The 56,834-nt window shown below is 63.4% G+C and carries 49 protein-coding genes, 3 tRNA genes and 1 pseudogene (1 of these 53 running past the window's edge); 34 read left to right on the top strand and 19 right to left on the bottom strand.

Annotated elements, in window-relative coordinates:
- Positions 1-381, bottom strand: partial view of a serine hydrolase gene (locus tag QZ409_RS00680; RefSeq protein ID WP_296706121.1) — the 5' end (the start) only. The gene continues 1,413 nt to the left of window position 1, outside the view; 381 of the gene's 1,794 nt are visible here — the first part of the coding sequence; the start codon lies at positions 379-381; the stop codon falls past the left edge of the window.
- Between the two features lie 269 nt (positions 382-650).
- On the opposite strand from QZ409_RS00680, the gene QZ409_RS00675 reads away from it, so the two are divergent.
- The 4 genes from QZ409_RS00675 to QZ409_RS00660 all read left to right on the top strand — a co-directional run bounded on the left by QZ409_RS00675 (position 651) and on the right by QZ409_RS00660 (position 5,982).
- On the top strand, positions 651-989 hold the full coding sequence (locus QZ409_RS00675; protein ID WP_296706120.1) for a phasin family protein: 339 nt from the start codon (positions 651-653) through the stop codon (positions 987-989).
- 739 nt (positions 990-1,728) lie between these two features.
- Complete coding sequence (gene clpS, locus QZ409_RS00670; protein ID WP_296706199.1) at positions 1,729-2,073, top strand: ATP-dependent Clp protease adapter ClpS; 345 nt, start codon at positions 1,729-1,731, stop codon at positions 2,071-2,073.
- Positions 2,074-2,083: 10 nt separating this feature from the next.
- Entirely contained in the window at positions 2,084-4,510 is a 2,427-nt protein-coding gene (gene clpA, locus QZ409_RS00665; RefSeq protein WP_296706119.1) for an ATP-dependent Clp protease ATP-binding subunit ClpA, read from the top strand.
- A gap of 233 nt (positions 4,511-4,743) precedes the next feature.
- Positions 4,744-5,982 carry a hypothetical protein gene (locus tag QZ409_RS00660; RefSeq protein WP_296706118.1) on the top strand — a complete coding sequence of 413 codons (1,239 nt, stop codon included), beginning with the start codon at positions 4,744-4,746 and terminating at the stop codon, positions 5,980-5,982.
- A gap of 7 nt (positions 5,983-5,989) precedes the next feature.
- Here QZ409_RS00660 and QZ409_RS00655 read toward each other — a convergent pair whose 3' ends face one another.
- Positions 5,990-7,123 (bottom strand): NAD(P)/FAD-dependent oxidoreductase, encoded by a 1,134-nt coding sequence (locus tag QZ409_RS00655; protein WP_296706117.1) that lies wholly within the window; start codon positions 7,121-7,123, stop codon positions 5,990-5,992.
- Between the two features lie 17 nt (positions 7,124-7,140).
- Positions 7,141-7,824 (bottom strand): ion channel, encoded by a 684-nt coding sequence (locus QZ409_RS00650; RefSeq protein WP_296706116.1) that lies wholly within the window; start codon positions 7,822-7,824, stop codon positions 7,141-7,143.
- A 217-nt stretch (positions 7,825-8,041) separates the two neighbouring features.
- Here QZ409_RS00650 and QZ409_RS00645 point away from each other — a divergent pair, with 217 nt between their 5' ends.
- Positions 8,042-8,425, top strand: a complete 384-nt coding sequence (locus tag QZ409_RS00645) for a hypothetical protein (RefSeq protein ID WP_296706115.1) — start codon at positions 8,042-8,044, stop codon at positions 8,423-8,425.
- 103 nt (positions 8,426-8,528) lie between these two features.
- Here the strand turns inward: QZ409_RS00645 and QZ409_RS00640 are convergent, their stop codons facing one another.
- Positions 8,529-8,723, bottom strand: coding sequence for a hypothetical protein (locus tag QZ409_RS00640; protein WP_296706114.1), 195 nt, complete (start codon positions 8,721-8,723; stop codon positions 8,529-8,531).
- A 163-nt stretch (positions 8,724-8,886) separates the two neighbouring features.
- Here QZ409_RS00640 and QZ409_RS00635 point away from each other — a divergent pair, with 163 nt between their 5' ends.
- From QZ409_RS00635 to QZ409_RS00625, 3 genes and pseudogenes are all read left to right on the top strand, one after another.
- Entirely contained in the window at positions 8,887-10,068 is a 1,182-nt protein-coding gene (locus QZ409_RS00635; RefSeq protein ID WP_296706113.1) for a fatty acid desaturase, read from the top strand.
- 109 nt (positions 10,069-10,177) lie between these two features.
- A complete protein-coding gene (locus tag QZ409_RS00630; RefSeq protein WP_296706112.1) occupies positions 10,178-10,543 on the top strand; it encodes a hypothetical protein in 366 nt (121 codons plus the stop codon).
- Between the two features lie 751 nt (positions 10,544-11,294).
- A pseudogene (locus QZ409_RS00625) lies at positions 11,295-11,548 on the top strand (SOS response-associated peptidase); the annotation flags it as partial.
- A gap of 104 nt (positions 11,549-11,652) precedes the next feature.
- Here QZ409_RS00625 and QZ409_RS00620 read toward each other — a convergent pair.
- Positions 11,653-11,728: transfer RNA gene (locus QZ409_RS00620), tRNA-Lys, on the bottom strand.
- Positions 11,729-11,935: 207 nt separating this feature from the next.
- On the opposite strand from QZ409_RS00620, the gene hflK reads away from it, so the two are divergent.
- The 3 genes from hflK to QZ409_RS00605 are packed head-to-tail and all read left to right on the top strand — an operon-like array spanning position 11,936 to position 14,843.
- A complete protein-coding gene (gene hflK, locus QZ409_RS00615) occupies positions 11,936-12,958 on the top strand; it encodes an FtsH protease activity modulator HflK (RefSeq protein ID WP_296706111.1) in 1,023 nt (340 codons plus the stop codon).
- A complete protein-coding gene (locus QZ409_RS00610; protein WP_296706110.1) occupies positions 12,955-13,845 on the top strand; it encodes a protease modulator HflC in 891 nt (296 codons plus the stop codon). The genes hflK and QZ409_RS00610 overlap by 4 nt, the downstream gene beginning before the upstream one ends.
- A gap of 26 nt (positions 13,846-13,871) precedes the next feature.
- The gene (locus tag QZ409_RS00605; protein ID WP_296706109.1) at positions 13,872-14,843 is read left to right on the top strand and encodes a YjbE family putative metal transport protein; all 972 of its coding nucleotides are present in this window, start codon (positions 13,872-13,874) and stop codon (positions 14,841-14,843) included.
- Positions 14,844-14,855: 12 nt separating this feature from the next.
- Here the strand turns inward: QZ409_RS00605 and QZ409_RS00600 are convergent, their stop codons facing one another.
- Positions 14,856-15,221 carry a hypothetical protein gene (locus tag QZ409_RS00600; RefSeq protein ID WP_296706108.1) on the bottom strand — a complete coding sequence of 122 codons (366 nt, stop codon included), beginning with the start codon at positions 15,219-15,221 and terminating at the stop codon, positions 14,856-14,858.
- 272 nt (positions 15,222-15,493) lie between these two features.
- Between QZ409_RS00600 and QZ409_RS00595 the strand changes: the two genes are divergently transcribed.
- The 3 genes from QZ409_RS00595 to QZ409_RS00585 all read left to right on the top strand — a co-directional run bounded on the left by QZ409_RS00595 (position 15,494) and on the right by QZ409_RS00585 (position 20,401).
- Complete coding sequence (locus QZ409_RS00595; protein ID WP_296706107.1) at positions 15,494-17,101, top strand: undecaprenyl-phosphate glucose phosphotransferase; 1,608 nt, start codon at positions 15,494-15,496, stop codon at positions 17,099-17,101.
- Positions 17,102-17,213: 112 nt separating this feature from the next.
- The gene (locus tag QZ409_RS00590; protein ID WP_296706106.1) at positions 17,214-18,317 is read left to right on the top strand and encodes a choloylglycine hydrolase family protein; all 1,104 of its coding nucleotides are present in this window, start codon (positions 17,214-17,216) and stop codon (positions 18,315-18,317) included.
- Positions 18,318-18,556: 239 nt separating this feature from the next.
- On the top strand, positions 18,557-20,401 hold the full coding sequence (locus tag QZ409_RS00585) for an amidohydrolase (RefSeq protein ID WP_296706105.1): 1,845 nt from the start codon (positions 18,557-18,559) through the stop codon (positions 20,399-20,401).
- Positions 20,402-20,410: 9 nt separating this feature from the next.
- On the opposite strand, the gene QZ409_RS00580 is transcribed toward QZ409_RS00585, so the two are convergent.
- The gene (locus QZ409_RS00580) at positions 20,411-20,923 is read right to left on the bottom strand and encodes a transcriptional repressor (RefSeq protein ID WP_296706104.1); all 513 of its coding nucleotides are present in this window, start codon (positions 20,921-20,923) and stop codon (positions 20,411-20,413) included.
- Positions 20,924-21,336: 413 nt separating this feature from the next.
- Between QZ409_RS00580 and QZ409_RS00575 the strand changes: the two genes are divergently transcribed.
- The 8 genes from QZ409_RS00575 to ccoG all read left to right on the top strand — a co-directional run bounded on the left by QZ409_RS00575 (position 21,337) and on the right by ccoG (position 29,531).
- The gene (locus QZ409_RS00575) at positions 21,337-22,380 is read left to right on the top strand and encodes an FAD-dependent oxidoreductase (protein ID WP_296706103.1); all 1,044 of its coding nucleotides are present in this window, start codon (positions 21,337-21,339) and stop codon (positions 22,378-22,380) included.
- On the top strand, positions 22,334-22,531 hold the full coding sequence (gene thiS, locus QZ409_RS00570; protein WP_296706102.1) for a sulfur carrier protein ThiS: 198 nt from the start codon (positions 22,334-22,336) through the stop codon (positions 22,529-22,531). Before QZ409_RS00575 ends, thiS begins: the two co-directional genes overlap by 47 nt.
- Positions 22,532-22,564: 33 nt before the next feature.
- Entirely contained in the window at positions 22,565-23,344 is a 780-nt protein-coding gene (locus tag QZ409_RS00565; protein WP_296706198.1) for a thiazole synthase, read from the top strand.
- Positions 23,341-23,946, top strand: coding sequence for a thiamine phosphate synthase (locus QZ409_RS00560; protein ID WP_296706101.1), 606 nt, complete (start codon positions 23,341-23,343; stop codon positions 23,944-23,946). The genes QZ409_RS00565 and QZ409_RS00560 overlap by 4 nt, the downstream gene beginning before the upstream one ends.
- A gap of 68 nt (positions 23,947-24,014) precedes the next feature.
- The gene (locus QZ409_RS00555; protein WP_296706100.1) at positions 24,015-24,752 is read left to right on the top strand and encodes a hypothetical protein; all 738 of its coding nucleotides are present in this window, start codon (positions 24,015-24,017) and stop codon (positions 24,750-24,752) included.
- 117 nt (positions 24,753-24,869) lie between these two features.
- Positions 24,870-25,241, top strand: coding sequence for a hypothetical protein (locus tag QZ409_RS00550; protein ID WP_296706099.1), 372 nt, complete (start codon positions 24,870-24,872; stop codon positions 25,239-25,241).
- Between the two features lie 71 nt (positions 25,242-25,312).
- Positions 25,313-27,979 carry a heavy metal translocating P-type ATPase gene (locus QZ409_RS00545; RefSeq protein WP_296706098.1) on the top strand — a complete coding sequence of 889 codons (2,667 nt, stop codon included), beginning with the start codon at positions 25,313-25,315 and terminating at the stop codon, positions 27,977-27,979.
- Positions 27,980-28,106: 127 nt separating this feature from the next.
- Complete coding sequence (ccoG, locus tag QZ409_RS00540) at positions 28,107-29,531, top strand: cytochrome c oxidase accessory protein CcoG (protein ID WP_296706097.1); 1,425 nt, start codon at positions 28,107-28,109, stop codon at positions 29,529-29,531.
- Between the two features lie 43 nt (positions 29,532-29,574).
- On the opposite strand, the gene QZ409_RS00535 is transcribed toward ccoG, so the two are convergent.
- Positions 29,575-30,675: a helix-turn-helix domain-containing protein gene (locus tag QZ409_RS00535; RefSeq protein WP_296706096.1), complete on the bottom strand. Its 1,101-nt coding sequence runs from the start codon at positions 30,673-30,675 to the stop codon at positions 29,575-29,577.
- Positions 30,676-30,923: 248 nt separating this feature from the next.
- On the opposite strand from QZ409_RS00535, the gene QZ409_RS00530 reads away from it, so the two are divergent.
- The gene (locus QZ409_RS00530) at positions 30,924-31,958 is read left to right on the top strand and encodes a Hint domain-containing protein (RefSeq protein WP_296706095.1); all 1,035 of its coding nucleotides are present in this window, start codon (positions 30,924-30,926) and stop codon (positions 31,956-31,958) included.
- Positions 31,959-32,090: 132 nt separating this feature from the next.
- On the opposite strand, the gene lpdA is transcribed toward QZ409_RS00530, so the two are convergent.
- The 11 genes from lpdA to QZ409_RS00475 all read right to left on the bottom strand — a co-directional run bounded on the left by lpdA (position 32,091) and on the right by QZ409_RS00475 (position 45,857).
- Positions 32,091-33,830 (bottom strand): dihydrolipoyl dehydrogenase, encoded by a 1,740-nt coding sequence (lpdA, locus tag QZ409_RS00525; RefSeq protein WP_296706094.1) that lies wholly within the window; start codon positions 33,828-33,830, stop codon positions 32,091-32,093.
- A gap of 13 nt (positions 33,831-33,843) precedes the next feature.
- The gene (gene aceF / locus QZ409_RS00520; RefSeq protein WP_296706093.1) at positions 33,844-35,142 is read right to left on the bottom strand and encodes a dihydrolipoyllysine-residue acetyltransferase; all 1,299 of its coding nucleotides are present in this window, start codon (positions 35,140-35,142) and stop codon (positions 33,844-33,846) included.
- 141 nt (positions 35,143-35,283) lie between these two features.
- Complete coding sequence (gene aceE, locus QZ409_RS00515; RefSeq protein ID WP_296706092.1) at positions 35,284-37,956, bottom strand: pyruvate dehydrogenase (acetyl-transferring), homodimeric type; 2,673 nt, start codon at positions 37,954-37,956, stop codon at positions 35,284-35,286.
- Positions 37,957-38,070: 114 nt separating this feature from the next.
- Entirely contained in the window at positions 38,071-38,712 is a 642-nt protein-coding gene (locus tag QZ409_RS00510; RefSeq protein ID WP_296706091.1) for an LUD domain-containing protein, read from the bottom strand.
- Positions 38,709-40,112 carry a lactate utilization protein B gene (locus tag QZ409_RS00505; protein ID WP_296706090.1) on the bottom strand — a complete coding sequence of 468 codons (1,404 nt, stop codon included), beginning with the start codon at positions 40,110-40,112 and terminating at the stop codon, positions 38,709-38,711. Before QZ409_RS00505 ends, QZ409_RS00510 begins: the two co-directional genes overlap by 4 nt.
- Entirely contained in the window at positions 40,109-40,912 is an 804-nt protein-coding gene (locus tag QZ409_RS00500) for a (Fe-S)-binding protein (RefSeq protein WP_296706089.1), read from the bottom strand. The genes QZ409_RS00505 and QZ409_RS00500 overlap by 4 nt, the downstream gene beginning before the upstream one ends.
- A 79-nt stretch (positions 40,913-40,991) precedes the next feature.
- A complete protein-coding gene (locus QZ409_RS00495; RefSeq protein WP_296706088.1) occupies positions 40,992-41,762 on the bottom strand; it encodes an FCD domain-containing protein in 771 nt (256 codons plus the stop codon).
- A 119-nt stretch (positions 41,763-41,881) separates the two neighbouring features.
- Positions 41,882-43,435, bottom strand: coding sequence for a bifunctional aminoglycoside phosphotransferase/ATP-binding protein (locus tag QZ409_RS00490; protein WP_296706087.1), 1,554 nt, complete (start codon positions 43,433-43,435; stop codon positions 41,882-41,884).
- Positions 43,436-43,464: 29 nt separating this feature from the next.
- Entirely contained in the window at positions 43,465-44,280 is an 816-nt protein-coding gene (locus QZ409_RS00485) for a GDSL-type esterase/lipase family protein (protein WP_296706086.1), read from the bottom strand.
- Positions 44,217-45,320, bottom strand: coding sequence for an OpgC domain-containing protein (opgC, locus tag QZ409_RS00480; protein ID WP_296706085.1), 1,104 nt, complete (start codon positions 45,318-45,320; stop codon positions 44,217-44,219). Before opgC ends, QZ409_RS00485 begins: the two co-directional genes overlap by 64 nt.
- Positions 45,321-45,515: 195 nt before the next feature.
- The gene (locus QZ409_RS00475) at positions 45,516-45,857 is read right to left on the bottom strand and encodes an iron-sulfur cluster assembly accessory protein (protein ID WP_296706084.1); all 342 of its coding nucleotides are present in this window, start codon (positions 45,855-45,857) and stop codon (positions 45,516-45,518) included.
- Positions 45,858-46,047: 190 nt separating this feature from the next.
- On the opposite strand from QZ409_RS00475, the gene QZ409_RS00470 reads away from it, so the two are divergent.
- The 11 genes from QZ409_RS00470 (at position 46,048) to QZ409_RS00420 (ending at position 56,718) form a co-directional block, all read left to right on the top strand.
- The gene (locus QZ409_RS00470) at positions 46,048-47,265 is read left to right on the top strand and encodes a deoxyguanosinetriphosphate triphosphohydrolase (RefSeq protein ID WP_296706083.1); all 1,218 of its coding nucleotides are present in this window, start codon (positions 46,048-46,050) and stop codon (positions 47,263-47,265) included.
- A 239-nt stretch (positions 47,266-47,504) separates the two neighbouring features.
- Entirely contained in the window at positions 47,505-48,806 is a 1,302-nt protein-coding gene (locus QZ409_RS00465) for a glycosyltransferase family 4 protein (protein WP_296706082.1), read from the top strand.
- A gap of 125 nt (positions 48,807-48,931) precedes the next feature.
- Positions 48,932-50,230 carry a homoserine dehydrogenase gene (locus QZ409_RS00460; protein WP_296706081.1) on the top strand — a complete coding sequence of 433 codons (1,299 nt, stop codon included), beginning with the start codon at positions 48,932-48,934 and terminating at the stop codon, positions 50,228-50,230.
- Positions 50,231-50,299: 69 nt separating this feature from the next.
- Entirely contained in the window at positions 50,300-50,899 is a 600-nt protein-coding gene (locus tag QZ409_RS00455) for a glutathione S-transferase family protein (RefSeq protein ID WP_296706080.1), read from the top strand.
- Positions 50,883-52,691: a single-stranded-DNA-specific exonuclease RecJ gene (gene recJ / locus QZ409_RS00450; RefSeq protein WP_296706079.1), complete on the top strand. Its 1,809-nt coding sequence runs from the start codon at positions 50,883-50,885 to the stop codon at positions 52,689-52,691. Before QZ409_RS00455 ends, recJ begins: the two co-directional genes overlap by 17 nt.
- Positions 52,692-52,789: 98 nt before the next feature.
- A tRNA-Glu gene (locus QZ409_RS00445) sits at positions 52,790-52,865 on the top strand.
- A 364-nt stretch (positions 52,866-53,229) separates the two neighbouring features.
- On the top strand, positions 53,230-54,231 hold the full coding sequence (locus tag QZ409_RS00440) for an SPFH domain-containing protein (protein WP_296706078.1): 1,002 nt from the start codon (positions 53,230-53,232) through the stop codon (positions 54,229-54,231).
- Positions 54,232-54,239: 8 nt separating this feature from the next.
- Positions 54,240-54,698, top strand: a complete 459-nt coding sequence (locus QZ409_RS00435; RefSeq protein ID WP_296706077.1) for an NfeD family protein — start codon at positions 54,240-54,242, stop codon at positions 54,696-54,698.
- Positions 54,699-54,892: 194 nt separating this feature from the next.
- A tRNA-Val gene (locus QZ409_RS00430) sits at positions 54,893-54,971 on the top strand.
- Between the two features lie 315 nt (positions 54,972-55,286).
- Entirely contained in the window at positions 55,287-55,466 is a 180-nt protein-coding gene (locus QZ409_RS00425) for a hypothetical protein (RefSeq protein WP_296706076.1), read from the top strand.
- A gap of 493 nt (positions 55,467-55,959) precedes the next feature.
- A complete protein-coding gene (locus QZ409_RS00420; RefSeq protein ID WP_296706075.1) occupies positions 55,960-56,718 on the top strand; it encodes an amidohydrolase family protein in 759 nt (252 codons plus the stop codon).
- Positions 56,719-56,834: the final 116 nt, after the last annotated feature.

Below are 56,834 nucleotides of genomic sequence, written 5' to 3'. Positions count from 1 at the left end.
CTCGATCTCGTCGTTAAGGCTGAAACGCCCCTTTTCGAGCTGCTCGAACAGCAGGTAAAGCGTCATCACCTTGGTGACGGAGGCCGGGTGGCGCGGGGCGTTCTCATTCAGCCCATAGATCATTCTGCCGCTCGCGCCGTCCACGACGATTGCGGCGGTGGCGCCGACGGGCGCGATGGCGCCGTTGCGATTTTGGCGCACCGCGACCCGGGCGTGAACGCCCGAATGGCCGTGGTGGCGAACGACGTGCCCATGATGGGCATGGCGATGGTGATGGCGGGCCTCAGCCGGCGTCGCAAGCCCGGCTCCGAGCAAGGCGACAAGAATGCCGGAGAGGGCCACGTTGGCGGCGAAACGGCTGCAAACGCTACGCTTGAACATTCATCTGTCCCGCTAAACTGTTGGGTCGTCTTTCCGGCGCGACAATATGCACGCCGTGACAATAACATGACCAAAACCTATCGGAACGGGGTTACCCGTGCGTTAAAGCCGCGCAATTTGCCGAAATTTGGGTTGTCAAAAATATGTTGCACTGCACAAAAAGCGCTTGACTTATTGTGCGGTGCATATAAATTAACGTCATGAGCAGCGGGGAGTTCGCGCTCAGGGTTCTCAGGCCGCCCAGCGGCCCTTTACGACAGGTGTCGACAATGGCTATCAATTTCGATCAATATCAGACTTTCGGCAAGGACCAGTTCGAGGCCATTCAGGCCGCCGCGACCGAAGTTTCCAAGCAGCTCCAGGCGATCGCCGCCGAGACCACCGATTATTCCAAGCGTTCGCTGGAAAGCGGCTCGGCTTTCGTTGAGAAGCTCCTCGGCGTGACCAAGTTCGACCAGGCCATCGCCCTGCAGCAGGAATTCGCCAAGGCCTCCTATGAAGGCTTCGTCGCCGAAGTTTCCAAGCTCGGCGAGCTCTATGTCGGCGTCGCCAAGGAAGCGTTCAAGCCGGTCGAAGGCGCGATCGCCAAGGTCAAGTCGGCCGCCTGAGTTTTCTGATCGGGACGCCGCGTCGCGTATCTGGCGCGGCTCCCATATGTTGCGTTGGTTGGTTGTTGGTCGTTCCGGTTCCGCGTTTTCAGGACCTGAACCATCCGCGAGTTTCGTAGCGTAAGCGTTTGTTTGAGTCGCAATGTGAAAGCCCGGCCCTGGTGGCCGGGCTTTTCTTTTGCGTTTTGTGGATCGGTTTCCCGCTGGCGCGCGTAATAAAGGCGGTAGCGTCTCAACCATGGGCGGCGCGCCGAAAATTTGGGCGAAATCGGACCTGTACGGAGGCAGACAAGCGACATGGCGGCTCGGGGCGCGCCAGGGCATTGGGGTCGCGCAAAGCCATTTTTCCAAACCGGCCACTTAATGAGGTCAAATTTTCCAAGTTGATTTCTGGGCTCCATTTTCCATGAGGCCCGCAATTAGGTTTCAGGCAAGAATTGAAGCGCAGGCTTGCGATTCGGCTAAAAATTTTTGGCTTGATCTGGCAGACTTGGCAGGCGGCGCATAAATTGCATGAAGGAGATGGGGTTCAGACGGTTCGGCGGGCGCTCGCAATGAAGACGAAATTTTCGTGCTGAATGGGAGTCATGGCGGGTTGGAACGGCGATTTCATCGGATCTTGAGGAAAGGACGGACGGTGTCCACGCGAGAGAGCAACCCCAAACGGATCGATGCAAGGCGCATGTCCCAGGCGCGCGACATTCCGGCAACGCGCCGGCTTCCCCTGGCGGGGGCGCGAATGGCGGGCAAGGGCGGACGCAAATCTGGCTCCGATGGCCAGGGAAGCGGAACGGGTACGGCGGTCATCGCGCGGACCAAAACGCAGACCCAACGTCCGTCCATGTATCGCGTTTTGCTGTTGAACGATGATTATACCCCGATGGACTTTGTCATCGGCGTATTGTGCTCATTTTTTCACAAGAATTTCGACGATGCCAACCGTATCATGTGGCAAGTTCATAATAATGGCGTCGGAGAATGTGGCGTATATACATATGAAGTCGCTGACACCAAGGTGACCCAGGTGATGGATCACGCCAGAAAGCATCAGCATCCGCTGCAATGCGTAATGGAAAAGAAGTGAGGTTGAATTTATGCCGTCATTCTCTCGCAACCTCGAACAGACCCTCCACCGCGCTCTTGCCGCCGCCTCCGAGCGCCGGCACGAATACGCCACGCTTGAACATCTTTTGTTGAGCCTGCTGGACGATGCCGAAGCCGCCGCTGTGATGCGGGCCTGCTCGGTCGATCTTGAGGTTTTGCGGAAGAATCTGACCGGCTATATCGAGAACGAGCTCGATAACCTCACCACCGAATTGCAGGAAGACCCCAAGCCCACATCCGGCTTCCAGCGGGTGATCCAGCGCGCCGTGATCCATGTGCAGTCCTCCGGCCGCGAGGAAGTCACCGGCGCCAATGTGCTGGTTGCGATCTTCGCGGAGCGCGAGAGCCACGCCGCCTATTTCCTGCAGGAGCAGGAAATGACCCGTTACGACGCAGTCAATTACATCAGCCACGGCATCGCCAAGCGCCCGGGCCACGCGGAAGGCGCCAAGGCCCCGCGCGGCGCCGAGGAGGATACGGAGCGCAGCGACTCCGGCCGTGAAGGCAAGGATCAGGAATCCAAGAAAAAGGAAACCGCGCTTGAGGCTTATTGCATCAACCTCAACAACAAGGCGAAGGACGGCCGGATCGATCCGCTGATCGGCCGCGAGGCCGAAGTGCTGCGCACGATCCAGGTCTTGTGCCGCCGGCACAAGAACAACCCGCTGCTCGTCGGCGATCCCGGCGTCGGCAAGACCGCCATCGCCGAGGGGCTCGCGCGGAAGATCGTCAAGGGTGAGACGCCGGAAGTGCTCAAGGGCGCGACCGTCTTCGCGCTCGACATGGGCGCGCTGCTCGCCGGCACGCGCTATCGCGGCGATTTCGAGGAGCGCCTCAAGCAGGTCATGAAGGAGATCGAGCAGCACAAGAAGGCGATCCTGTTCATCGACGAAATTCACACGGTGATCGGCGCGGGCGCGACCTCCGGCGGCTCCATGGACGCCTCCAACCTGCTGAAGCCGGCGCTCGCCCAGGGCGGTCTGCGCTGCATCGGCTCGACGACCTACAAAGAGTTCCGGCAATATTTCGAGAAGGACCGGGCGCTGGTCCGTCGCTTCCAGAAGATCGACGTCAATGAGCCGTCGATCCCGGACACGATCGAAATCCTCAAGGGCCTCAAGCCCTATTTCGAGGAGTTCCACAAGCTGCGCTACACCAATGACGCCATCAAGGCCGCGGTGGAGCTTTCGGCCCGCTACATCCATGACCGCAAGCTGCCCGACAAGGCGATCGACGTGATCGACGAGACGGGCGCCTCGCAGATGCTGATCACGGAATCGAAGCGCAAGCGGACGATTGGCGTCAAGGAGATCGAGGCCACGATCGCGACCATGGCGCGGATTCCGCCGAAAACCGTGTCGAAGGACGACGCCGCGGTGCTGCAGAATCTCGACGCCACGCTGAAGCGGGTGGTTTACGGGCAGGATGCCGCCATCTCGGCGCTTGTCGCCTCGATCAAGCTGGCGCGCGCCGGCCTGCGGGACGCCGAAAAGCCGATCGGCAGCTATCTGTTCTCCGGCCCCACCGGCGTCGGCAAGACGGAAGTCGCCAACCAGCTCGCCAATTCGCTCGGCGTCGAGCTCGTGCGCTTTGACATGTCCGAATATATGGAGCGGCACACCGTCAGCCGCCTGATCGGCGCGCCTCCCGGCTATGTCGGCTTCGAGCAGGGCGGGCTGCTGACCGATGCCGTCGACCAGCATCCGCATTGCGTGCTGCTGCTCGACGAAATCGAGAAGGCGCATCCGGACCTGTACAACATCCTGTTGCAGGTCATGGATCACGGCAAGCTGACCGACCATAACGGCAAGCAGATCAGCTTCCGGAACGTTATTCTGGTGATGACCACCAATGCCGGCGCGGCCGATATGGCCAGGGCGGCGTTCGGTTTCACCCAGAACAAGCGGACCGGCGACGATGTGGAGGCGATCAACCGCATGTTTGCGCCGGAATTCCGCAACCGTCTCGACGCCATCGTGCCCTTCGCCCATCTGCCGACCGAGGTCATCGCCAAGGTTGTCGACAAATTCGTCATGCAGCTTGAGGCGCAGCTCGCGGATCGCAATGTTTCGATCGAGCTGTCCGACGAGGCGCGGACTTGGCTCATCGAGCGCGGCTATGATCAGGCCATGGGCGCGCGGCCGATGGCGCGGGTTATCCAAACCCATATCAAGACGCCGCTGGCCGACGAAGTCCTGTTCGGCCGTCTCAAGAACGGCGGCACGGTTCGGGTCGTGACGGCTGGCTCGGGGGCGGATTCGAAGCTGGTCTTCGTTTTCCCCGATGGCCCGGTGCTGCCGCGTCCCGACAAGGAGATCGTCGAAGCGACGCGCAAGAAGGTTCGTCCGGAACCGGAAGTGCGCGCTCGCACCCGCAAGCCCAAGGCGGCGCCCGCGCCCGCCAGTTCGGAAGAATGAGGGTAGCTCATCGGGAGCAAACGGACGGCGGCCGCGAGGCCGCCGTTTCTTTTTGGCGCCTTGAGACTCCTCCGCGCGCCTTTGAATGGCGCTGGGTCACATTTTCGCGACGCGCTGAACCCTCGCCGTGGATCCTTGTTGTGCAATGGAGGCGACGAGAGAATGATCGGCCCCGCCGATCGCCTGCCGTGAGGCCGGGGCGATCGGCTAGTGGATGTAAAGGATTTGGCGTCATGGGGGATTCGCGGAAACGTGCGGCGGCCCTTGGGGCGGCGACGATCGGCGAAGTTCTCACCACTACGGGTTATGCGTCCGTCCTCGCGCAGTTGACGGCCGCCCAGCAAATGCAATTGCAGACTTATCTCGACGCTTTGGTGATCGACCCCCTTGTGCAGCAGGAGGCCAATGACGTCCTCCGCAAAGGGACGAAAATTTATGGCCAGCTCGTCTATACCGACCCCGAGGCGAAGCGACGCGCGGATAAGGTGATGCGGGCCTATGTCCCGCTTCACCAGCTCGACGATTGCGTTCGTCTGAATTTGGCGTTGCTGCTGGATTCGAAGGCGCTCGTTCCGACCTCGGACAACCCCGATGAAGCGGATTATCTCGCCAAGGTTCGCAAGACGCTCGAATATCATGGCGTATGGCTTCGCCTGTCGCCCAAAATGGTGAGGGACGCCGACGATCCTTCGCGCTGGGTCAAGGACCCGAGGCATTTCGAAGTCTGGCTTTCGCTTGGCCCCAGAGGCGACGCCATTCCGACCAAGACGGGACGGATCGATCGCGAGGCCTTGCTCTCGACCCAGGTCATCGGCGCCAATTATTACGAAAAGGTCGACCAGGGACCGGTTCAAAGCACCCTGGACCGAGAAGTTCGACGGCTTTCCTCCGAAATCGACGACGGAATGCAACTTCATATCGAGATCGCACGGATCCGGCGCGAGGCGACGATAGGCGTCGTCGAGGCGTCGGATTTTTTGGGCGGCGCCGATTTCCCGAGCATGGACATCTGGAACGGCCCGCAAAAGATTTTGGTGCGCGCGATGTACCTGATGAATGCCGGTCAGATCTGGGGGGCGCGCGCCCTTTTGATCGTCTCGGCGATCGCGGTCCGCGACGCGGCGAACCTGCTTCACAAATATATCGACAAGTCGACCTCGGGCGCCGAGCGATCCGTCAAGGTGCTGAAAGTGGCGCGAACGGCCGGAAAGGTCGCGGAGGTGGGGCTGGTCGTGACGGGTGTCGGCGCTCTCGCGCTGTCGGGAAGCGCGGGGGCCGGTACGGTTGCTGTGACGGAATCCTCGGTCGACGCTCTGGCGGAACGCGAAGTGGGGCGTTATCTGGCGCGCAATCCCGAATTGGCTGGCGAATTGAATCAGGTAAGGCTCGCGCCCGGTCCGCGGGGCACCATCCTCGGCAATGTGAAAGGCGGCCATAGCGCAGGCGCCGGCGAGGGGTTCACCCACTGGTGACGCCGGGTCATCCCACGTTTCTGTATTCGTGCGGCGACGCCATTTGCGCGATCAGCCGCGCCAGCGCCAGCGACGCGGTGAGGCCGGGCGATTCAATCCCGAAGCAATTGACGAGGCCACTGACGCCGTGGATGTCCGGCCCGTCGATGCGGAAGTCGGCGTTTTCAGCGCCGGGTCCGCTGATTTTCGGCCGGATTCCGCAATAAGAGCTTGCGATGTCCCGTTCGGCAACGCCTGGCCAAAAGGGCAGCACTGCGGCGCGAAAAACCTCTTCCTGGCCCGCGATTGGCGCATAATTGAGGTCTTCAACCCAATGGACGTCCGGTCCGAGTTTCATGCCGCCCACGAGATCGAGCGTCACATGCACGCCGAGGCCGCCTTCGACGGGCAGGGGATAAATCAAGCGGGAAAAGGGCGCGCGGCCTGAAACCGAATAATAATTGCCCTTGGCCAGAAAACGGGGCGGAATGAGCGCGGCGGGATAACCCTCAATATGTCGCGCGATGGCATGGGCGCCGTGGCCGGCGCAATTGGCCACGACCCGGCAGGCGACTGCGCCGCTCTCGCCGCCCGTCTCTCCGCCGCTCGTTCTCACCTCGAACTCTTCGCCACGCCGGGCGATGCTACTGACCCGCGTCCGGAAGATGATTTGCGCGCCCTTGGCCTCTGCCTCGCCCTGCAGCGCCAGCATCAGCGCAGCACTGTCGATAATTCCGGTCGACGGCGAGAGCAGGGCGGCGACGCATTCGATCTCCGGCTCCAGCGCGCGCGCAGCGGCGCGATCGAGCCAGACCAGATCGTCAACACCGTTTTTGCGCCCCTGCTCGCGCATGGCCGACAGCCGCGCGAGCTGTTTTTCCTCTGTCGCCAGGATCAACTTGCCGAGCCGCCGCGCCGGAACGCCGCGCTCCCGGCAAAAGTCGTAAAGCAGCTCGCGCCCGGTGACGCATAGCCGCGCTTTGAGGCTGGCTTCGGGATAATAGAGCCCGGCGTGGATGACCTCGGAATTGCGCGAGGATGTGTGGAGGCCAATGGCCTTTTCCGCCTCGATCACCAATACGTCGCGGCCGGGCTCAGCCAGCACGCCCGCGACGGCGAGCCCGATGACGCCAGCGCCTATGACGACCGCATCCACGTCCATCCGTTCGCCTCGCTCCGCTATTTCGCCTGTTCCGCATGCAGCGACACCAGCCGGGCGATCAGGATCGCGGGAAACAGCTGTCCGCAGATCGATTCGAGATTGCACAGGCTTCGCGCGATCGGATGGACGGGATACATGTCGCCATAGCCGACCGAGGTCAGAGTGGTGAAGCTGAAATAGATCGCGTCGGCGCCAAGGCGCGGGCTATCCGCGATGACGAGATTGACGAAGGCGCCGGGGAAGGCCTCGCCGACGAACAGGTAAAGCGCAACGAAGATCAGGGCGACCAGCATGTAGAGCATGATGGCGCCGATGATGCGATGAATCGTGACCGGGCCTTTGGCAAAGACGGCGCGCGCCACGACCAGAGCGAAAGTCAGCGAAAGCGTCAGCCACAGGCTCGCGATGAGATAGATATGCGGGTGCAGCGCGCCTTGTCGCTCGCGGAATAGTTGCAACGAGAAATGCATGACGAGGGCTATGCCGATGGGAATCAACACGATCCAGCGGGTGGAAAGCATGTAAACGCCGACAGCCATGACGGCGATGACGAGCACGCCCAGCGGCGTGAAATCGAAGCCGATCGTGGCCTGAAGCGGCACGAGCGCGAAGAGGAGCACCGCCAGAAAGATCGTCAGACCGGTGAGGATCTGATCGCTGTATCTTTCTCCAAACGCCAGTAGTCGCTCATTGCGGATCATGACTCGGTCCCGTTGCCCCAGCTTCGCTTTTACGGGGCCTTGGCCCGCGCGCCAAGCGGCTTCCGTTGCGCTGGGGATATCGCGCGGTTTGCTGGAATCTCCTGCGGTTGGGGAACTTTTTACCCTCGGGTCGATTGCCCAAAGGAGTCTTGTGACGGCGCAGCCGGCGCAGGCAAAAAGGGCGTCTTCGCTGGCGCCGAAAAATGGGGAGGGACTGATGAGGATTTTCCTGCGCATGGCCGCTTTTGGCGCATTTGCGGTTTTGGCTGGCGCGCCGGCTAACGCCGCGGATGCGACGAAACAAATCGCCACCGCCGCCGCTCATGCCGGAATGGCCGCGGGCGCGGACTCGACCAAGATGGTCCAGGCCCATCTTCAGCATGTGATCAATTGCCTTGAGGGACCCGCGGGCGCGGATTTCAACGCCGGGCCGGGCAATCCATGCAAGGATCTCGGCATGGGCGCCATCCCGGATTCCGCGCCGGATCAGCGCAAGAAGCTGGAAGGAGCGGCGGCGATGGCGAAGACAGCTCTTGCTGAAACCGACGCCGCCAAGGCGAAAGCGATGGCGTCCACGATCCAGACCAGTCTCAGCAAGTGATCTTTGGCGGCCCTGTGAGCGAGGCGTTGGTTCAGGACTTTGTTTCAACGCCTTGTTTTATTTTAAAATGCCAGTCCAGGCCGGGGCGGAGCCGCCGCGCGCGCTAGCGGCGAAAGATCGTAAACAGAGCCCCGCCGACCGCGCCCGCCACGAAGCCGAGCGGGCCGGTGATGAACAGGCCGAGCAGCGGCCCCTGGTTGGCGCCCGGCGTGAAGATCATCGGGCCGAAGAAACCCGCCGCGAATCCGGCCGCTCCGAGCCTGCATCCCCACCGCAACGCGAATCCCATGACGCTCAAGACGGAAACTCCCCTTCCGACGGGTGGCCCCGTCGGATGGATCAAATTAGAGAGCGAAATGTTAAGAACGGAACTTTCTGCATCGTCAAAAAACAATTAAAACCCTGCGGCAGAGTCCAAGGTCGAAACGCGCGCGGGACGATCGCAGGATAGTGACGGGGCAATGGCCGAGCAGATTCTGAAATTGCGCGACAAGATCGCATTATCCGATGTCGCCCAACTGCGTTTTACCGCGCAAAACCTTGTTTTTTTGGCCTCGGCGATCGGTTTGCTGGCCGGTGGGATCTGGACCTGGGCGCCGGTCGCCATTTTCATGATTCTCGCGACCTTGGTGGATGAATTGGGCGGCGAGGACCGGACCGACAATCCCCATCCGCCGGCGGCTTTGCAGAATGCGATGCTGCTGCTCAACGCGCCGCTGCTCTTCGTGAACGCGACCTTGTTCGCCTATTATTTCACTCTGGGAGATCCGCTGCATCTCGCGGCGGCGTTCGCGCCCCTTGGCGTCGATCTCGACGCCGCGCGGGCGGCGACGACGCGGCTTGACCTCATCCTCGCCATTCTCGCGCAGGGCTTTAACTGGGCGCTCGGCTTGATCGCGGCGCATGAGTTGCTGCACCGGACGGATTCGCCTTTCGATGTCGAGCTTTCGCGCTGGCTCAGCGGCCTCGGAGGCGATCCCTGGATGGCGCTCCATCATCCGGCCATCCATCACCGCTATCTGGGGCTTCCCAGCGATCCAGGCACGCCGCGGCGCGGCGGCTCAATCTATCGTTTTTACGTCAGCGTTTATATCGGCAATATCGCCGCCGGCGCCCGCTTCGAGCGCGAGCGGCTTAGCCGTCGCGGGTCGTCGTTCTGGACGTGGAACAACCGTTTCCTCACCGGCTGGCTGATCTGCGCCGCCCTGGCCGGTTATTTCTTTTTGATCGCGGGGCTGAAGGGCGTTGCCGTCTATGTCATCGGCGCGGCCCTCGGCAGGTTTTTCCTCGCCACCACGGATTATGTCCAGCATTACGGCCTGTTGCGGGTCGAGGGCGAGCCGCTCGACGCCCGGCTGTCATGGGACGTCTATCATTTCGGCACCAATGCGGTGCTTTACTGTGTCGGCCGCCATTCGGACCATCACATCTATCCGCGCCGGGCCTGCGGCGACTTGCAAACGCGTGGCGACACGCTCGCCCACTGGCATGGCTACCTGACCATGATCGCGCTGTCTTTGGCGCCGCCGCTATTCCGCAAGGTGATGCAGCCCCGGCTCGATGAATGGGACAGGACTTTCGCGACCGAGGCCGATCTCGCCTATATGCGCGCGAACGGCATTCCCTGCGCCAGCCGCGTCTGAGCGGGGGGCGCTACTCGTCGTTCTCGGCGCTCAAATTCTCAAGCGGAATCGTCCGGCTGGTTGAGGCGCCGGCTTCGGCGTCGACATCCGTGAGCAGGCGGGCGATCATTTGCGCAATCTCCCGCGCTTCATCCTGGGAAAACCGGCGCGTCTGCGCGCGGCGCGAGGGCTCGTCATCGAATTGGATGAAAGAGACGGAGCGGCCCGTCGCGTCCTCGACCGAAAAGGAGTCGTCGGAACGTCGAATCTTGAGCGGGAGCGTAATGGGCAACCGCAGGGTAGCGGCTTCGCTATCGTCATGTCGAACCCATTTGCGGCCGAAAGTCAGCCTTCCGAATTTGTCACGATGCGTCAAAATGAAATCCTGCGTGCTAAAATGACTATTGCTGTGCTCGCTTCCCTTACCACGGATTGCTTGAGCGCGACGCCAGCGCCGTTCACATTTTCGGGAGGAGGGCGTCAGACTTTTGAATGACGGGAATCGGAACGCGTCCTTGGAACGGGGAGCGATGTCCGCGCGCTTACTGTCACCAAATTCGCCAATCGGTAATTCCCCGTCAACGTAGCGGGCAAACGCAGCAAAACACGAAAAAAGCGACCATCTCTGGTCGCTTCATCCGCTGCAAGCTTGGCCGATGATCTTGAAGATGAAGATGAGCGTGAACCAGAAAGCGAAATCTGGGGGCGGCAGCCGTAGGCGTCACTGCCGTAAACAAATGGCGCGCCTATCATAATTCCAATTTGAGCTTTCCCTTCGAGGATGCAAGCAAACCCGCAACGCCCGCCACGAATGCACTGGCGAGCGTTTATGTTTCGGTCCCCGGGCTAGCAGCAGGCGCCCTGAAGGATCCCAGCGACGCTAACCAATCCCTTGGACGATTATCCCCGTTCCATCGCAGCGTTCGCAAGTCCTGTCGGTCGGCTTGCCTGTCTCCTTATCGAGCTGCTTGCCGGTTCCCTGGCATTCGGGGCAGACGTCGTCCCCGGTGCCGGGTGTGCCCTGCTCCGGATCGTCGTCGGGGGTGTGATGTCGGAATGGGTTCTTGGACTGCATGGTCTCCGCCCCTTTTTGCGTCGAAAGAATAGCGGTCGATGAAATTCAGCGACGGCATTCATCAGCGACGCCCTCGACGGCAGCGTCGCACGGCCACAATAGCAAATTAGAGCCTACCCAACCATTCCGCACTTGATGCTATCCTCGCGACAAGCGGACGATCTGGACAAGTTGGACGTCGGTTTGGAAGTCCAAGGAGGGCGAGGTTACTTGCGACCTTTATGCGTTCCTGGCCACTGAGGCCCATGCGGACGTTGCGCGTCGATCTATCCGAAAGCGATGCCGGTAATCCTGACGAACGACGAGGAGTTCGACATTTGGCTTCGGGCGCCAACGGGCGTGGCCATGGCGCTACGGCGACCGTTTCCGGACACCAAGCTCAAGATTGTTGCGAGGGGAGCAAGGCAGGACGCCGTCGCCGGATAATTCTGGGCAAGGCATCGATCCGCCGATCGTTACCCTATGAGTTACCCGAAAAGAAAAGGCCGGAGCTAATCGCCTCCGGCCATTTCTTGTCCGTTATTTTTCGATGGTGGGCGCTGTAGGGCTCGAACCTACGACCCGCTGATTAAGAGTCAGCTGCTCTACCAACTGAGCTAAGCGCCCCATCGAAAAAAATGTCGGCGAAAACATTTCGTCATCGCCGAACGAGGCGGTGTTTAGCAAAGCGAACCTCGCCTGTCCAGTCGGACGGCGAGGATTTTGCGATTTTGTGACGCGGAGCATTTTTGTCGCTCTGCTCACGGCGCCGTGATAAGAGCGCTGAGCCGCCGGGGGCGGAACGGAAACGGGCGGGGCAGGGCCGAAATCGCCATGGATGAGACGCCAGATCAGCTGCGGGAAGCTCACCACGGCGGCGTGCGCGAAAAGTTTCTCGCCTTTTTCGATCTGCCCCGGCTGGACCGGCGCGGTTGGGCGCTGCTCGCCGGCCTCATCTTTCTGGTCTGGCTTTCGACCGGCCTGTACAAGGTCCAGCCGGACGAACAGGGCGTCGTGCTGCGTTTCGGCGCCTGGGTCGAGACGGCGCCGCCCGGCCTGCATTTTCATCTGCCCTGGCCGATTGAAACCGCGCTGTTTCCGAAAATCACGCAGATTCGCCAGATGCAGCTCGGGCAGTCGGAAAACGCCGCGCTCGGCGGCGCGCGCGAAAAGCAGATGCTGACCGGCGACGAGAATATCGTCGAAGCGGACGCTTCGCTGCTATGGCAGGTCAAGGACGCCGGGCAATATCTGTTCAAGGTCTCGGATCCGGACACCGCTTTGCGCATCGCGGCCGAGAGCGCGCTGCGCGAAGTGGTCGGCCGCACGCCGATCCAGGCGGTGCTGTCAGACAAGCGCCGCGAGGTGGCCGACGAGACGCTGAGCCTACTGCAAAGCGTACTCGACCGCGAGGGCGCGGGCATCCGCGTCGTGCAGGTGCAATTGTCGCGCGTCGATCCGCCGAGCACGGTGATCGACGCCTTCAACGACGTTCAGCGCGCCCGCGCCGATCAGGAGCGCGCCCGCAACGAGGCTGAATCCTACGCCAATGACATTCTGCCTCGTGCGCGCGGCGAGGCCGAACGCATCAAGCAGGACGCCGAGGCCTATAAATCCCAGACCATCAACCTGGCCCAGGGCGAGGCGCAGAATTACACGGCGATCTACCAGAGCTATTCACAGGCGCGCGAAGTCACGGCCTGGCGGCTTTATCTCGAAAGCGTCGACGCCATGCTGCGGAAATCCTCGCGCGTGATCCTGGATTCGTCCGGCAAGGGGGCCGGGCCGCTCGCGCCTTATCTCCCGCTCAGCGAAATCAGGCCGGCGCCCGCGCCGGCGGCGGGAGGCGGCAAATGAGAAAGGGTCTCATCGTCCTGCTGGTCGTCGCCGTGGCGGCGCTGGTCGTCGCCCTGTCGAGCCTTTACACGGTGAGCGAGGGCGAGAACGCCCTTGTGGTGCGGCTTGGCGCGCCGGTCGGTGTGGTCGAGACGCCGGGCCTGAAGGTCAAGGCGCCCTTCATCGATTCGGTCATCGTCAACGACGCCCGCCTGCTGCTGCTGGAGACTCCGTCGGAACAGGTCATCCTGGGCGACCAGAAGCGCATCGTGGCGCAGGTCTACACGCGCTTCCGCATCGTCGATCCGCTGCGCTTTTATCAAAGCCTACATTCAGTCGCCGAGGCGCGGGCGCAGCTGGCGCAATCGGTCAGCACGGCCATGCGCCGCGAATTCGGCCAGATCAACTTGCCGACCCTGTTGTCGCCGCGCCGTCAGGAGGTGATCCAGGCAGTTCATGCGGAAGTCGGCGGCAAGTTCCGGCCGCTCGGCGTCGAGGTCACGGAGGTGCGCCTGCATCGCGCCGATCTGCCGCTGGAAACCAGCCAGGCGATCTATGACCGCATGAAGTCCGAGCGTCAGCGCGAGGCCAAGGAGTTGCGCGCGCAGGGCTTCGAATGGGCGCAGCTGATTCAGTCGCGCGCCGACCGCGACCGCACGGTCATTCTCTCGCAGGCCCAGCGCGCGGCGCAGATCGCGCGCGGCGAAGGCGAGGCTGAGGCCAGCCGGCTGCTGGCGGACGCGCAGAAGAGCGACCCCGCCTTCTTCACCTTCTATCGCTCGTTGCAATCCTATCGTCAGGCCCTGGCCGAGAGCGCGCCGGTGCTGCTGCTGACGCCGGATGCGGAATTCCTCAAGGCGTTGAAATTCGGCCCGCCGGACGCGCGCGGCCGGACCGACGCCAAATGACCCGCTCCTGAACCGGAAGATCTTTCATGGACGGAGCCGCCGCCGCTTCAACCCTCGGGGTTCTGCTGCAAATTCTGCTCCTGGACCTGCTGCTGTCCGGCGATAACGCGCTGCTGATCGCGCTCGCCTGCCGCCGCCTGCCTGAGAAGCAGGCGCGCCGCGCGGCCTGGATGGGGGCTGCCGGCGCGATCGTGCTGCGCCTGATCCTGACTTCGATGACCGGCGTGTTGATGGCGCTGCCGTTCCTGCAACTTCTGAGCGCGCTTCCGCTGCTGGTTATCGCGCTCAACCTGATGAACGGCGAAGATGACGGCGGCGCGGAGATCGACGACGCCGAGGATGAGGGACAGGCTTCGATGCTCGCCGCCGCGAGCGTCATCATCGTCTCCGACGCGGCGATGAGCCTCGACAATGTCATCGCGCTGGCGGCGGTCTCGGGGGGCAAGTTCTGGCTGCTGGCCTTCGGCCTTGCCGTCAGCATTCCGCTGATCGTCTTCGGCAGCTTCGGCTTTTCCAGCCTGTTGCGCGCCTATCCCCGTCTGGCGGATGTCGGCGCGGCGATGCTTGGCTGGGTCGCGGGCGGCATGATCGTCGGAGATCCCTTGTTCGCCGGCTGGGTCAAGGCGCAGGCCCCCGCCCTAGAACTGGCGCTGCCGCTGGCCTGCGGGCTGTTCGTCCTGCTGCAAGGACGTTTCGCCCGCGACGCCGCCGCGCGCGAGGCCATGGCGACGCCGAAGCGTCCGCCGCGGCCCCGCGCCGCGCCGCCAACGCCCGTCGCGGCGCCCTCCCTCGTCGAGATTCTCCCGCCGCCCGCTGCGCCGCTGCGCGAAATCCCGGTCCTGACGGAGCCGCGGATTGCGGAAGCCGTCGGCGAGGCCGTCGACGCACCGGAAGGGGAGAGCTTGGAGTCCGGCGACCGCTGGATGGTTTTCGGCCTGATCGCCCTCTTCGTGATCTTTGGCGTTTTCCTGACGGCTGTGGTGATGATCCCCGATTGAGGGATCAAAATCTTACAGGTCCGGGCCGGCGGCGGCGGCGACCTCGGGGGAGGGCAGGCTGCTGACGGAAAAGCCCATTTGCCGGTTGAACTGCAGCGCCGCCGTCTGCGCGTTCATCGCGTCGACGCGCTCGCTCGCGCCATGCGGACATTGAAACGTCAGCGCGCGGTTCTTTCTGGCGCGGAAATAGGCTTCGAAGCGATGCTCCAGCTGCGCGCTCTCGGCTGAACTGGCGAAAACCTCGGTGATCACGGCTTCATGGGCCGCCGGCGCGACACCGACGCAAAACCGCCATTCCTGCGCCAGCGCGTGAGCCGGCGCGCAGGTCAAGGCGAGGCCCAGAGCCGGGAAAATGAAAGCTTGCGGGAACAGTGTCATAGAGCGGGCCGCGCGGATCGGCGAAGGGGAGTTTCCGCAATCATTTCGAAGGATGGTAAACAAGTGCTTAACCGGGGCCGGAGGCGGCTTTTGGGCGCGCTGGCCGCGCAGGAGGCGGCAGAACCGATCGGTTCGGCCATTTTTCCGGCCCGGGCGGGCGTTTGCGCGCATTGCGCGTCCCAGGTTTGCGCCATCCGCCCGGTTTTGCCGTCGCGATCCCGCCCCGCAATCTGCTTAAGGAAAACAAGATATTTACAAAGCGGGGCTAGAACTTGCCCACCGGCATTGTCGGCGGCGTAAACATTTCGAGTTGGTCGATCATGGGACTGGCGGATCGCCTTACCCCTCAAAACCCCACGTCCTGTTCCCGCAGGGAAAGCTGGTCCTATCCGGCTTTTCACGTTGCGGATCTGAGCGCGGCGTCGCGCTGCCCCGCGCATGAGCCGCCGGGAGCGCAGGCGCCGGGCGCCGAGCGCATTTCCCAGCCCATGCTGGTCGGCGCGCTGCATCTGTTCGACGCTCTGAATTTTCCGGCGAGCGGGCTGCTGGCCTATCTGTCCGCGTCGCGGACCGCCTCGCTTGACGGCGTCTGGCTCTGGACGGGCCTTGTCATGACGACCGGGATCGGCCTGGCCGTTCTGCAGGCGCGCTATTGCTATACCATCCGAGCCATGGGGAGTTTCGGCCGCCAGGCGATCAGCCTCGCTTTGGCCTTCGGGCTGGCCCTGGCGCTTTGGAGCGCCGCCGCCATCCAGGCCGGATTCAGCGAGCCTGAGCTTCTACGCGGCTGGACAGCGCTGTGGTTTGCGGGCGGCTGGATGACCGGGTGCGGCGCGCGGGCGGTGTTCGCCGGCGCCGTCACCTTATGGACGCGGCAGGGCCGGCTCGCACGCCGGACGGTCGTGGTCGGCGGCGGCGCGCATGCGCTGGAAACCATCCGGCGGCTGGAGAAGTCGGGCAAGGGCGCGCTGCAAATCCTCGGCGTTTTCGATGACCGCAACCGCGCGCGCCTTCCCTCGGACATTGGCCGCTACCGGCTGCTCGGCGCCTTCGACGACCTCGACGCTTTCTGCCGCGACGAGAAGGTCGACCTCCTGATTGTCGCGATCCCGTTGAGCGCCGAGGCGCGGCTATTGCAGATTTTGGGGAAGCTTTGGACCCTGCCGGTGGATGTGCGCATTTCCGCCTTGGGGACCAAGCTCACGCTGCGCGACAGGGTCTATCATCATATCGGCGACGTGCCCTTCCTGCCGGTCTTCGACAAGCCGATTTCCGACTGGGGCAATGCACTGAAAGCCATGTTCGACGCTGTTGTCGCCTTGGCGCTGATCATCGCGCTGTCGCCGCTGCTCGCGCTGGTCGCGCTCGGCGTGAAATTGTCGTCGCCCGGCCCGGTCATTTTCAGGCAGATCCGCTATGGCTTCAACAACGAGCGGTTCGAAGTGTTCAAGTTCCGCTCGATGTATGCTGATCGGTGCGACCCCACGGCGGAAAGGCTGGTCACGCGCCATGATCCCCGGGTGACTCCCTTCGGCGCTTTCATCCGGCGCGCGTCGCTCGATGAACTGCCGCAATTGTTCAACGTCCTGCGCGGCGACCTGTCGCTGGTCGGCCCCCGTCCGCACGCCATCCGAGGCAAGGCCGCGGGCAGGGCCTATGAGCAAGTCGTGGACGGCTATTTCGCCCGTCACCGCGTCAGGCCCGGCATCACTGGCTGGGCGCAGGTCAATGGCTGGCGCGGCGAGACGGATACGTTCGAGAAGATCGAGCAGCGCGTCGCATATGATCTCCAATATATTGAAAACTGGTCGGTGTGGCTTGACCTCAAGATTCTCGTCATGACGCCCTTCGCCGTGCTGTTCGGCAAGAACGCCTTCTGAACGCCGCCCGCCGGAACGACTGGCCTGGCTCAAGGTTGTCGTGTTGCTGTGGTGGGGGGCAAGCAGCGCGAACCCGGCCACGACGATGAAATTTGTTCCTGGGAGGAATTTCATGAATTTAAAAAATGTCCTGAAGCGCGCCGCCGCACTGGCGACAGCCGCCTGCTTCGCCGCCGCGACATCCGCGAGCGCATGTACCGGGATCATGCTCAAGACGGCGGATGGCTCGTACGTTCATGGCCGCACGGTCGAATTCGGCATTTTCATCGAAAGCCAGGTGGTGATGGTTCCGCGCGGCTATGCCTTCACCGGCGAGACCCCGCTCGGGCCGGGCAAGCAATGGAGCGCGAAATATGCCGCCGTCGGCGTCATCAGCTTCGACAATCTCGCCATCATGGACGGGCTGAACGAGAAGGGACTGGCAATCGGAACCTTCTATTTCCCGACCTTCGCCTCCTATACGCCGACCACCCCGGAAAACCGGGCCTCCTCCATGTCGATGGTGGATTTCTCGAACTGGGTCCTGACCAGTTTCGCCTCGGTGGCGGACGTGCGCAAAGCCGTCGAGTCGGGCGACGTCCTCGTGGCCCCGACGATCCTCAAAGGCTGGCCGCCGGAGCCCCAGCCCTTCCATTATGTGGTCTATGACAAGACCGGCGCGAGCATCGCCATCGAGCCTCTGGGCGGTAAGCTGGTCGTCTCCGATAATCCGCTGGGCGTCATGACCAATTCGCCGAGCTTCGACTGGCACATGACCAATTTGCGCAATTTCATCGCGCTCAATCCGCGCAACGTGCCGCCGCTCACAATCGATAAGACGTCGTTCCTTCCGCTGGGGCAGGGCTCGGGCATGCTGGGCCTGCCGGGCGATTTCTCGCCGCCGTCGCGCTTCGTCCGCGCGGCGGTCTTCACCGCGACCGCAATTCCCGAAAAGGACGCGGCGCATGGCGTGCTTCAGGTCTTCCACATCCTCAACAATTTCGACATTCCGGTCGGCGTCGCGCGGGAAGTCTCGGACGGCGTGATTCACAGCGACTACACCATGCTGACCGTGGCGCGCGATCCGCAGGCGCTGAAATTCTATTGGAAGAGCTATGACGACCAGTCGATCCATGTCGTGGACATGAACCAGCTCGACCTCGGTGGCAAAAGCTTGCTGAAGCTCTCGACCGCAAGCAAGCAGCCGATCATCGACGTGACCAGGGACATGAAATAACTGGCGACGGCATGCGGTCTCTCGGGCGCGCCAATGCGTCAAATTATCACGGCGCGCCCTATTTCCCGAAATAATACGCTTACGACACCGCGCTGGCGGCAAGGTTCAATGCGCACTCTCGTGAGCCGGTTTTTGAACGGCCGAACTCAAGCCGGCTTGCCCGACGCGGTTTCCGACAAAATAAATCATCGTCACCGGCCCGGCTCCGCTGCGACATATTAATATGGGGACTCGTCAATATGTGCATCATCTGCAATCCGGCTTTTGCTGGCGCGTTCAGGGGCCTGAGCTACAAGTCGCGCCGCAGTTTTTTGCGCGGAGCCGCGACTGTGACGGCGGGCGCCTTCGTCGCCGAGGCGGTCGGACCCGCTTTGGCCGATGGAACGCTCAATGAGACGCTGGCGGCAGGGCTCGGGGCGCCCACGGCGACCATTTTCGTTGCGAAGAAGATCATTACCATGGAGCGCGACAACCCAACTGCGACAGCGGTGGCCGTCTCCGGAAACAAGATCCTCGCCGTGGGCTCGCTCGATCAGGTCAAGGCGGCGCTCGGCGAGCGGCCCTCCCGCATCGACACGACCTTCGCCGACAAGGTGATCACGCCGGGCCTGATCGACCAGCATCTGCATCCGATCCTCGGAGCCCTGACGCTTTCAGTCGAGGTGATTGCGCCGGAGGACTGGCCGATGCCCGGCAAGTTCAACAAGGCGGCCGTGACCCGGGAAGACTATCACGCGCGGCTGAGGGCGGCCGACGCGGCGTTGAAGGACCCGAACGCCTGGTTGTTGACCTGGGGCTATCATCCGCTTTGGCATGGCAAGCTGACGCGTGCGGACCTCAACGCGATCAGCAAGACGCGGCCGATCTCGGTATGGCATCGCTCCTGTCACGAATTCTTCCTCAACGACGCCGCCATCGCCGCGCTCGGCCTGACCGAGGCGGCCACCAAGGGCAAGGGCGAATGGAGCGAGCAGGTCAATTTCAACGAGGGTCATTATTGGGAGGGCGGCCTCAATTTCATGATGGCGCCGATGCTGAAGGTGCTCGCCACGCCGGAGCGCGTCAGTTTCGGCCTCAAGCAGATGGTGGGCTATCTGCACGCCAATGGCGTCACCGCCTATAACGAGCCCGGCGCGCTCTATACGCCGGACATGTGGGCGCTTTACCAGGACATTCTCGGCGCGCCCTCGACCCCGATGTATTCGACTTTCCTCGCCGACGGGCGCGGCATTACCGATCGCGTCGGCATGGCGAAGGCGCTCGCGGCGGTCGAAGAGCAGATCGCGGTCGCGCCAGCGGCGCCGGGCAAAAAGCTGATGTTCTTTCCCCGCCAGATCAAGCTGTTCGCCGACGGCGCGATCATCTCTCAGCTGATGCAGATGAAAGACGGCTATCTCGATGGCCATCACGGCGAATGGATTGAGCCGCCCGAGCAGATCGAAGAGCGCGCGCGTCTGTTCTGGAACGCGGGCTATCAGATTCACATCCACGTCAACGGCGACCTCGGGCTCGAAGTCGTGCTGAATATTCTGGATAAGCTGATGGCGGAAAATCCGCGCGCCGACCACCGCACGGTCATAGTCCATTTCGCCAATTCGACCGAGGAGCAGATCGGGCGGATCGCGCGGCTTGGCGCCATCGTCAGCGCAAATCCCTATTATCCGGTGGGCTTCGCCGACAAATATGGCGAAGTAGGCCTTGGCCCGCAGCGCGCCGACGTCATGGTGCGGTCCGCGTCAGTCCTGAAGAACAACGTCCCGCTGTCCTTCCATTCCGATCTCCCGATGGGCCCGGCCTCGCCGCTTAATTTCCTCTGGTGCGCGGTCAATCGCGTCACGCCCTCGGGGCGTGTGGCGGGGCCGGAGCAGAGAATAGACATTGATGCGGCGCTTCGCGCTGTGACGATCGAGGCCGCCTATTCGTGGCGGCAGGAAGACAGGATCGGCAGTATCGCGCCGGGCAAGATCGCCAATTTCACGGTGCTGGGGGAGGACCCCTATGCGGTCGACCCGATGAAGCTCAGGGACATCCCGGTATGGGGAACCGTGTTCGAGGGCGGGATTTACCCCGTCGCCAAAACCTAGCGCGAGCGGTTAGACAGCGTCCGAATCGTCGTCGGCCAGGCGGACGATGATATCGACGCCGACAACCTTCTTGCCCTTCGGCGGCGTGAAGCGCAGCTGTTGGGTGAGATCCTCGGGCATGTCGTAAAGCGACGTCATGTCCTCGTCGTAATAATGGCAGTGCGAGCCGGTCTTGGTGTCGTACCAGACCTTGGAACCGTAAAGCGCGATCTCGCGCACCAGACCCGCCGCGACGAATTGATGAAGGGTGTTGTAGACGGTCGCGCGCGACAGCGGCATCTTGAGGGATTGCGCCTCGGCGAAAAGCTGGTCCACGGTCACATGGCGTTCGCCGGCGACGAAGAGCAGGCTCGCGAGGCTGATGCGCTGACGGGTGGGCCGCAGCTCCACGGAGCGCAGCTTTTCCTTGACCAGTCGGGCCAGGGCGCCATTTTTCCAATCATATGTCGGCTTCGCGACAACGCGCCTGGACGGCACAATCTGATGGTCTTGTAGGGTCTCGCCTGCCATTTTTCTGCTCATCCGCCAATTCAAGCACGAGGCTTGTATTTTTTGAACGGTTCTAAACACGATGTAAAGAGCCATTCGTCGTTCGGACCCCACTACGCAAGCTCGGCGCCAACTGACTCCACAAGTGGCGCGCGGCGTTCTGTCCCTTGACGGGAGGGCCAGCCGCGACACATAAGGTTCATCATGGCCAAGGGGAGCCCCGTCAGGGGGCTGAGAGGCTGGCGGCGGCGCTTTCGTGATTCGGAGCGCCGGCCCGGCGACCCTCAGGCGGCTCTAATTCGGGCCGCCGCACCTGATCCAGTTCGGACTGGCGGAGGGATGGCGCGAAACGAAGGTCTCCTTCGCTCACGCCCGTTTCTTTTCCGGGGCGATTTTTCCCGGAAATTGCCGCTGCAAGGCTTGAAAGGCTTGAGACGAGGCGAGACATGCGAATCCGCATCATTGGCGCCGGCGCGGCGGGACTGACCGTGGCTTTTGAACTGGTAACGCGGGCCAGAGCGGCGGGCCGCGACCTCGCGCTCGAAGTCGTCGAGAAGAATCCGGGGCCGGGGCAAGGCTGCTCTTTTTACGCCGGCGGCATGATCGCGCCCTGGTGCGAGGCTGAATCGACCGAGCCGATCGTCGCAAGCCTCGGCGCCGAAGCGTTGGATTTCTGGACGAACGTCGTTCCGGTTGCCGAACGCCGCGGCAGCCTCGTGGTGGCGCCGCCGCGCGACCGCGCCGAACTGGCGCAGTTTTCGCGCCGCACTTCGCATTTCATCACCCTCGACCGCGAAAGCCTTGCGGCGCTGGAGCCGGACCTTGCCGATAATTTCGCCTCCGCGCTTTATTTCGAAGAGGAGGCGCATCTCGCGCCGCGCGCCGCGCTGGCCCATCTCGCCGGCTTGCTCGCCGCCGAGCCGAATGTCGCCTTCCAATACGGCGTGGACGCTGCGACCTTGCCTGATAACTGCGATTGGACGCTGGATTGCCGGGGCTATGCGGCCAAGCCGGAACTCTCCGGCCTGCGCGGCGTCAAGGGCGAGATGATGATTGTGCGCTCGGCGGACATCAAGCTCTCCCGGCCAGTGAGGATGCTGCATCCGCGCCATCCGGTCTATGTCGTGCCGCGCCCGGACGGGACCTTCATGATCGGCGCGACCATGATCGAGAACGAGGAGCGCGCGCGGGTCACGGCGCAGTCCCTGGTCGAGCTGGTCAATTCGGCCTTTGCGGTCCACCCGGCTTTCGCCCAGGCCGAAGTGGTCGAGACCGGCTCGGACGTGCGACCAAGCTTCATCGACAATTTGCCACGCCTCGTGCGCGACGGGCGCAGGCTTTATCTCAATGGGCTTTACCGCCATGGTTTCCTGTTGTCGCCGGCTCTCGCCAGCCGCGCGGCGCGGGTCGTGCTGGAAGACGCCTTTTTCCCGGAGGTCATGGATGAAGATCGTGGTCAATGGCGAGACGCGGGACGTGCGCGCGCCTGATCTGGCCGCGCTGCTCGCCGAACTGGACTACCCGCCGGAGCTGGTCGCGACGGCGGTCAATGAGAGCTTTGTCCGCGCCAGGGAGCGCGCGGGCCGGGTTCTGACGGACGGCGACCGGGTGGAAATCCTCACGCCGCGCCAAGGTGGTTGAGGTTGGAGGCTGAGTTTGATGAGCCAGGCGAACATGAACGATCCGCTGCGTTTCTATGGCGTCGAGATGAAGTCCCGCCTGCTGGTCGGCACGGCGCAATATCCCTCGCCCGCCATTCTCGGCGAGGCGTTGGCAGCGTCGCGTGCGGAAATCGTCACCGTCTCGCTGCGGCGCGAGGCCGGGGGCGGGCGCGCGGGCGAAAGCTTTTGGGGCCTGGTGCGCTCGCTGGGCCTGCGCGTGCTGCCCAATACCGCCGGCTGCCGCACGGTCAAGGAGGCGGTGGCGACGGCGCAGATGGCGCGTGAGTTGTTCGGCACCAACTGGATCAAGCTCGAAGTGGTCGGCGAGGAGGACCTGCTCGCGCCGGACGTGTTCGGGCTGGTCGAGGCGGCGCGCATCCTCTGCGATGAGGGCTTTGACGTCTTTCCCTATACGACAGATGATCTGGTGGTTGCGGACAAGCTGCTCGACGCCGGCTGCAAGGTGCTAATGCCCTGGGGCGCGCCGATCGGCTCGGGCCGGGGGCTCAACAATCTTTTCGCCCTGCGCGCCATGCGCGCCCATTTCCCGGACATTCCATTGGTCATTGACGCCGGACTCGGCGCGCCGTCTCAGGCCGCTCACGCCTTCGAGCTGGGCTATGACGCGGTGTTGCTCAACACCGCCATCGCCCGCGCCGGCGATCCGGTCGCCATGGCCCGCGCCTTCGCCGCCGCCTGCGAGGCGGGGCGCACGGCTTTCCTTGCGCAGCCAATGGAGCCGCGCGACATGGCCGCGCCCTCGACCCCCGTGCTGGGGCGGGCGTTCTCATGAAGCTCGATCCCTTCTATCTCATTGTCGATCATGTCGATTGGCTGCGCCGCCTGCTGCCCTGCGGCGTGAAACTGGTCCAGCTGCGGGTCAAAGAGGCCGACCAGGGCGACCTGCGCGCGCAGATCGCCGAAGCGCGCGATCTCTGCCGAAAGTTCGGCGCGCAACTGATCGTCAATGACTACTGGCGCCTCGCGCTCGAACTTGGCTGCGATTTCGTGCATCTCGGCCAGGAGGATCTCGCAATTGCGGATCTCCCGGCGATCCGGCGCGGCGGGCTGAAACTCGGACTCTCCACCCATGACGAGGCGGAGCTGGCCACGGCGCTGGCCGCCGAGCCGGACTATATCGCCCTTGGCCCGGTCTTTCCGACCCTGCTCAAGAAAATGCCCTGGGCGCCGCAGGGGCTGGAAAAGATCGGCTTGTGGAAAAGCAAGATCGGCGGCCTGCCTCTGGTCGCCATCGGCGGCCTGACGCCGGAACGCGCCATTGAGGCTCTGCGCGCGGGGGCGCAGAGCGCAGCGGTGGTCACCGACATCACCCTCAATGCCGATCCCGAAGCCCGCGCGCGCCATTGGGTCGCGGCGACACGGTCTTTCGTCTAGCAAAAAAACACGCTATTACCTCGCTTCCAGCGGCCCGGCGGTGGCGCCGCATCCATTTGAGGCCCCTGATGTCCGATCCCCGTTATGCCGATCTCGTCGCCCATGCGGTGAAATCGATCATGGAGGCGGATGTCTTTTCCAAGCCTTATCCGCATCTGGTTTTCCGCAATTTCTGGCCGGAGGACTTTTACGCGGAACTCATCGCCAACCGTCCGGATGACGCCGGTTACGTCCAGCTTAATGGGGCCAATACCCGCCGCCAGTTCACGCTTTTCGATGGCTCCTGCGACGCTGGCGACGACGCGCGCCGCGCCTTGTGGAAGCTGGTCTCCGACGTCTGCTCCGCCCCCGAATTGGAGGCGGCCATGCGCCAGCAGCTCGACGAAGGCCTACGCATCCGCTCCAAGGCGAGCAAGGAAGGCTGGCCGGTGCCGATGTATCCACGCCCGGTTCTCTACAATGATTATGACGGCTACAGGATCAAGCCCCATCCCGATACGCGGCGCAAGGTCGTCACCATGATGGTCTACATGCCGGAAGACGAGGGCCAGAAGGCGCTTGGCACCACGCTTTACCGTCTTTCGCCAAAGGGTTTGTTCTCGTGGAAAAATTTCGGCCTCGCCGAGGAAAAGACCGTGCCTTTCCTGCCCAATACCGGCGCCGCCTTCGTGGTGATTCATCCGACCTATGATTTCCTGCGCACCAGTTGGCATGGTCGCGATTCGATCAGCCTCGACAATTCCAGGCCGCGTTTTTCGATCCTGAACACCTATTACGCACAGCCCGTCCAGAAGGCGGTTTACTGACGCGCGCCAGCGTCGCACTATCGCTTCGCGGCGCAGCTTGCGCCGCGGGGACGAAGCGCGCGACGGGGGAATATGTTTCGGACGGCAGATGGAGAGCGCCGCTGGGCGGTGCTGATAGTGCCGCTCATACTTTGCGGGTCGCCGCTGCTCGCCATCCTCCTCAACCAGTCGCTGCCCGGCTGGGGCTTCATGCCCTATGAATGGCGCAACATTCTTTTCCTGCTGCTGATTCCCTTCGTGATCGGCGTCGCCAGCGAGACGCGCCCGATCCTCATCGGTGCGCCTGAGGCGCGCGACGGCACGCTGGTCTTCGCCGCGATACTGCTGATCGGCTGGTTTCTCCTGTTGCTGAAGGGCTGGGCCTTCGACCTCGTGCTCAACATCCTCGGGCTGGGCTTGTTTATTTCCCAGGCCGGCGCTTTCCACGCCGGGCGGTGGGTCGGACGAATTCCGCGCCGTAAATTACCTGAAGACCCCGCCGAAGGTTGAATGCGCCGCAGCAGGACCCCTATATCTGTCCCATGAATATTCAGCACGGAAACGAGAGCAGGGCGCTCGCAATGCCCATCGGCGGCATGACCTGCGCCTCTTGCGTGCGTCATGTCGAAGAGGCGCTCAAGGGCGCGCCGGGCGTGCTCGACGCCCAGGTCAATCTGGTCGGCGAGCGCGCCGATCTGACTCTGGGGCCGGAGGCCGATATCGCCGATCTCGCGGCGCGGGTGAAGGAGGCGGGCTATGAGGCCCGCCTGACCCATGTTGAATTGGGCGTAGGCGGCATGCCTTGCGCCTCCTGCGTCGCCCATGTCGAAAAGGCTCTGAAGGCCGTCCCCGGCGTGACGTCGGCGCGGGTCAATCTCGCAACCGAACGTGCCTATGTCGATGGGCTGGAAGGGGTGATCACGCCCGCCGCACTGGCCGAGGCGGTTCGCGGCGCGGGCTATGAACCGCGCTTGCAGTCGGAGGAGAAGGCCGCGCTCGATCCGTTCGAGCGCCGCGCCGCCGAAACCGCCACGATGCGCCGGCGCTTCATTCTCGCCGCCGCGCTGGCCGCGCCTGTGACCATTCTGGAAATGGGCGGCCATATGTCGCCGGCCTTCGCCGCGTTGATCCATGGCGTCTTCGGCCATCAGGGCGTCATGATCCTGGCGGCGGCGCTGACCACTCTGGTCCTGTTTGGCCCCGGGCGGCGCTTTTTCACGCTGGGTTTCGGCTCGCTGTTGCGCGGCGCGCCGGACATGAACGCCCTTGTCGCGCTCGGCGCCGGCGCGGCTTATCTTTATTCCCTGATCGCGACCTTCGCGCCGGATGTTCTGCCCGAGGGGACGCGCCATTCCTATTTCGAATCCGCCGCGATCATCGTCGCCTTTATTTTGCTCGGACGCTGGCTGGAGGCGCGTTCGCGCGGCCGCGCGGCCGATTCCATCGGCAAGCTGGCGCGGCTCCAGCCCAAGACCGCCCATGTGCGCCGCGACGGCGTGGTGCGCGATCTCTCGGTGGCGGACGTGCTGGTGGGAGATGTGGTCGAAGTGCGGCCCGGCGAATCCGTGCCCGTCGACGGACTGGTGATCGAGGGTGCGAGCCATGTCGACGAGAGTTTCATTTCCGGCGAATCCGTCCCGGTTGTGAAAAAGCCCGGCGATTCCGCGATTGGCGGCAGCGTCAATCTGGCCGGAGCCTTCGTGCTGCGCGCGACCAGGGTCGGCGCGGACAGCTTTCTCGCCGACGTCATCCGCATGGTCGAGACCGCGCAGGGCGCGCGGCTGCCAATTCAGGACCTCGCCGACCGCGTCACCGCGCGTTTCGTCCCGGTCGTGCTGATTCTCGCGGCGGCGACCTTTGCGATCTGGCTCGCTTTCGGCGGTCTCGCCGCCTTGCCGCTGGCTCTGGTCAGCGCGGTCAATGTGCTGATCATCGCCTGTCCCTGCGCCATGGGCCTCGCTACGCCCGCCGCGCTGGTGACCGGCACGGGCAGGGCGGCTGAACTGGGAGTCATCTTCCGTCAGGGCGACGCGCTGCAAACCCTGTGCGGGGTCAAGACGGTGGCCTTCGACAAGACCGGCACGCTGACGCTGGGCAAGCCCGCGCTGACCGGAATCGTCGCGGGCGAAGGCTTTGACGAGGCGCACCTGCTGTCGCTCGCGGCGGCGGTCGAGGCGCAATCGGAACATCCGCTCGGCCGTGCGCTCGTCGAGGCGGCCAAGTCGAGAGCGGCGCCCTTTGCGGGGCCTGTTGCGCATTTCACTTACCGTCCGGGCCTCGGCGTCACGGGCGAGGTTGGCGGCGCATCGGTTGCGGTCGGCTCAGCGGATCTATTGACATCGCTCGGCGCCGCGACCGAGGTCTTCGCCGCAAAAGCCGAGGCGCTGGCGGGGCAGGGCGCATCCTGCTTCTTTATTGCGGTCGATGGCAAGGCGGCGGGCCTGTTCGCCTTTTCCGACCCGCCGCGTCCCGAGGCGGCGGAGGGCGTCGCGGCCTTGCGGGCCCTGGGTCTGCGCGTTGCGCTCATCACCGGCGACCGAGAGGCCACCGCCCGCGCCATCGCGGCGCGAATCGGGGTCGACGAGATTTACGCCGGGCGTCGCCCGGAGGGCAAAGTCGCGGCCTTGCACGAACTGGCCAAGGCGGGGCCGGTGGCTTTCGTCGGCGACGGCATCAATGACGCGCCGGCGCTCGCCGCCGCCGATGTCGGGATCGCCATGGGCGCCGGGACGGATGTCGCCGTGGAAAGCGCGCAGGTGGCGCTGATGTCGAGCGACCTGCGCAAGGTGGCGCAGGCTTTCGCCCTTTCTCGCGCGACCCTGCGCACGATCAAACAGAATCTCGTCTGGGCCTTCGGCTATAATATCCTGCTGATTCCACTGGCCATGGGCGCGCTCTATCCATCGAGCCGGCTGCTGCTCAATCCGGCGCTGGGCGCCGCGGCCATGGCCTGCTCAAGCCTGTTCGTTTTGGGCAATGCGCTGCGCCTGCGACAATTTGCCGTCCCTTCCCGTGATGTTGGAGAAATGCCCGTGCCCCAAGCTCCCCAGACCATCTTCGCCGTCAGCGACATGACCTGCGGCCATTGCGCCGACAGGGTCCGGAAAGCCGCGCTTTCCGTGGCGCCCGGGTCCGACGTGCAGGTCGATCTCCCGTCTGGCGACGTCACATTGACGCCCGCCGCCGCCGATCCGGCGGCCGTGGCGAAGGCGATCACGGAGGCGGGCTACCCCGCCGCGGTGAAATAGGCCGCAACAAGATAGTTTATTATATTCGAATATATCTTTATCCTGCACTGGATCAATGCGGCGCGGCGGATTTGGCGCGACAATACGCATACTTGGACGCTTAGGCGCTTCCTGTCAGGACTGCCCCATGAACGAAGAAACCATCATCACGGGCCCACTCTACGCCTCGCGCAAGAAGGTCTATCCGCAGGCGACGCATGGGACGTTTCGCAGGATCAAATGGTTCCTGCTCTGCGCGACGCTCGGCGTCTATTACCTGATGCCCTTCCTGCGCTGGGATCGCGGCCCGAACCTGCCCGACCAGGCTGTGCTGATCGACATGCCACACCGGCGGTTCTATTTCTTCTTCATCCAGATCTGGCCGCAGGAGGTCTATTATTTCACGGGCCTGCTGATCATCGCGGCGATGACGCTCTTCATGATGAACGCCGTCGCGGGCCGGGTCTGGTGCGGCTATCTGTGCTGGCAGACGGTCTGGACCGACCTGTTCTACGCCGTCGAGCGCTGGGTCGAGGGGGACCGCCGCGAGCGCATGCTCAAGGACAAGAAGGGTTTTACGATCCGCCACGCCTTCGAGATCGGCCTGAAGAATTTCCTGTGGCTGATGATCGCCTGGTGGACCGGCGGCGCCTTCGTGCTCTATTTCGCCGACGCGCCGACTCTCGTGAAGCAGCTCCTCACCTTCCAGGCGCCGGGCATCGCCTATACCTGGATCGCCATCCTGACCTTCACGACTTTCATGTTCGCCGGCTATATGCGCGAGCAGACCTGCATCTATATCTGTCCCTGGCCGCGCATCCAGGCGGCGATGACCGACGAATGGGCGCTCAACGTCAGCTATGAGCGCGACCGCGGCGAGCCGCGCATGTCGGTGAAGAAAGCCGCGGCCGCTCACGCCAAGGGCGTTCCGGCGGGCGATTGCATCGATTGCCAGCAATGCGTCGCGGTCTGCCCGACCGGCGTGGACATCCGTAACGGCTCGCAGCTCGGCTGCATCCAGTGCGGCCTGTGCATCGACGCCTGCGACAATGTCATGAAGGAAATCGGCCGCCCGCCGAGGCTGATCTTCTATGACACCGACATCAACATCCAGCGCCGCGCGCAGGGCCTGAAGCCGATCTATCGTCCGATCCGCCCGCGCACCCTGATCTATCCCCTCATGATCGCCCTGGTGGGTTCGGTCATGGTCTGGAAGCTGGCGACACGCTCCGACCTCGGCGTCAATGTTCTCCATGACCGCAACCCGCTGGCCATGCCCATGGCCGATGGCGGCGTGCGCAACGGCTATACCGTGCGCCTTCTTAACAAGCAGCCCAATGATCGCGCGGTGAAGCTCTCGGTGTCCGGCGTTCCCGGTCTGAAGCTGAAGATCATGGACGACACCACGGAAGGTCAGGCCACTGTCGGACCGGACCAGACGCTGGAGCTGCGCGTGCTGGTCATTGCCCCGCCTGACGCGATCCCCGCCAGCTCGGCGCCGATCACCTTCACCGCCGAGGATGCGGCGGGACCGGCGAAGGTCAGCGCCAGCGATCATTTCTTCCCGAAATGACCGAGGGATTGGAGGGGCGCCAAAGCGAAAACCTGGCGCCCCTTCATTTAGCGCGCGGCGCGCCGATCAACGCCAGCCAATAAGCGAGCGCGTTCCTGTCCTGCGCGGCGGAACTTGCCGGAAGGGCGCTTGCTGGCGCCGGTATCGGCGGCGCGAAATGCCGAATGTTTTCGCGCGCTTCGCGCGGGCTGACGCCGTAACGCGCCTTGAACAGCCGATTGAAGGCGCTGACATTCCTGAAACCGAGCGAAAAAGCGATGGGTCCGATGCGGCGGCCGTCGTTTTCGCTCGCCATTAGCTCCTGATAAGCGCGGTCGAGACGCGCCTGGCGGATATAGCCGGCGACGCCGCCCACGGGTTCGAACAGCCGGTAAAGCGATGCGCGCGAAAGGCCGAATCGTTTCGCCAGGCTGTCGGCGTTCAGGCCGGGTTGAGTCAGGCGCTGGTCGATATGGCGCCGGATGATGACCAAAGACGCGTGGGACCGCGACTCCGCGCGCCCGAGCCGCGCCAATTCGGGCGCGAGCGCCTTGGCGATCAAGGCGACCACCCCGTCGCAGAGGGCGTCCATCTGCTCGGCGGAGATTGTTTTCGCCTGTTCCGCCAGCAGGCGAAGGCAACCGCCGATCAGGGCGCCGGCGGGCGAGGCGCCCGCGACGACGAATCCATGCAGGGCGTCGGCCCGGCTCATCGCCGCGAGCAATTTGCGGCGCGGAATCCACAGGGTCACGTCGGCGGCGTCGCTGTCGCCCGCCGCCAGCGTCAGGTCGAGCGGCTGCTTCATGTCGAGGAAAATCAGGTCGCCCTCGTGCGCTTCGACGCCGCTTTCGCCGATGCGGGCGGCCAGGCGGCCCGATAGTTGAAGGCGGAGGACGAAAACGTCGAGCGGGTCGTGGGCGATTGTCGCATCGGAGCGCGCCAGCCTGAGCGAAGGGCAGCTCGACTGGCTCAGAACATGATTGGCGGTGGCGAGCCCGGTGAATTGCCCGTCGCAACTGGTGAGAGCGGAAGCCTCGCCGCCAATCTCGAAAACGCCAGCGAAAAACGCGCTCCACGAGGAAGCGTTTCCGCGCGGGCATTCCGACGAGAATACGAATGGAGCGTCCGGTTGTGACATGCTGGCGGAAGCTGACGGCAGTCCCATAGCGTGAAATCCTTCGCGGCCTTTTTCGCCTGCTGAGGAGGGGCAGGGCCTCGTCACGGATGATGCAAGGTCATAATATAATTTGCAAACTGTCTGAGAGACCTATCAAAACGTCTCAAGGTTCTTCCCTAACGTCAGGCTTTTGCTAAAACCATATTCAGCGCGCTGGTCCTGACGATTCGAAGGGACCGCAGCGGACGCGGGCGGCGCAAACGCCGCCGGGGACAGATTTTTCGCGGGAGCAGGTAATGGCTACTTTCAGCATTGATTTCAACGGCAATACCTCGGGCAATAATACGACGACCTATAATGATTCCGGGGCAAATCCGACCGTCCAGCTTTTCGGCAATGTGACGACGAACGTCAGCAACGGCGGCACGTCCGATCGGACCAAGACCCTCGTGCTGCATGTTTCCAATCCCGAAGCGACGATGACCTTCGCCGGGACGGCCTTCAACGGAGCAGGCGACAGCTTCACCCTCAGCTACGACAGCGGGACCGGCGACATCACGATCAATTACACGGGCAGCGGCGGCGCGACAGCTTCGACCTGGAATAGCGCGCTGCAAACCATGACCTATTTCAATTCGGCGAATGAATCCCCGACCACCCATACGATGACGCTCGTTTCGGCGACCCCCGCCAGGGGCAGCTATTCCAGCGCCACCGCCGCCAATTTTGAAACTATCAATGTGATCTGCTTCATGGCCGGCACCATGATCCGCACGCCGGATGGCGAAGTCGCGGTCGAGACTCTGAAGCGCGGCGATCTCGTGCTGACCACTGACGGCGTCGCCAAGCCGGTGCGCTGGCTCGGCCGTCAGACCGTTTCGACCTTCTTCGCCGATCCGGCCCGCAGCTATCCGATCCGCGTCAAGGCCGGCGCCCTGGCCGAGAACGTGCCGAGCCGTGACCTGCTGGTCTCGCCCGATCACGCCCTTCTGGTCGATGGCGTGATGGTCCATGCCGGCGCGCTGGTCAATGGAACCTCGATCATCCGCGAGGCCAAGGTCCCGGCGGTCTTCACCTATCACCATGTCGAACTCGACGATCATTCGCTGATCCTGGCGGAAAACACCCCGGCCGAGACCTTTGTCGACAATGTCGACCGCATGAACTTCGACAATTGGGCCGAGCACCAGGCGCTCTATCCGGAAGGCAGGACGGTTTCCGAGCTGCCTTATCCGCGCGCCAAGGCGCATCGCCAGGTCCCGGTCTATATCCGCGTCGCGCTGGCTGAACGCGCCGAGATCATTGGCGCCGTGAAAAGCGCCGTCGCCTGATCCGGGACGCCATAAGGCAGTAAACAAGCGGCGCCTGAAAAGGCGCCGTTTTTTTGCGCGCGGATGCGCCGCGCCTCGCGAAACAAAAAAGCCGCCGGACGATCATCCGGCGGCTTTGTGATTATGGAGCTTTTACTTCTTCTTCGGAGCGATCAGGTCGGTGATCGTGCCTTCGAACAGCTCGGCCGCCAGTCCGATGGTCTCGGACAAGGTCGGATGCGGATGGATGGTCAGGCCGATGTCCTCGGCGTCCGCGCCCATTTCGATGGCGAGCGCGGCTTCCGAAATCAGGTCGCCTGCGCCGGGGCCGACGATGCCGCAGCCGATCAGGCGCTTGGTCTCCTCGTCGAACAGGGCCTTGGTCAGACCCTCGTCGCGTCCCAGCGACAGGGCGCGGCCCGACGCGGCCCAAGGGAAGGTGGCCTTGCCGAATTTCAGCCCCTGGGCCTTGGCTTCGATCTCGGTCACCCCAACCCAGGCCACTTCCGGGTCGGTATAGGCGACCGAGGGGATCACTTTCGCGTCGAAGGCGGACTTGTGCCCGCAGGCGACTTCCGCCGCCACCTTGGCCTCATGCGTCGCCTTATGGGCGAGCATGGGCTGGCCGACGATATCGCCGATGGCGAAGATATGCGGCACATTGGTGCGCATCTGCTTGTCGACGGCGATGAAGCCGCGCTCGTCCACCGCGAGGCCGGCAGCCTCGGCGCTGATGAGCTTGCCGTTGGGCTTGCGGCCCACCGCGACCAGCAGCTTGTCGAATGTGTCGTCGCTCTTGGTTCCGTCGGCGGCCTCGAAGGTCACGCGCAGGCCGGCAGGCTCGGCCGCGACCGCGACCACCTTGGTCTTGAGCAGGATCTTCTCGTATTTCTTGCCGATGCGCTTGGCGAGCGGCGCGACAATATCCTTGTCGGCGCCGGGGATGATCTGGTCCATCAGCTCGACGACAGTGATCTTTGAGCCGAGCGCGTGATAGACCGTCGCCATTTCCAGCCCGATAATGCCGCCGCCGAGCACCAGCAGGCGCTTCGGAATATCGGTCAGCTCCAGCGCGCCGGTCGAGTCGATGACGCGCGCGTCGTCATGCGGGATGAAGGGCAAGGTGACGGGTTCGGAGCCGGCCGCGACAATGGCCTTGTCGAAGGTGACCACCTTCTTCGAGCCGTCTTCCGCGATCACTTCGAGGCTGTTGGCCGAGGCGAAAGCGCCCTTGCCGGTCACGACCGTCACCTTGCGCTGCTTGGCCATGCCGCCGAGGCCGCCGGTGAGGCGCTTGATGACGCTGTCCTTCCAGGAGCGCAGCTTGTCGAGATCGATCTGCGGCGTCGTGAAGGAGACGCCGCTTTCGCCCATGTCATGGGCTTCCTCGATCACCTTGGCGGCGTGGAGCAGAGCCTTGGACGGGATGCAGCCGACATTGAGGCAGACGCCGCCGAGCACCGGCCAGCGCTCGACCAGCACGACCTTGGCGCCGAGATCGGCGGCGCGGAAGGCGGCGCTGTAGCCGCCGGGGCCTGCGCCGAGCACCAGCACTTCGGCGTGCAAATCGCCCGCGACGGCGGGGGCGGAGGACGGCGCCGGGGCGGCGGAAGCAGCCGCCGCGGGAGCGGAGGCCGGAGCCGGCGCGGCGCCCGCGCCCGCGCCTTCCAGCAGCAGGATGACGGCGCCTTCGCCGACCCTGTCGCCGACCTTGACCTTCACTTCCTTGACCACGCCCGCGACGGGCGCGGGCACTTCCATGGTGGCCTTGTCGGATTCGAGCACGATCAGCGGGTCTTCCGCCTTGATCGCGTCGCCAGCCTTGACCAGCACTTCGATAACGGGAACGTCCTTGAAGTCGCCGATATCGGGGACCTTGATTGCTTCAGTCATGTTCAGCTCCCGATCACAGCGCCAGCCGGCGGACGTCTTCGAGCAGCACGCAGAGCGCGCGGGCGAAACGAGCGGCGGCGGCGCCGTCGATGACACGATGGTCATAGGAGAGCGACAGCGGCAGCATCAGGCGCGGGATGAATTCCTTGCCGTCCCAGACCGGAGCCATTTTCGAGCGCACCACGCCGAGGATCGCCACTTCCGGCGCGTTGACAATGGGGGTAAAGCCGGTGCCGCCAATGCCGCCGAGTGAAGAGATCGTGAAGGTCGCGCCGGACATTTCAGCCGGGCTGAGCTTGCCGTCGCGCGCCTTGGCCGAGAGATCGCCCAATTCCCTGGAGATTTCGAGCACGCCTTTCTGATCGACGTTCTTGATGACCGGCACGACGAGACCTTCCGGTGTGTCGCAGGCGAAGCCGATGTGCCAGTATTTCTTGTGGATCAGGGCGTCCTTGGCCGGGTTCAGCGAGGAATTGAAATCCGGGAACTGCTTGAGGAGGGAGACGCTGGCCTTCATCAGGAAAGGCAGCAGCGAGACGCGGTACGGCTTTTTCGCCGCCTTACCGGCATCGTCCAGCTCCTTGCGGAAGGCCTCGATCTCGGTGATGTCGGCCTCGTCATGCTGGGTGACGGCCGGCACGTTGAGCCAGGAGCGGTGCAGGAAGGGGCCGGACATCTTGCGGATGCGCGAGAGCGGCTTTTCCTCGATCGGGCCGAATTTCGAGAAGTCGATCACCGGGATTTCGGGAATGCCGGAACCGCCCGAAACGCCCGCCGGGGCGGATTTGCCGCCGGACAGGAAGGCCTTCACGTCTTCCTTGGTGACGCGGCCCTTCTCGCCCGTACCGGAGACCTTGGTCAGGTCAATGTCCAGCTCGCGCGCGAGGCGGCGCACGGCCGGCGAGGCGAAGACATTGCCGAAATCGGCAAGCGCCCCGCCGGGTCCGAGCAGCGGCGACGGGCCGGCGATCTTGCCAGTGTCGCCCTCTGTCACCGCGATCGGCTCGGGCTTGTATGCGGCGGGCGCGGCTGGCGCGGCGGCGGGCGCAGGGGCGGCGGCGGGCGCGGCCGCGCCTTCGGCGGCGAGCGTCAGGATGGGCGTGCCTTCGCCGACCTTGTCGCCCACTTTCAGCAGGATTTCGCCGACCACGCCGCCGGCGGGAGCCGGGACTTCCATCGTCGCCTTGTCGGATTCAAGCACGATCAACGGGTCTTCGGCCTTGATGACATCGCCGGCCTTGACCAGGATCTCGATCACGGGAACGCTTTTGAAATCGCCGATATCCGGCACTTTCACTTCAATCTTGGACATTGTTTCAAACCCTGGGAAAAAAGAGCGAAGGGCCAACGCATTTTCGAGCGATGAAGCTTCGTGAGAAGTCGGCGCAGAGAAAACGCATCTGTGCGAAAAGGTGGGCGTCCAGATCCGATTGCCTCGGACCTGGACTTCAGGTCAGGCGTGCATCGGATCCCGCTTTTCGGGGTCGAGATGATAGAGCTCGATCGCCTCGGCGACCTTCTTGGCGGGCAGCAATTGCGATTCCGCCAGGGCCTTCAGGGCGGCGACGGCAACGTAGTTGCGATCGACTTCGAAGAAGGCGCGCAGCTTGCGACGATAGTCGGAGCGGCCGAAGCCGTCCGTGCCGAGAACCTTGTAGCGGGTCGGCACATAGGCGCGGATTTGGTCGGCGAAAGCCCGGATGTAATCGGTGGAGGCCACCACAGGCGCGTCGCCTCGCGCGGCAAGCTGCTGCGTAACATAGGGAACGCGCGGCTCCTCCAGCGGATGCAGCATGTTCCAGCGCTCGCAGAGGTCCGCCTCGCGCTTCAGCTCGGTGAAGCTGGTCACGGAGAAAATATCGGCGTGGATGCCGAAATCGCGCTCCAGAAGCTCCGCGCCCGCGATGACCTCGCGCAGGATCGCGCCCGAGCCGAGCAGGGTCACGCGCTTCTCCTTCGGCGTGCCTTCTGGCGCGGCCTTGAAGAGATACATGCCCTTGACGATGCCTTCCTCCGCGCCTTCCGGCATGGCGGGATGCTCGTAATTCTCATTGAGCAGGGTGAGGTAGAAATAGACGTCCTCGTCCTTGCCATACATGCGCTCCAGCCCGTTCTGGACGATGACCGCGACCTCATAGGAGAAAGTCGCGTCATAGGAGACGCAATTGGGAATGGTCGCCGAGAGGATGTGGCTGTGGCCGTCCTCATGCTGCAGCCCCTCGCCATTGAGCGTGGTGCGGCCCGAGGTGCCGCCGAGCAGGAAGCCGCGCGCGCGCATGTCGCCCGCAGCCCAGGCGAGGTCGTGGACGCGCTGGAACCCGAACATCGAATAATAGATGTAGAACGGGATCATCGGCGTGTTGGAATTGGAATAGGACGTCGCCGCCGCGATCCAGGAAGCCATGGCGCCGGCTTCGTTGATGCCCTCCTGCAGCATCTGGCCGGAGCGGTCCTCCTTGTAATAGGAGAGCTGGTCGGCATCCTGCGGGCGGTAAAGCTGGCCGACCTGCGAGAAGATGCCATATTGCCGGAACATGCCCTCCATGCCGAAGGTGCGGCTCTCGTCAGGCACGATCGGCACGATGCGCTTGCCGATGTTTTTGTCGCGCAGCAGGTGGTTGAGCACGCGCACGAAGGCCATGGTGGTGGAGACTTCGCGGCCTTCGGTGGATTTGAGCTGCGCCTCGAGCGCCGACAGGGGCGGGATGATCAGCGGCTCGGCCTGGCGGCGGCGCGAAGGCAGGTAGCCGCCCAGCGCCTTGCGGCGCTCGTGCAGATAATTGTCTTCTTCCGAACCCGCCGGGAACTTGATCAGCGGCAGATGCTCGATCTCGCTGTCGGCGACCGGAATCTTGAAGCGGTCGCGGAACTGCTTGAGCGCCTCAAGGCTCATCTTCTTGGCCTGATGCGACATCATCTGCGCTTCGCCGGCCGAGCCCATGCCATAGCCCTTGACGGTCTTGGCGAGGATCAGCGTCGGCTGGCCCTTGTGCTCCGAGGCCGCCTTATAGGCCGCGAAGACCTTGCGCGAGTCATGGCCGCCACGGGTGAGGCTCCAGATCTTGTCGTCCGACCAGTCCTTGACCATGGCCGCGGTCTCGGGATAGCGGCCGAAGAATTTCTCGCGGATGTAGGCGCCGTTCTTGGACTTGAAGTCCTGATATTCGCCGTCGACGCATTCTTCCATCAACTGGCGCAGCCGACCCGTCGTGTCATTCGCGAGCAGTTCGTCCCAGCCCGCGCCCCAGACCAGCTTGATGACGTTCCAGCCGGAGCCGCGGAAATCCGCCTCCAGCTCCTGGATGATCTTGCCATTGCCGCGCACCGGGCCGTCGAGGCGCTGTAGGTTGCAATTGATGACGAAGATCAGGTTGTCGAGCTTTTCACGACCCGCCAGTGAAATCGCGCCGAGCGATTCCGGCTCGTCCATCTCGCCGTCGCCCATGAAGGCCCAGACCTTGCGCTCATGCGTCTCGATCAGGCCGCGCCCTTCGAGATAGCGCAGGAACCGCGCCTGATAGATCGCCATCAGCGGCCCGAGGCCCATCGAGACGGTCGGGAACTGCCAGAAGTCCGGCATCAGCCAGGGATGCGGATAGGAGGACAGGCCCTTGCCGTCCACTTCCTGGCGGAAATTGAGGATCTGCTCTTCCGAGATGCGCCCTTCCAGATAAGCGCGGGCGTATATGCCCGGCGAGCTGTGGCCCTGGATGAAGATCAGGTCGCCGGCGTGGTTGGCGTCCGGCGCGCGCCAGAAATGCATGAAGCCGACGTCATAAAGCGTGGCGGCGGACTGGAAGCTCGCGATATGGCCGCCCAGCTCCGACGACACCTTATTGGCCTTGAGCACGATGGCCGCGGCGTTCCAGCGAATCGCGGCGCGGATTTTCGATTCAATGGCGCGGACGCCGGGAGGCTCCGGCTGGTCCGCCACCGGGATCGTATTGATATAGGCCGTGTTCCAGGCGAAGGGCAGTTGCGCGCCATTCTTGCGCGCTTCGGAGACCACCTCGCTGAGCAGGTCGTCCACCCGCTCCACGCCTTCATATGCCTGCACCGAATTCAGGGCTTCAAGCCACTCGCGCGTTTCGGCGGCCAAGTCGGTGTCATTGCCTGATTTGTCCATGCCCAGCTCCCTTGACGGCGGCGGCCGGCACAAGGCCCCCGCTCTGATTTTGGCTAATGATAGGCGGCCTTTTCAGCCGCCGCCTCCCAGCTTTTGGACGCTTAGCCGAAAGACTTAATTGAAGATCACGATATGAAGGTTCCCCGGTCCGTGGGCGCCGCGCGCGAGCACGCCTTCGATATCGGTGGTGCCGCTCGCGCCCGTGACGAGATTGACATTGCGCGGGACAGGCAGGCCGCTGGCGAAAGCGGCGTAATCTTCCAGCTTCGGCATCAGACTTTGCGCGTCGAGCGCAACGAGATGATGCAGCGGGAGGAAGCCATATAAGGTCGGCGCCTCGGCGCCCGAATGGAAGATGAGCGAGCCGGTTTCGGCTATGCCGCCCAATGCCAGCCCTACCGCGAGCGCCGTGTCGCGGCGCAAGGGCGCGCCGGGACGCAAATTGTCCCAGGAGAGCTGCTCAAGGCGCGGATCGGGCTGCAAGGCGAAATCCGTGTTGAGCGCATTGGCCGCGATATAACGGCCAACGGCCGCCGGCAAATCCGTCAGGCCCGCAACGCGCTCCACTGTCGCGCCGACCTTTTCGGCGCTGACGCGGGCGGTGAACAGACCGACGAGATCGCTGGTATCGAGCGGAGGCAGGGTCCGCTTCATCGCCTGCGAACAGGCCTGCGCCTCAGATATGATCGTCGCGGGCGCGGCGCCATCGTGCCGGGCCTTGCGGATCGCGGCGAAAATGTCGTTGCGGGCGCTCATGGCGTTCCGCCTTTCCGGATGCTGGTCAAGAAACTTTCCCCCGGCGGCTTGGGCAGGTCGCGCGCGGCGGTCCAGCCCGAGGCGAGCGGCAGCGAGGATATCCAGCCGCCTTTGGCGAACAGCCGCATCGCGGGCAGGGCGACGGCCTGCGCCAATTGGTAAAGTCTTGGACGCGCGGCGAAATAGGCCCAGAGGCCGATGGCTGCGCGCAGCGTCTTGGGTTCGTAGCCGGCGCGCCAGCTTTGCTCGCGCCAATGCCGCAGCATGGTCGGCAGAGGGATGTCCACGGGGCAAACCTGCCGGCACTGGCCGTTGAGGGTGCAGGCGCTGGGCAGGTCGCGCGTCTGCTCAAGCCCGTCGAAGACCGGGGTCAGCACCGAACCCATTGGACCGGGATAGGCGCCGCCATAGGCGTGGCCGCCGATGGCGCGATAGACGACGCAATGATTGAGGCAGGCTCCGCAGCGCAGGCAGCGCAGCATTTCCGGCATTTCGGTCAGCATTTCCGTGCGGCCGTGATCGACCAGCACGATGTGGAACTGATCCGGCCCGTCGAGGTCTCCCGGACGCTTCGGCCCGCAATGGAAAGTAGTGTATTGGGTCAGGTCGGCGCCGGTCGCCGAACGCACCAGCAGGCGCGTGAGTTGCAGCGCATGTTCGGTGCTGGCGACGATCTTCTCGATGCCCGCTGTCACGATATGGACGCGCGGCGGCGTCGTGGTCAGCTCTGCATTGCCCTCATTGGTGATGGTGCAGATCGCGCCGGTGTCCGCGCAGAGGAAATTGGCGCCGGAAATGCCGACATCCGCCGCGAAGAAATCCTCGCGCAATTCCTTGCGCGCCGAGCCGACCATGCTGACCACGTCATGGGCGGTCGGCTTTTCGCGATGATATTGGTCGAAAAGTATGGCCACGTCCTCGCGGGTGCGATGGGCGGCGGGCCAGATGATGTGCGAGGGCGTCTCGCCGGCGAGCTGGATGATATGTTCGGCGAGATCGGTCTCGACGCGCCGGATGCCGGCGTCGGCGAGCGCATGGGGTAGTCCGATCTCCTCGCCCAGCATGCTTTTCGAACGCGTCACCGTCTTGGCGTTCGCCGCCTTGCAGATGTCGATGACGATCCGGCAGGCCTCGTCGGGATCGCGCGCCCAATGCACCTGCGCGCCGGAGGCGAGCGCATTGCGCTCGAACATCTCCAGATAATAGGCCATATGGTCGATGGAATGGTCCTTGATCGCGGCGGCGGCGGCGCGGGCGGCGACGAAATCCGGCCAGGCCTCGACGGCGGCGGCGCGCTTGCGCCGCGCATTGCCGGTGGTGCGCTCCAGCGCGACTTTGAGCTGGGCGTTGCCAAGCGCCTTGTCGACGCGTTCCTGGAAAGTCCCGGCGGGCGCGCTCATTTGGCCTCCTTGCCTGCAGCGCCTGTGGCCTCTTCGCCAATGGCGTAAGCCGACATTCCGGCCAGAATTTCCGCAGTGTGGAAGACGCGAGTCCTGGCGCCTTCGCGGCTCAATTTTCCGGCCATGTTCATCAGGCAGCCGAGATCGCCGCCGAGCAGCAGGTCGGCGCCGGTCGCGACAACATTCTGCGCTTTTTCGCCGACGATGGCGTTCGAGATGTCGGAATATTTCACGCAGAAGGTTCCGCCGAATCCGCAGCAGGTCTCATCGCCTTCCAGTGGGCGAAGCTCCAGCCCCTCGACCGATGACAGCAGCGCGCGCGGCTGCGCCTTGACGCCCAGTTCGCGAAGGCCCGAGCAGGAATCGTGATAGGTCGCGCTGGCCTTGCAGGCGACGTTCTGCGGTCGGAACCCGCGCAGATCGACAAGGAAGCTCAGCAATTCATGGGTCTTTCCCGCGAGGCGCTTCGCTCGCTCCAGCCAGACCGGATCGTCCGCGAAAAGCTCGGGGTAATGCGCCTTGATCATGCCGGCGCAGGAGCCGGACGGGGCGACCAGATAGTCGAAAGGCTCGAAGGTTTCGATCACCTGACGGGCGATCGGCTTGGTCGCTTCGTCCGCGCCGCTGTTGAAGGCGGGCTGGCCGCAGCAGGTCTGGGCGAGAGGAATCTCGACCTTGCATCCGGCGGCCTTGAGCAGGGCGACGGCGGCGAATCCGACATTCGGCCGCATGGAATCGACCAGACAGGTCACAAACAGGCCGACACGCGGCGAATCAAGGGCATTCCCACGTTCCGGCATCGGCCTGAGCCCTTCTCCAGCGAGGTCAAGGCGACCTTATAACGAGGAAATTTCTTTGGTCAAATGATTTTACCAACTATCATTCGCTATGCCGCGCCAGCAGTTCTGAACGGCCCATCCGTCGCAGGGCGCGGGCCACGCGGGTCTGTTCCTCGCGCATTTCATTGAGGGTCTTGGCGATGCCGTTGATATGGGCGGCGGCGGCGAGGCCGGCCGTTTCGGGGTCGCGCGCAAGGATCGCGTCGGCAATGGCGAAATGCTGGTCGAGCAATTCGTCGCGCGATCCCGGCTGGGTATAAAGCTGGCGCCGGTTGTAAAAAGCGTCGCTGCGCAGCATCTCGTAAAAGGCGCGCATCACGTGCAGCAACACGAGATTATGCGTCGCCTCATAGATCAGCATATGCAGTTCGGCGTCGGTTTCGGCCTCCGCCGCGATGTCATTGGCCTCATGGGCCGCGCGCAGCTTTTCAAGGCAGGCTGCAATGGCCTCGCGCTCCACATCGGTCGCGCGGGCCGCCGCGAACCGGGCGGCTTCGCCTTCAATCAGGCAGCGATATTCGAGATAATCCGTCAGCGCCTGGTCGCTCGACTGGAACAGGGCGGTCAGGGGATCGGTCATCGGGGTCAGGAATCGGCTGACGAAATTCCCGGCCTTGTTGGTCTCGATCAGCCCGCGCGATTGCAGCTTGTCGAGAGCCTCGCGCAGCGAGGGCCGCGAGACTTCCAGCGTAGCGGCCAGTTCGCGTTCCGGCGCAAGCTTCTCGCCCGGCCGCAGCGCGCCTTCGAGGATCAATTGCTCGAGGTGGTCGGCGAGCGCGTCCGCGAGCTTTGGCGTTCGCAAGGGATCCATGAGGCGTCCTGTTCGTCCGCGTTCGCGGCGGATAAGCTTGATCTTTCAGGCCGGGTCAAATGAGTAGACCACAAAAGAACTCGGTCATCCAGACCGAAACGCGCGTGGGGAGCAATGGTTCATCGCGTTTCCGCCAGCGCGGACCCGATGATCTCCAGCGCGCGTTCGCGCAGGTCGGGCAGGGAGGAGTCGAGTCGGATCCACTCGATCTTGCCGGCGTCGCGATGCAGCTGGGCTTCGAGCACGTTGAGATCGGCGTCCGAAACGCCCTTGGGCCGGTCATGGACGCGCTGGCGCAAGACATTTGCGGGCGCGTCGAGCCACAGGCCGATGAAGGGCGCGCTGCATTCGCGGGCCAGCTTGGCTACGGCCTCGCGTTCTTCGGGGGTCGAATAGACCGCGTCGAGAATGATGGAGCGCCCTTGCCCGAGCGCGTCCATGGCGCGCGAGAGCAGGCGCAGATAGACGGCCGCCGTGATGTTGATTTCATAGGCGGCGGGCGGCAGCTTGTCATTGGGCCTGATGCGATGCATGGCCTTGCGCGTGCGGTCGGAATTGAGCGTGCGGGCGCCGGGCGGGGGCCCGATCTCCCCGGCGATCGCGGCGGCGAGGGTCGATTTGCCCGAGCCGCTGAAGCCGCCGATGGCGACAATGGCGTTGGGACGCGGCGCGAGCAGCTCCTCGGCAAGCGCGAAATAGGCGCGGGCTTCGCGCTCCCGGGCGGCATCGGCCTCGACGTCGCCGCTATGGGCCTGCGTCGCCGCAATATGGGCGCGGATCGCGGCGCGCAGCGCCATGAAAAAGGGCAGGGCGGCATAGCCGTCGCGGGTTTTCGCCGGCATGTCGGGCAAAGTGCGCGAAAAGGCGCTGACATAGCGGTTGAACAGCAGGTTCGCGAGATCGTGGCGGCCGAACAGCCAGAGATCCATCAAGGTAAAGGCGACGTCATAGAGCGTGTCGATCCGCGCGAGCCTGGGGTCGAATTCGATGCAGTCGAACAGGGTCGGGCGGCCTTCGAACCAGCAGATGTTGCGAAGGTAGAGGTCGCCATGGCAAAGCCGGACAAAACCATTCGCGGCGCGGGCGTCGAGCAGCGGCGCCAGCTTGCGAAGCTCCGCGCGGAACAGGGCGTTGAGCCGGTCGAGGTCGTCCTTCGCGAAAATCTGGCAATGGGCGAAAGAAACTTCATTGAGATCGAGCAGATGCGTGAAGGCGTCGGCGCCCTGCGGCTCTTTAAAACGCTGGGCGCTGGCGTGGAATTTCGCGATGGTTTCCGCCAGCGACTCGATATGGGCGGGCGCCAGCCGGCCTTCGCGCGCCATGATGTCGAACAGGCCGGATTCGTCGAAACGCCGCATCACCACGATACAGTCGACCAGCCGTCCCGGGCCGTCGAAGGCGAGGCCGCCGCGTTCGCGCGTAATGCGGCGAACGCCGAGGTAAAGATCCGGCGCGGCGCGGGAATTCAGCGCCAGTTCGGCGCGGCAGGCCTTTTCGCGCAGGCCGGGCCTGGAAAAGTCGAGATAGGGAAAGGCGATCGCGCGTTTCAGCTTGAACACGAGGTCGCCGGCCAGGAAGAGCAGCGAGACATGGGTCTGCCGGAATTCAACCGGGGCGCCGGTCTCGCGCGCCAGGGCCTGCGAAATGAAAGCTATGGCGGCGGATTGATCCATGAGGTCTCGCCCAGATTTGACGGCGTGGGTCAGGGTTCGATGGGGGCGGGGCGGGTGCGGCGCAACACCATATTCGCGACCAGCGCCTGCGCGACCTGTTCGGCGAGGCAGTCATAGCCGATTTCGGCGGCGAAGGGCTGGTCGCCCTGTTCGATCCGGTCGCGCGTGCGCGTCGCAAATTGCATCGCCGAGGTGCGGCGCAGATAAAGCACGTTCTCCGACAGCGCGACGCGGCGGGTGGCTTCGCGGATGGCGTCTGCCTCGCGGTCGTCGTGCAGCCAGGGATTGGCCTCGAACCCAACCAGCAGCACGTCGAGGCCGTTTTCCTTGGCCCAGCGCACGCCCTCGCGCAGATGGGCCTCGTAATCCTGCGGCGCGACGTGCTGGAGCGCGTCATTGGCGCCCACCTGCCAGATCAGCAGGTCGGGTCGCGACAGGGCGACCTCCGTTCGCATGCGCTCGGCGGCGGTGGCGGCGATCTCGCCGGAAACCGGCCGGTTGGTGATGACCACGTCCACGCCTGTCAAGGCATGCTCCAGCAGGCTTTCCAGGGCGGCGGGATAGGATTTGCGCTGGCCCCGGCCCACGCCGATCGGCGATCCGATGATCAGGATATTGAGCTTTTCGCTTTTCTTCAGCGCGGCGGCGACGCGAGGCAGAGGCGCTGGCGCGGCAAGCGTATCCGCCGGCGCCTCGCAGGAAAGCGCTGGCCGCGCCCCGTCCTGCGCCGCCGATGCGGCTCCGGCCGCCAGCCCGCCCAGCCCCAGCCCCAGCCCCAAGTTCAGGCTGAGGCCAATTGCCGCGCGCGCGCCACGGCGAGCCTTTTGCGCCATTCCGACAACCATGCAACTGCGCCTAATCCAGTCAATCCAACAAGTAGCACGAGGAGATCGATTTCCAAACGCCCGTTGAAACGGTAGCGGGCGACCTGTCCGCACAGGCTCAGCACCGATCCTGCGCAGAAAACATTCAAGGAATTGCGACCAAGCAACGCCATATATTCCGTGAGGAGCGGCAGCCAGCGGTCGATATATTTGAAGGCTCCCATGAAGAAACAGGCCAGGGCCAAAGCGTGGATGACGCGCGCCGGCGAGAGATAGGTCTTGTCGAATACGAAAAACAGTTTCGGGCTCGGCAGCACGGCGGGATCGGGCGTGAAATCCGCCAGGGCGATGGTCAGGCCGATGAGGGTTTGCAAGCCCGCCAGCCAGAACAGGACTTTCTTGGTTCGGGGCGACCAGCTTGAAAAGCCTTTCGGCCCGCTCAACACGAAACCGAGAATGAAGATGAACTGCCAGGCGAAGGGGCTGAAAAACCATGTGCCTTCGACCGGCCAGGTCGGAAGGTTGAGGCCCGTGGCCACCGTATAGAGATAAAGCGCGAAGGAGAGCGGCAGCAGCAGCTTGGGCGCCAGCCGGTCGAAAACGCCGATGGTCGGTCCCATCGCCATCAGCACCACATAGAGCGGCAGGATGTTGAAATAGCCGAGCTGGTAGCGCAGCAGCACCAGGCCGATATGGGCGTCGATCGGGTCCTCGAACGCAGCCGCCGCATTGTGCCATTGCAGGATATAGGGCTGGTCCAGCGCCTTGGCCGCGCCCGCGATGATGGCGATGGCGAAGGCCGTGATGACGATTTGCGCGAAATAAATGGTCAGGGCGCGGCCGGCGAGGCGGTAGAGCAGCGCGCTCAGCGGCTCGCTGGAAAGGGAATTGATCACGTAGCGCAGCGAGACGCCCGCGAGAAAGACAAACAGTTCGGCGGAATCCGAGAGCGAATATTCCCGGAAGGTGTAGCGCTCGATGAAGATGCCGGGGACATGGTTGACGAATATCGTCACCAGGGCGAATCCGCGCCAGAAATCGACCGAATTCGGCGCCCTCATGCCGCCAGTCCTCGGCCCGCCGGGCCCCTGCCGGGCGGGCGCAAGCCGACGTTGCGGGAGGATTCAGCGGGTCGGCTCGTCATCAGGGGCGATCTTGGCGGGCGATTTTGGCGGGGCGATCTTGGCAGGCGGGGTTCTGGTCCAGGCGCTATCCGCTATCGCAAATCCCCAGCGGACCCGCGAGCAAAAAACGCCTCAAACGGCGAAGCTTGTCCCGCAGCCGCAGGACGCCGTCGCATTCGGGTTTTCGATCCGGAAGGACGAGCCCATTAAATCATCGACGAAATCGATCTGTGCGCCCTTGATGTAATCGAGCGAGACCGGATCGAGCGCCAGCCGCGATTCCGAATCGCCAAGGATGATGTCGCCTTCCTCGGCGGCGGGCACGATGTCGAAGGCGTATTGGAAACCGGAACAGCCGCCGCCATTGACCGAAATCCGCAGGAAAGAGCCCGGCGCCTCGTCGCGCAGCACTTCCGCCACGCGCTTGAGCGCGCGTTCGGTCGCCACGACCTGTTCCGCCACAAGTTCACTCATCGGGATTCTCCGCCTTGTTCCAGCCCTGAACATAGTCCTTGCCGGGGCAGGGTCAATGCGGCGCGGCGCGCTTTTCCCTTTCGCCGTGGAAACACCGTCTTGCGCGAATACAATGGCTGAACTCGACGCCGTCGCGTCCGGCGTGATATGCGCCGCTGATAGTTCGCCGCCTCCGTCCAGAGCAGGTCCCTTGTCCGTCGCGCCCGGTCCGAATTTCCTCTCCGCCAAGCCGCTGGCGCCTTTTGCCGCCGACTGGCGCCGCAGCCGGGGGCGGCTTTACCCCGAGCCGCCTTCGCCGACGCGCGGCGAATTCCAGCGCGACCGCGACCGGCTGGTCCATTCGACCGCCTTCCGCCGCCTCGCCCACAAGACGCAGGTGTTCATCCCGCTGGAAGGCGATCATTTCCGCACCCGCCTGACCCATACGATCGAAGTGGCGCAGATTTCGAGGGCCCTTGCGCGCGGGCTGGCTCTGGACGAAGACCTCGCCGAGGCGACGGCGCTCGCCCATGATCTCGGCCATACCTGTTTCGGCCATGCCGGCGAGGAAGTCCTCAACCCCTGCATGGCGCCCTTCGGCGGCTTCGACCACAACGCCCATGCCCTGCGCATCGTCACGAAGCTGGAGCGGCGCTACGCCGGCTGGGACGGGCTCAACCTGTGCTACGAGACGCTGGAAGGGCTGGTCAAACATAACGGTCCGCTGCGCAGACCTTATGCGCGACATGACAATGAGGGTGATATACCCTTCGAGATCAAGGAATTCAACGCAGTTTTTCCTCTTCATCTTGAGCTGTTCGCATCGGCCGAAGCGCAATGCGCGGCGCTTGCCGACGATATCGCCTATAACGCCCATGATATCGACGACGGGTTGCGCGCCGGCCTGTTCGACCTCGAAGACCTGCGCGAGGTTCCTTTCCTGCGCGACCTGCTGGACGAAATCGCTGCGCGTCATCCGGGGCTGGAGCGGGTGCGCGTCATCCATGAACTGGTCCGACGCGTCATCACCCGTTTCGTCGAAGACGCGCTGACGGAAAGCGCACGCCGTCTGGCCGCGCTGGCGCCCGCGAGCATCGAGGACATTCGCCGCGCGGATTCGGCGGTGGCCGCCTTTTCACCCGCGATGGAGACGGCCAAGGCCGAGATCAAGGCTTTCCTGTTCGTGCGCATGTACCGCCACAGCGCCATCCTGCCGGTCTGGAAGGAGGCCAGAAGGATCGTGAAGGGGCTGTTCGAGAAATTCCTGTCCGAGCCCGAGTCCATGCCCGAGGAATGGGCGCAGGCGGCGCGCCATCGCAGCGAGGCCGAGCGCGCGCGGGTTGTCTCGGACTATATCGCCGGCATGACCGACCGCTACGCTCAGGCGCAGGCGGATAAATGGCTCGGCAAGGCGGGCGAGCGGCGCTGACGGCGGGAGCAGGTTTTCGGGCCTCACCATTATTCCCGCACGCTGGGCCAATCGGTGCGCGTGGCGTTAAGTATTTTCGGCAATATAGCTTAGCGATTCATTTATGTTAAAATTTACAAGGCAATAACATCAAATTATTACTCGTGATAATTTGTTTGAGGCGGTTGTTGTTCTCGTGTTTTTTCTGAACATTAAGCCGCCGCGCCGATATTTGGCCCAAACGCCAGGAGTTGATTGCCGTGAACGCATTCCCGTTGCAGAAGCCCTTGCGCGTGTTTCATTATATCGGCGGAAACTTCGGCATTACCGGCATAGAGACCTTCGTCCTCCACCTTTGCGCAGCCCAGAAGGGCGCGGGATTCGCTCCATCCATCATTCTGGACGTCGAAGGGCGCGAACAGCTCAGGACCATGGCGGAAGATCATGGCGCCACGCTCCACGCCTTGCCGACGAGAAATCGAAACGCGCGGGGGCTTGCCCGCAAGATCGAAAGCGCAGGTTATCGGGCCGCTCAGATCAGGATGCTGGTCAAAATCCTTCGACAGAGCGATGTCCTGCATATTCACGAGCTGACCTTCGGCATTGAAATATATCTTGCGGCGCGGATCGCGGGCGTCCCGAAACTTATCGTGACGCATCACGCGAGCATGACCTTTCACAAGGAAGGCTGGACGCGACAGCAGGCCGCGACGTTCTGGCTGCAGAAACGCTGGGCGTCCCGGATCGTGCTGCCCTACAAGGCGGCTTCCGAAGAATATATCGCGCACGGCGTCTCGCGGGACAGGGCCGCGATCGTGCCCTATTGCGTCGATCAGAACGTCTTCACCGGATTGGCGGGCGAGCCGGAGCCCGGCGAACTTGTCCTCGTGATGGCCGCGCGCCTCGTCGAAGGAAAAGGCCATCGGGAGTTGATCGCCGCCCTGGCGCAACTTGCCCCGCATTTCCCCGGGTTGCGGCTTCTGATCGCCGGAGTCGGCCCGTTGCGATCGGCCATCGAGGCGGAAGTCGATCGGTCGGGCTTGGGCGATATCGTCGAATTCAGGGGCCAGGTCGATCTCCGCGCCATGCCGGAGCTTTTGCGCTCCGCCCATGTGGTCGTGCTGCCGAGTTACATGTGGGGCGAAACCTTTCCGCTCTGCCTGCTTGAGGGCATGGCGGTCGGGCTTCCGGCAATCGCGACGCGCTGGTTCGGCATTCCCGATATCGTCGAGGATGGCGAGACCGGCATTCTAGTCGAACCGCGCGATGTCGAGACTTTGGCGCAAGCCATCCGCCGCTTCCTGACTGAGCCCGGCGATTACCGGCGCGCGCGGCGAAAGGCGGTGGCGCGCTTCAACGCCAGATATACTTCGGCCGCAGTCGCCGCAGCCTATTCGGAGTTCTACCGGCAGGAACCGGCTCGCAACACGCGTGGCTGGCCAAAATGGGCCAAAATCGCCCCGATCCTTGCCGCCGCCTTCCTTGGAGCGCCGGACGCGACGCCGGTGGATTTTGACGATGACCTGGTCGACGCCAGGTCGACGGTCATGATTCGCGCATGAGCGCGCTTGCATGATTCGCGCCTGAGCGCGCCTCAATGAGGCTTGCCGCCCGCGAGTCAGATTGATCCCCCGCGCGAAATGAGGCACAACGCCGCCAAATCCTGAAATCTGGCGGGGACCGGAACATGAGTGAAGTTTTGCGCGTCGGGATCGCCGGTCTCGGAACGGTGGGCGCCGCCGTCGTTCGCCTCCTTCAGACTCAGGCGGGCGATCTCGCCGCCCGCACGGGCCGCAGCATTGTCGTCGCCGGCGTCTCCGCCCGCGATCGCAAGCGCGACCGGGGTGTGGACCTGTCCGGCGTCGAGTGGTTCGACGACCCCATCGCCCTTGCGCGCTCTGAAAAAATCGACCTGTTCGTCGAGCTGATCGGCGGCGACGAGGGCGGCGCGCGCTCCAGCGTCGAGGCGGCGCTGAAGGCTGGGAAATCGGTGGCTACCGCCAACAAGGCGCTGCTGGCGAAACATGGGCTGGAACTGGCCCGCGTCGCCGAATCGCACCATTCCGCTCTGGCCTTCGAGGCTTCTGTCGCGGGCGGCATCCCGATCGTGAAGACCTTGCGCGAGGGTCTCGCCGGCAACAGTATCGCCCGCGTCTATGGCATTCTCAACGGCACCTGCAATTACATCCTCTCGCGGATGGAGCTGGAAGGCCTGTCCTTCGCCGAATGCCTGAGCGAGGCGCAAAGGCTCGGCTATGCCGAGGCCGATCCGACCTTCGACATCGGCGGCTTCGACACTGCGCACAAGCTCGCGATCCTCGCCTCGCTCGCCTTCGGCGTGAAGCTCGACGCCGAGGCGATCAGCATCGAGGGAATCCAGGATATTTCGCTGGCCGATCTCCACGCCGCCCGCGAGCTGGGCTATCGCGTGAAGCTGCTTGGCGTCGCCCAGCGCACGCCGCATGGCGTCGAGCAGCGCGTGCATCCGACCATGGTCCCGCTGTCGTCCCCCGTCGCGCAGGTCATGGGCGTTACAAATGCCGTGACCGTGGACGCCGACGCCGTCAACGAATTGACGCTGGTTGGCCCCGGCGCCGGCGGCATGGCGACCGCCTCGGCGGTGGTCGCCGATATCGCCGATATCGCGCGCGGCATCCGGTCGGCGCCATTCGGCCTGCCGGTCGATCATCTCGCCACGGCGCAAAAGTCGCCGATGCAGCGCCATGAGGGCGGCTATTACATCCGGCTTGCGGCGCGCAACCACATCGGTGCGGCGGCGGCTATTGCGACGCGCATGGCCGAACGCGGCATTTCGCTGGAAAGCATCGTCCAGCGCCGCGGCTGCGCCGCCGACGATAGCGTCGTGCCGGTCGTGCTGGTTACTTACGCCACCACCGAAGCCTCGGTGCGCGAGGCGCTCGCGGCCATTGTCGCCGACGGTCATATCGCCGAAAAGCCGCAGGTCATCCGCATCGAACGGGAATGATATCGCGGCTTGACGCCGCGTAGTTATGTTCCTATTTTGTTCGCGCCTAAGCGAGGCGAGGAGGAATTCATGCGGCTTTACTGGGCGCCCCAGACGCGGTCCCTGCGGGTTCTATGGATGCTGGAAGAGATCGGCGCGCCCTGCGAGCGCGTGCGGATCGATCTGAAATCTGGCGAGCAGCATAAGCCCGCCTACCACGCCATCAACCCGATGGAGAAAGTGCCCGCGCTGCAGGACGGCGAATCCTGCGTAGCGGAATCGGGCGCAATCATCGCTTATTTGGCTGAAAAATTTCCGCAGGCGGGGTTGGCGCCGGCCATCGGCGAGGCGGCGCGCGGGCGCTATCTGCAATGGCTGTTCTTCTCCGGCTCCTGCATCGAGGCCGCGATCACCCAGAAATTCGCCAATGTCCAACTTCCCGAAGGCTCGGCGGGCTGGGGCTCGTTCGACAAGGTCTTTAATGTCCTGACGGAGGGTCTCTCCACGAGCCCTTATATGCTCGGCGAAAAATTTTCCGCCGCCGACGTGCTGATCGCCTCGGATCTGCATTTCGTCATCAATGTCTTCAAGATGCTGGAGCCGCGCCCGGAATTTTCCGCCTATCTGGAGCGTTGCCATTCGCGTCCGGCCTTTTTGCGCGCGCAAAAAATAGATGCCGATGGGGTCTGAGGCCCGGTTTCTGCTCGGCGTCGAAAGCAGCGCGCTGGGACGGCCCTGGCGCGACCGGCTCGACGCCGCAGGCGGCGCGCGGGCCTTGACGATTGCGCAGCAGACCGGCCTGCCGGACCTGCTCTCGCGCGTGCTGGCGGGGCGCGGCGTCAACCCCGAGACGGCTCTGGCCCATCTCGATCCCACCCTTCGCGCGCTGCTGCCTGAGCCTTTCACGCTGACGTCGATGCAGGAGGCGACGGAGCGACTGGTCCGCGCTGTCGAACGGCAGGAAACCATCGCTATTTTCGGCGATTATGACGTGGACGGCGCCTGTTCCTCGGCGGTGCTGGCGGAATTCTTCGATTATTGCGGCGTTCCGCGCCTGATCCACATTCCGGATCGGATTACCGAGGGCTATGGCCCTAATAGCGAGGCGATCCGCGCGCTGGCCGCGCGTGGCGCGACGCTGCTGGTCACGGCGGATTGCGGCACCACCAGTTTCGAACCCTTCGTCGAGGCGCGCAGGCTCGGCATGGATGTGATTGTCCTCGATCATCATCAGGCGCCGGAGGTCCTGCCGGACGCGATTGTGGTCAATCCCAACCGCCAGGACGATGTTTCAGGGCAGGGCGCGCTCTGCGCCGCGGGCGTCGCCTTCGTCGCGCTGGTCGCGCTCAACCGCGCGCTCCGCCGGCGCGGCTTCTGGCGCGAGAGGCTGGAGCCGGACCTGCTGGCGTCGCTCGATATCGTCGCCCTCGCAACGGTCGCCGACGTCGCGCCGCTGACGGGCCTCAATCGCGCCTTCGTGGTCAAGGGCTTGTCGCTGATGAAGTCGCGCGGCCGCGCGGGCTTGCGTGCGCTCGCCGACGTCGCCGGCCTTAACGGGCCGCCGCGCGCCTATCATCTCGGTTTTTTGCTCGGCCCGCGCATCAACGCCGGAGGCCGCATCGGCGACGCGGCTCTTGGCGCCAAATTGCTGCTGTTGCGCGACGATCTGGAGGCGGGCGCCATCGCCGCCGAGCTGGACCGGCTCAATGGCGAACGCCAGATTCTCGAAAAGCAGATGCTGCAGGAGGCTTTGGGCGAGGCCTACAAGCAGTTGGGGCCAGCGGAGGAGGGCGCCTTTGTGCTGGCCGCCGCAGCGGACTGGCAGCCCGGAATTGTCGGGCTGGTCGCCTCGCGGCTGAAGGAGCTGTTCGGACGCCCGGCCTTCGCCATCGCCTTCGACGGCGAGGTCGGAACCGGTTCCGCGCGCTCCATTGCGGGCGTGGATCTCGGCAAGGTGGTGCGCGCGGCGGTCGAGACGGGCCTGATCGCCAAGGGTGGCGGCCACGCCATGGCGGCGGGCGTCACCGTGCGGCGCGACCAGCTCGCCGCGTTCCAGTCCTTTCTCGAAGAGCGACTCGCGGAGCCGGTCGCCCGCGCCCGCGCCAACGCCGGGCTTTCGGTGGACGGGCTGCTGACCGCCAGCGCCTGCACGCCGGCTTTGGTTGAGGAAATCGAGAAGGCGGGGCCCTTCGGCTCCGGCAATCCCGAGCCGGTTTTCGTGCTGCCCGAGCATCGAATCGTCGACGTGTTGCCCTTTGGCGCGGATCATTTGCGGCTGCGGGTGCAGTCGGGCGACGGCGCGCGGCTGGAGCTGGCGGCTTTTCGCGCCGCGCAATCGCCCATCGGCGCCGCTCTGGCTAAGGCGCGCGGCGAGCGGGCGCATCTTGCCTGTTCGCTCTCGCTCGATCATTGGGGCGGACGGACCAAAGTCAGCGCGCGGCTGGTCGATCTGGCTATTTGCAAGCCGGGGCCGGGACGCTGAACAAAAATCCACGGCGAAGGGGATGAAAGGCTTGCCAGCATGAATTGCCGCAGTTATACGTCGCCCCACTTCGCAAGCGGTCGGCCGCTTCGCGCTCCGCGCCCATCGTCTAGCGGTCTAGGACGTCGCCCTTTCACGGCGAAAACAGGGGTTCGATTCCCCTTGGGCGCGCCAATAAAATCAATCAGTTACGATATTTCCCGCAAAATTTGTGCAATGTTTGTACAATATCGCTTTGCAGTGATGGCAGTGCAGCCGCCAATTAAACGCGACGTTAGCTCGTCGACACTTGAGTTCGTCGGGCGTTCTATCCAGCGGTCGTCCGACCATAGCTCGATGGATGGCGGCGAGATGGGCTCGACCAGCGAGTTGGCCGAACGAAACGCCTCGACGTTGAGACGTCTATTATTTCGGCATGTCACCTATCCCATCGAGAATTTATTATGATCGCTCCCGCTTGTCGGGAGGATAGGATCCTTGCACCCCCCAGCTTGACAGGATAGCTATGTCGTCACTTTAAGACGACGGGGAAACCGCAATGGACGGGCTTTTGATATTTCTTGTGTTGTTGCTCGTTATTTTTTTTGCAGTTATTTCGCGTGCTATACGTCAAGTTCCGCAAGGATTTCAATGGACGGTGGAACGTTTCGGACGTTACCGTATTACTCTGCAGCCAGGCCTTCGGATGATTAATCCTTTCATCGACCTTATTGGCCGCAAGCTCAACGTCCAGGAAACAGTCCTGGAAATCCCACCGCAGAACGTCATCACTAAGGACAATGCGTCCGTGATCGTTGACGGCATTGTTTTCTATCAAGTGATTGACGCGAGCCGTGCTGCTTATGAGGTCCAAAATCTCCAAATAGCCGTCAGCAACCTAACGATGACCAATATCCGCACCGCAATCGGCGCTCTTGATCTGGATGAAACCCTTTCTAAGCGGGACGAAATCAACGAAAGGCTGCTACGCGTCCTCGATGCCGCTACCGAAGCGTGGGGAACGAAGGTGACACGCGTGGAACTCAAGGATGTGCGTCCGCCGGAAGACGTATTATCTGCGATGGCAAAGCAACTCACCGCGGATCGTGAGCGGCGTGCAGCCATTTTGCGCGCAGAGGGTATCAAACAGGCTGCAATCCTCGAGGCAGAAGGCGACAAGCAGTCTCAGATTCTTGCCGCGGAAGGTCGCTTGTCCGCCGCGCAAAAGGATGCCGAAGCCCGCGAGAGATTGGCTGAGGCAGAGGCACGTGCCACCGAGTCTGTCTCGCGGGCAGTCGAAGGCGGCAATGTGCAGGCGCTAAATTATTTCGTGGCGCAGAAATATGTTGAGGCGCTTAGCCAAATCGGTCAATCGTCAAATACCAAACTTGTGTTGATGCCGATTGAGACAAGCGCACTCGTAGGTATGGTTGGCGGCGTTGCTGATTTGGTTAAGCAGGGGCTCGGACGAGGTAAATCCGACTCAAAATTAACCGAAATGGAATCGTTAGAAGGCAACATCTCTGAGCTGGCTAGGCAGGGGATCGCGAAAGGGAGCTAAAATCAGCCATGCCTTGGTTTATGTGGGCGGGCATCGCCATTTTCCTCGGGTTAGCCGAACTGCATGCGCCCGGCGTTTATTTGGTCTGGATCGCATTGGGTGCAACGGCGATGACGTTACTTACTATTTTACATCAATTCTCATTAGAAGCCCAGCTTGGTTTGTTTCTTGCATTTTCTGCTGTCAGTTCAATACTAGGCTGGTTCGTCTATCGCACTGCAAACCGTACTAGCTTAGACTTCGACTTGAACGAACGCGCTTACGCAATGGTCGGCTTGTGCGGCACGGTAGCGGTGCCAATCCAATACGGCAGCGGCAAGGTGCGGGTTGGAGACACAGTCTGGCTGGCCGATGGGCCGGAACTGCCGGAAAGCGCGCCCGTTCGCGTGCGTGCGGTTCGCGGCTCACGCCTAATTGTCGAGGCCCTCGGTGAGAAGACAGCCCCGGACGCTCCGAAATCAAGCTGATCCCACGTTAGGCGCGCCTACCAGCTTTCTGCGTTTTTGATTAAGGCGTTTCGCGTTCCGAAACGATGACTTGCCCATTGATTGCATTAAAACGAATGGTTACGATTCGAGGCGTCCCTGGCATCAATTTTGTTTTGGCCATCGTCACTTTTTAAGCTGCCATATATTTTCGCCGCTTTCATTTGACGCCAAGAGGGTTTTGGTACGCGCCGCACCAAAACCCCACCCTTCACACGGGTGGAGTCATAGGTTCGATCCCTATATCGCCCACCATTGTTTTTTCAGGGTTTTCTAGAGAATCGGCAGCGGCATCACGGGAGACTGAGCGTCACCGGAGCGTCACTCCGGCAAAATTCGCGCGTCCGTGCCCGAACATAAAAATTCACGCTTCGAGCCCTGTCGCCGGGTTTTCGCCAGCTTCCCCGACCGATTCCTGCTACGCGCGCCAGCCGCAACGAAAAACGGCCCCCGAAGAAGCCGTCGTCGTGTTTGGGTGTCGTTTGATCCAGATCAGCCGTCCGGTAAGCGGATGTTGACCGCCGAGGACGTGGCGCGCATCTTTTGTCGCCACTACCGGAGGCTTCCATTATGAAGAAACTGCTCCTCGCCTTTGCCGCCATCGCCCTTCTCGCCGAGCCCGTCGCGGCCCTGCCGATTCGCGCGCTGCAGGAAACGAACGTTGGCGCTCCGTTAATCGAAAAAGCTGTTTATGTTGGCACGCGCGGCTCTGCACGCCGGACCGTCCGCCGACGCGTTCGTCGGTACTAACGCCATCGGTCAAAGCGGAAACGCCCAGCGCTGTCCGATCGCATAGGCGCGCGCCCACCGGCTGCGAAGGTTGCAGTTTGACCAATGCGGTCGTGACGCCGGACTGGCGCGGCATGAACGCGCCGGGCGCGGGCGGAATGTGAACCCGCTTCAAGCGTCGCGCCGCACAAGCCTGATTTTGTCCGGGTTCGGCTCGAAGGCGTCATCCGCACGATGTTCGCTGACCGTCTCAGATCGACGTGTAGCGGTCATCGCGGATCGCCAAAGTGGGCGTCCAGCGGCTGGTCTCGCACTTCGTCCGACACACGTCACGTGGGCCGCATGAGGCGTTCGGCCTCACGGGTTCGTCGTAACGAAGGGGTTGTTGGTCGGCATCTGGACGATGACGAATTAAATCTTATTACCCCGCGCGCCTTTCAACGTTCGTTTCTTTACGACCTATAACGCCGCTGGTATTAGTAGGGTCGGACTGTCTTGGCGAAGCGAGGACAAGATGCGGCTTTTCAACTGCGGTTGTTGCGGCCACCCAGCGCTCGCCGAAATCTTCAGTTTTGGCCGCGGGATGGGCCTCACGCGACGACAGGCGATGGTTGCAACGGCGGTTACGGCCGCGGCCTCGGCCTTGCCGACCCTGGCGCTGGCGGGGTCCCCCGACACTTTGTTTCAGTTTCAGGCCGCGCTGGTTCAGGCGGGGCCGGCAGACGCGATCCTGATCGGCGATGTCGTGACGGTCGCCGATGCGCAACCGTCCGCAGAGGCGGTTGCTGTGACCAATGGGCAGATCGTGGCCGTCGGCAGCCTCAAGGAGGTCATGGCGCGCAAGGGGCCCGGTACGAAAGTGATTGACCGGACCGGCAAGGCGATCCTTCCCGGTTTCGTCGATCCGCACGTGCACATCGTATCGTCGTCGACGTTCAACCTGTTCCTCGATCTGTCTCCCTTCGCCAACAAGGATGCCGACGAGGTGCTCGCCAAGATCGCTGCTGCCGCCGCGAAGGCCAAGCCGGGCGATTGGGTGATCGGCCAGCTATATGATACCGCGCTGATGCCGGGACATCGGGCGCTTCTGCGCGAGGACCTCGACAGGATCGCTCCCCAGAATCCGGTGTTCGTGCTCTCGGCGAGCCAGCACTTCAGCTATGTGAACAGCAAGGCTCTCGAGATTGCCGGAATTGCCGAGGATGCCGCCGATCCCGCCGGCGGGAAGTTCGGCAGAGACAGCAACGGCCTGTTGATTTCCGTTTGGAACTGACCCGGGATTTTCACTGAGAAGTGACCCGCCTTTTTATGTTCCTGCGGTCAGGTTTTGGTCAAGGCATTGGCTTTCTCCTTTCGTCCTTTTGCGGTTGCGGCGCTGGCCTTGAAGCG

The sequence above is a fragment of the Rhodoblastus sp. genome, from assembly GCF_019449565.1.
Classification (GTDB): domain Bacteria; phylum Pseudomonadota; class Alphaproteobacteria; order Rhizobiales; family Beijerinckiaceae; genus Rhodoblastus.
Note: the sequence above shows the minus strand (reverse complement) of the source record. Positions and strands in the feature narration are given on the sequence as shown.

Bases quoted from the DNA above. Each gene is read 5' to 3' on its own strand.
- QZ409_RS00675 (WP_296706120.1), top strand. From the start codon at position 651: ATGGCTATCAATTTCGATCAATATCAGACTTTCGGCAAGGACCAGTTC.
- clpS (WP_296706199.1), top strand. From the start codon at position 1,729: ATGGCGGGCAAGGGCGGACGCAAATCTGGCTCCGATGGCCAGGGAAGC.
- clpA (WP_296706119.1), top strand. From the start codon at position 2,084: ATGCCGTCATTCTCTCGCAACCTCGAACAGACCCTCCACCGCGCTCTT.
- QZ409_RS00660 (WP_296706118.1), top strand. From the start codon at position 4,744: ATGGGGGATTCGCGGAAACGTGCGGCGGCCCTTGGGGCGGCGACGATC.
- QZ409_RS00655 (WP_296706117.1), bottom strand. From the start codon at position 7,123: ATGGACGTGGATGCGGTCGTCATAGGCGCTGGCGTCATCGGGCTCGCC.
- QZ409_RS00650 (WP_296706116.1), bottom strand. From the start codon at position 7,824: ATGATCCGCAATGAGCGACTACTGGCGTTTGGAGAAAGATACAGCGAT.
- QZ409_RS00645 (WP_296706115.1), top strand. From the start codon at position 8,042: ATGAGGATTTTCCTGCGCATGGCCGCTTTTGGCGCATTTGCGGTTTTG.
- QZ409_RS00635 (WP_296706113.1), top strand. From the start codon at position 8,887: ATGGCCGAGCAGATTCTGAAATTGCGCGACAAGATCGCATTATCCGAT.
- hflK (WP_296706111.1), top strand. From the start codon at position 11,936: ATGGATGAGACGCCAGATCAGCTGCGGGAAGCTCACCACGGCGGCGTG.
- QZ409_RS00610 (WP_296706110.1), top strand. From the start codon at position 12,955: ATGAGAAAGGGTCTCATCGTCCTGCTGGTCGTCGCCGTGGCGGCGCTG.
- QZ409_RS00605 (WP_296706109.1), top strand. From the start codon at position 13,872: ATGGACGGAGCCGCCGCCGCTTCAACCCTCGGGGTTCTGCTGCAAATT.
- QZ409_RS00600 (WP_296706108.1), bottom strand. From the start codon at position 15,221: ATGACACTGTTCCCGCAAGCTTTCATTTTCCCGGCTCTGGGCCTCGCC.
- QZ409_RS00590 (WP_296706106.1), top strand. From the start codon at position 17,214: ATGAATTTAAAAAATGTCCTGAAGCGCGCCGCCGCACTGGCGACAGCC.
- QZ409_RS00585 (WP_296706105.1), top strand. From the start codon at position 18,557: ATGTGCATCATCTGCAATCCGGCTTTTGCTGGCGCGTTCAGGGGCCTG.
- QZ409_RS00580 (WP_296706104.1), bottom strand. From the start codon at position 20,923: ATGAGCAGAAAAATGGCAGGCGAGACCCTACAAGACCATCAGATTGTG.
- QZ409_RS00575 (WP_296706103.1), top strand. From the start codon at position 21,337: ATGCGAATCCGCATCATTGGCGCCGGCGCGGCGGGACTGACCGTGGCT.
- thiS (WP_296706102.1), top strand. From the start codon at position 22,334: ATGAAGATCGTGGTCAATGGCGAGACGCGGGACGTGCGCGCGCCTGAT.
- QZ409_RS00565 (WP_296706198.1), top strand. From the start codon at position 22,565: ATGAACGATCCGCTGCGTTTCTATGGCGTCGAGATGAAGTCCCGCCTG.
- QZ409_RS00560 (WP_296706101.1), top strand. From the start codon at position 23,341: ATGAAGCTCGATCCCTTCTATCTCATTGTCGATCATGTCGATTGGCTG.
- QZ409_RS00555 (WP_296706100.1), top strand. From the start codon at position 24,015: ATGTCCGATCCCCGTTATGCCGATCTCGTCGCCCATGCGGTGAAATCG.
- QZ409_RS00545 (WP_296706098.1), top strand. From the start codon at position 25,313: ATGCCCATCGGCGGCATGACCTGCGCCTCTTGCGTGCGTCATGTCGAA.
- ccoG (WP_296706097.1), top strand. From the start codon at position 28,107: ATGAACGAAGAAACCATCATCACGGGCCCACTCTACGCCTCGCGCAAG.
- QZ409_RS00535 (WP_296706096.1), bottom strand. From the start codon at position 30,675: ATGGGACTGCCGTCAGCTTCCGCCAGCATGTCACAACCGGACGCTCCA.
- QZ409_RS00530 (WP_296706095.1), top strand. From the start codon at position 30,924: ATGGCTACTTTCAGCATTGATTTCAACGGCAATACCTCGGGCAATAAT.
- lpdA (WP_296706094.1), bottom strand. From the start codon at position 33,830: ATGACTGAAGCAATCAAGGTCCCCGATATCGGCGACTTCAAGGACGTT.
- aceF (WP_296706093.1), bottom strand. From the start codon at position 35,142: ATGTCCAAGATTGAAGTGAAAGTGCCGGATATCGGCGATTTCAAAAGC.
- aceE (WP_296706092.1), bottom strand. From the start codon at position 37,956: ATGGACAAATCAGGCAATGACACCGACTTGGCCGCCGAAACGCGCGAG.
- QZ409_RS00510 (WP_296706091.1), bottom strand. From the start codon at position 38,712: ATGAGCGCCCGCAACGACATTTTCGCCGCGATCCGCAAGGCCCGGCAC.
- QZ409_RS00505 (WP_296706090.1), bottom strand. From the start codon at position 40,112: ATGAGCGCGCCCGCCGGGACTTTCCAGGAACGCGTCGACAAGGCGCTT.
- QZ409_RS00500 (WP_296706089.1), bottom strand. From the start codon at position 40,912: ATGCCGGAACGTGGGAATGCCCTTGATTCGCCGCGTGTCGGCCTGTTT.
- QZ409_RS00495 (WP_296706088.1), bottom strand. From the start codon at position 41,762: ATGGATCCCTTGCGAACGCCAAAGCTCGCGGACGCGCTCGCCGACCAC.
- QZ409_RS00490 (WP_296706087.1), bottom strand. From the start codon at position 43,435: ATGGATCAATCCGCCGCCATAGCTTTCATTTCGCAGGCCCTGGCGCGC.
- QZ409_RS00485 (WP_296706086.1), bottom strand. From the start codon at position 44,280: ATGGTTGTCGGAATGGCGCAAAAGGCTCGCCGTGGCGCGCGCGCGGCA.
- opgC (WP_296706085.1), bottom strand. From the start codon at position 45,320: ATGAGGGCGCCGAATTCGGTCGATTTCTGGCGCGGATTCGCCCTGGTG.
- QZ409_RS00475 (WP_296706084.1), bottom strand. From the start codon at position 45,857: ATGAGTGAACTTGTGGCGGAACAGGTCGTGGCGACCGAACGCGCGCTC.
- QZ409_RS00460 (WP_296706081.1), top strand. From the start codon at position 48,932: ATGAGTGAAGTTTTGCGCGTCGGGATCGCCGGTCTCGGAACGGTGGGC.
- QZ409_RS00455 (WP_296706080.1), top strand. From the start codon at position 50,300: ATGCGGCTTTACTGGGCGCCCCAGACGCGGTCCCTGCGGGTTCTATGG.
- recJ (WP_296706079.1), top strand. From the start codon at position 50,883: ATGCCGATGGGGTCTGAGGCCCGGTTTCTGCTCGGCGTCGAAAGCAGC.
- QZ409_RS00440 (WP_296706078.1), top strand. From the start codon at position 53,230: ATGGACGGGCTTTTGATATTTCTTGTGTTGTTGCTCGTTATTTTTTTT.
- QZ409_RS00435 (WP_296706077.1), top strand. From the start codon at position 54,240: ATGCCTTGGTTTATGTGGGCGGGCATCGCCATTTTCCTCGGGTTAGCC.
- QZ409_RS00425 (WP_296706076.1), top strand. From the start codon at position 55,287: ATGAAGAAACTGCTCCTCGCCTTTGCCGCCATCGCCCTTCTCGCCGAG.
- QZ409_RS00420 (WP_296706075.1), top strand. From the start codon at position 55,960: ATGCGGCTTTTCAACTGCGGTTGTTGCGGCCACCCAGCGCTCGCCGAA.